Genomic DNA, 41,849 nt, shown 5'->3' with positions numbered 1-41,849 from the left:
CCAGCCCGAGCTCACCGGCATCGGAATCCCAACTCGGGGCATTCCCTTCAGCACCTTCTCAATACCCTGCAGACACGACACTGTCTCCTTCTCGAGACAAGCTTCCGTGACTCCAAAAGTCATGAGGCGACCGCCTCGAGTACGACCCTCAGTGGAGGATCAAGATCCCACCCAGGAGGCGCACCGCTCGTGGCGACTCGGAGAACACTACGCCGGCGGCCAGGCCATGCCAAATCGACGCCAGCCCCTCGACAACGAACGCGGTGCCCGTGCTCTCCAGGGGAGAACCGGACACCGCGTCGATGTCGTGCCGCGAGTGCGCAGCCAGGTACGGACCTGTCAGTACGCGCCGTGTGCCGGGGCCCAGAAGAGGGCCACTCCGACGTTGAGGATGGTCAGGGCCAGCAGCGCCGCCCAGAGCCCCTGCGGGATGGACTCACGCCGCAGGTTCATCATCACCAGCGCCAGGATGACCAGGCCGATGACCAGCTTGACCGCGATCTTCGCGTGATCGACCGGTCCGTCGCCCATCTCGAGGACGCCGACCAGGAGCACGCCGGCCACCACGGCGGTGCCAGCGCCGTCGCGCATCAGCGCGTTGACCTTCTTGACCGGTTCCCTGACCTGGACCAGCAGACCGCCGAGCAGTGCGGCGTACCCGAGAAGGTGCAACAGAAGCAGAATGAGCCGAACGATCTCCATGTCCGAACTCTAGCGGCGCCCGCGCCGACAGCCCCCGCGGGCAGGTCAGAGCAGCCGGCGGTCCGAAGCCCAGCGCGCCAGCTCGTGCCGGGAGGAGAGCTGGAGCTTCCGCAACACGCTGGACATGTGGGTCTCGACGGTCTTGATCGAGATGAACAGCTCGCCGGCGACCTCTTTGTACGAGTACCCGCGCGCGATCAGCCGCATCACTTCACGCTCACGCTCGGTGAGCCGGTCCAGATCCTCGTCGACCGCGGCGACGTCGATCGCGCCGGCGAAGGCGTCGAGGACGAAGCCGGCCAGACGTGGGGAGAAGACCGCATCGCCGTCGGCCACCCGCCTGATCGCGGCAACCAGTTCCGGGCCCGTGATGGTCTTCGTGACATAGCCGCGCGCACCGCCGCGGATGGTGCCGATGACGTCCTCGGCGGCGTCGCTCACCGAGAGGGCGAGGAAGCGAGGCCTGCCGTCGGCCTGCGTACGGCGCATCACCTCCACGCCGCCACCACCAGGAAGGTGGACATCGAGCAGGACGACGTCGACCGGTTCGGCGGCGAGACGAGCCACGGCCTCATCGACATCGGCCGCCTCAGCCACCACGTCGACGACGCCGGCGCCCTCCCGGGCCAACTCCGCGCGTACGCCGCTGCGGAACATCCCATGGTCGTCGACGACCAGGACACGGATCGGCAGGTCGCTCACGCGCGCACCTCGTTCGCCACTGACACGCCGGTGCAGCGGACGCGGTCATGCGGCGCCCCGCCGGAGCGGATCGAGCATTCGGAACGCAACGTCATGGGTGCCTCTCCTCGCGCGGACCACGGATCGGGATGTTCAGGGGCATCGTCTCATCGCCGGGCGGTACGTCGGGGCCGCTCACCGGGCCACTCCCCGGACCCCTCGCCACCGGGTCGCTCACCGGGCCACTCGCCGGACCACTCGCCACCGGGCCACTCGCCACCGGGCCGCCCGGTGGAGCGCCCGCTGGGGAGCCGGCTGAACCTCCGGCGACGTCGGTCGTGGCCTCGCTGGCGGGCTCATGGGCGGGCTCACTCCCAGGCTCACCGTCCAGCGGCATCGTGAGCCGCACCTCGGTGCCCTCCCCCGGTGCCGAGCGGACGCGGGCCTCACCGCCGTGGCGCTCCATCCGGGCGAGGATGCTGCCGCGTACGCCGTACCGATCGGTCGGCACCTCGTCGAGGTCGAAACCCCTGCCCCGATCTCGCACGAACGCCTCCACCCGGTCGCCCCCGACCTCGGCGTACACATCGACACGGTCGGTGCCGGCGTGCTTGGCGGCGTTGACCAGCGCCTCTCGGGTAGCGGCCACCAGGGGACGGGTGGCCAGCTCCGTGGCCGCGTCGGCGTAGGAGAGATCGCCGACCGTGACCACGTCCACCGTGATGCCGTACTGATCCTCAACCTCCGCCGCGGCGGCCTTGAGCGCACCGGCGAGAGATTCGGCCGCGGTCGGTTCGTCCGCGTAGAGCCAGCCACGCAGGTCACGCTCCTGGGCGCGGGCCAGCCGGGCCACGGTGGCGGGGTCACCGGCGTTCTTCTGGATCATGGCGAGCGTCTGGAGCACGGAATCGTGCAGATGCGCGGCCATGTCCGCCCGTTCCTGGGTGCGGATGCGCTCCTCCCGCTCCGCGGAGAGGTCGGTGGCGAGTCGGAACAGCCACGGACCACAGACCAGGGCGATGCCGAGGAAGACGAAGACCACGGCGATCACCACGCCCCAGCCGTCGCTGCGCAGCGAGCCGCCGTCGAGGAAGATCAGCAGCCCGGCCATCACCAGTAGCAGGACGCCACCGAGGATCCGGGCCCAGGCGGCCCACCCCTCGCCGACGATCATCCGCAGCGGGTCGAGGCTGCCGGTGCTGTGCCGCCAGCGTTCGCGCTGGGCCTCGTCGGCCTGCCGCCAGATCAGCGCCAGACCGGCCACACCGAGCACGACCGGCCAGAAGAGTACGCCGGCCCCGACCATCGCCTGGAGCGTCAGGAGCGCGCCAAGGCCGAGGACCGCAAGCGCCACCGCGGGCCCCGCATCCGTCCACCGGGTGCGCTGGCCCTGGGGGCGCCGGCCGCCGCGACTCGCGCTCTCCTCGCCAGGAGTGCCGGTCTCGAAGCCCGAGTCGGCGGGCAGCATGACCCACAGGGCGGCGTAGAGGAAGACGCCCATGCCGCCGCCGAGGACCGTGGCCACGATCAAGCCCACCCGCACCCACAGCACCGGCAGGCCCAGGTGGCGGGCCAGCCCGGCGGCCACGCCCCCGATGACGGGCGAGCGGGTGTCGCGGGTGGCCCGCCGCGGCGCCCACGCGGAGGGCGGCGGAGGCGGGGGTGGCGGCAGCGGGCGGCCGGGGCTCGTTGCGGTGCCCGGAGGGGTGGGGGTCGGTCGGTTCATGACTCCTCCATCGTCACACGCGATCATCACCACGACCATGAGGAAGCACCCCGAGACACCCCTGAGTACGCCGCCTGGCGGGTCGCCAAGGATCAGGGTCGTCCCCGATGGTGTGCGCCCACGCGAGGCAGCAGTCTTGGAGCATGACCAGCACACCGGACGGCGAGCCGCAGGGCGGCAGCCGGGAGAACACCGAGACCGGCCCCGGTGGGGCCGGCGTCCCACCGCCGTACGCCGGCGGGCGCCCGCAGCGCGAGCAGTTCACCGACCTGAGCCGCCTACGCCGAGTGCGCTACGACAAGTACATCGCCGGCGTCGGTGGCGGGCTCGCCCGCCACTTCGACATCGACCCGGTGATCGTCCGGGTCGCGCTCGTCGTGCTCGCGTTCTTCGGCGGCGCGGGCATCCTGATCTACGGGGCCTGCTGGCTGCTGGTGCCTCGCGACGGCGAGGACGACGCCCCGGTCAACCTCGAGCCGCGCACCCGTACCGCCGCGCTCTACGGCGCCGGCGCGCTCGGCGTGCTGCTGGTGCTCGGCGACACCGTCGGCGGGATCGGCTTCCCGTGGCCGCTGGCCGTCGTCGGCCTGATCGTGCTGCTGGTCGTCACCCGGCGCGAGCGCAAGGCGCACCAGGATCTCGGCCAGGGCTGGCACTCTCACGCCGGCTTCGGCCAGCCGGGCCAGCCGGTACCCCCGTGGCACCACCCGGAAGAGCCTTCGGCCTCGGCGCAGGCGGGCCAAGCACCCGCCGCACCGGGCCGAGCGGCCGAGGACCGACAGCCGCCGGCCGCGGCCGGCATGCCGGGCATGCCCGGCTCGGGCACGGTTCCCCCACCTCCCCCACCGTACGCCGGAGCCCCGGTGCATCCGGTGCATCCGGTGATGCCACCGCCGCCCCCGGCCCCGCGCAACCCGCGCAAGCGCGGTCCCCTCCTGTTCTGGTTCACGCTGGCGCTGATCGCGCTCGCCGAGGGCACCCTGGGCCTGTTCGACGTCGCCGTCGGCGGCGTCCCCGACCCGGCGTACGCGGCCCTGGCGGTCGGGATCACCGGCGCGATGCTGGTGCTCGGCGCCTTCTGGGGACGAGCCGGCGGACTGATCCTGGTCGGGCTGATCTCCGTGTTCGCGCTGGCCGCCAGCCTGGTCACCCAGGAGTTCGACGGCCGGGGAGAGCACCTCGAGATCGCCCCGGCGACGGCGGCCGCGGTCGCCCCCGAGTACGACTTCGGGGCGGGCGAGCTGGAGCTCGATCTGCGGCAGGTCAGCGATCCCGAGGCGCTCGACGGGCGGAGCATCGAGATCGACGGCGGCGTCGGCCGGGTCGAGGTGATCGTGCCGGACGGCGTCAGCGTGGACGCCACCGCCCAGGTGGACGGCCCCGGCGCGGCGTACGTCTTCGGCTCCGAGCGGGGCGGCATCGACACCACGTCGCAGCGCACCCACGATGCGGGTGCCTCCGCTCCCACACTCACCATCGACGCCGACCTCGGTGTCGGCGAGATCGCCATCCTCCACCCCGCCGACCTCGATGACTACGACTGGAGCAACCGATGAGCAGCCAGCAGTTCGGGCCCGAGCCCGATTCCTTCGAGAACGACCTCGCCGCGGCCGCCCGCCGGGTTGCGGAGGAGGAGAGCCGTGCGGCCGAGGAGAAGCAGCGCAGCAACGCCCGCACCTGGCGCGGTGGACGGCACCCGGTCAACGTCGGTCAGCTGGTGATGGGCCTGGTCTTCCTCACCTTCGTGGTGGTGTGGGCGCTGATCCAGGGCGACGTCGTGACCGGCGACAGCATCCGCTGGCTGCTCCCGCTCCCGTTCATCCTCGGCGGCGCCGTGGGGCTCGCTGTGAGCGGCGTCGTCGGCGCCCGGCGTCACGCCTCCGGCTGACGGCCCCACCGCCCAGCGGAACCGCTGGTCAGGGCGTGTCCTCGCCCCTCCAGGTGACCCCCTCGCGGATGACCCGCGCGGGGGTCCCTGCGACGACGACGTGGGAGGCGATCTTCTGCCCGCGCACCAGGCTCCGGGCACCGACCACCGATCCCTCCCCGATCTCGACGTGGCCGGTGACGATCGCGTCCCTCCCCAGCCAGACGTGCTCGCCGAGGCGGATCGTCGCGCCGTAGGGGTTGAGCCGGGCACCGGTGGCGAGGTCCTCGAGACGGTGCATGTCGTCGGTGGCCAGGTAGACGCCCGAGGCCCACAGCTGATCGGGCGCGGCGACCAGGCTGCCGCCGTTGCGGGCGTCGAGCTGGGCCCGCGAGGTCGCGACCACCCGACCGTTGAGCACCACGCTCGAGCCGGCGCCGCAATAGATCTCACCGTCGGAGAGGAAGGCACGCTCCCCCACGAAGACGGTCGCCCCGTCGCCCCCGACGAGCAGGCAGGTCAGGTGGGTCAGGTCGCTCGCCACCACCACGACGGTGTCGCGGAAGGGGTAGGTGGTGAGCAGTTCGACGAGGCGCTCAGGGAGCCGCACCCCGTCGAGCAGGTAGATCGCATTGCCGCTGCCGGGCCACCACGTGGGGAGCGGTCCCTCGACCCGTCGCAGGATCGATCGGCCCTCGGTCAGGGCGGCCAGGATGTCGGGCTCGACCCCGGCGCCCAACAGCCTGTCCCGGTGGGCGGGGGTGAGCGGCCCGCTCAATACAGGTCGGTACACCAGCGACCGTCCTCGTAGTAGGCGAGCAACTGGTACGGCGCCACGCTCTCGGGATAGGTGATCTCCACGCTGCCGGTGCCCCGCCCGGAGTCCACCTCCGGCTGCTGGGCCACGAACTCGTCGCTCTCGCCCACGACCAGGTCGAAGAGGAACCCCACCTCGTTCTGCGTGCAGGTCAGCGCCGTCGCGGCCGCCTCGTCCTTGCTGTTGAGCGCGTCGGCGTACGCCTCCCCCAGCGCGGCCAGGCCGGTCTCCCCCGCGTTCGTCGTGCCCGGCCCGGCCTCCGACCCGGTGGCCTCCGACTCTCCGTCCTGAGCGGGTTCGGAGGCGCCGGACGGCGAGGGCGGGTCCGCGGCGGCCGGGGAGGGGGCCGGGTCCTCGGGGCCGGTCACGAAGATGACACCGGCTGCGACGAAGCCCAGCAGCGCCACCACGCCCAGCCCCACGATCGCGACCACCTGGCCGGTACGACGCCTACGCGGCGGGGGCGAGGCGTAGCTCGGCCCGCCACCGTACGGCGCAGGTGTGCCCGGGTAGGTGGGATGGCTCATCGCTCAGGCCAGCGCGCGCAGGCGAGGCAGGATCTCGGCGCCGTAGAGGCGCAGGAACTTCTCCTGGTCGGGGCCGGGTGCGTGGAAGACCAGGTGGGTGAACCCCAGGTCGAGGTACCCCTTGATCCGCTCCACGTGCTCGTCGGGGTCGGTGGAGACGATGAAGCGGCGGGCGGTCTGCTCGGTGGACAGCTCGTCGGCGAGGCGCTGCATCTCGACGGGGTCCTCGACGCCGTGCTTCTGCTCCGGCGAGAGCCCGAGGGCGCCCCAGAAGCGGGTGGCCTCGCGGGCCGCCTCGTAGTCGTGGTCGAAGGAGACCTTGACCTCCATCATCAGGTCCAGGTCATCGAGCCTGCGCCCGGACGCCTCGGCCCCGGCGCTCACGGCGGGCAGGAGGGTGTCGGTGTAGAGCTCGGTGCCCTTGCCGGAGGTGGTGATGTAACCGTCGCCGGCTCGGCCGGCGTACTTGGTGACCTGCGGGCCCGAACCGGCGAGCCACAGCGGCACCGGGATCTCGGGCCGGTCGTAGACGGTGGCCCGGTCGAGCCGGTAGTAGTCGCCCTCGAAGTCGACCCGCTCCTCGGACCAGAGCTGCCGGATGATCTTGACCGCTTCCCGGAACCGGGCGAACCGCTCCTTGCCGGCGGGCCACTCCAGGCCGAGCGGCACCTCGTTCATCGACTCGCCGGTGCCCATCCCCAGCACCACCCGCCCGGGGAAGAGACAGCCCAGCGTGCCGAAGGCCTGGGCGACGATGGCCGGGTGATAGCGGAAGGTCGGCGTGAGCACCGAGGTGCCCATCGTGATCCGCTCGGTGGCCGCGCCCAGCGCGCCCAGCCAGGTCATCGCGAACGGCGCGTGTCCACCGTCGTGCCGCCACGGCTGAAGGTGGTCGGAGACGAAGACCGAGTCGAAGCCGCACTCCTCGGCGAGGATGCCGTAGCGCAGCAGTTCGGCCGGTGGGAACTGCTCGTTGGAGGCCTTGTAGCCGAACCTGATCCGTGGAACGTCCTCGGGAGTCACAGTCACGTTGCCGATCATGCCAGTTCCGCCGATCCTCCACCGTCCGCCCCGGCCCCTCCCCCGGTCGGGCCCGAGCGAGTAGCGTCACGGACATGGCCTCCGCGCCGCGACGTGAGGGCGGGAGGCACGAATCCCAGGCTCTCCGGGAAGGAGGAGACGAAGGATGAGTAACGAGAACGGCCAGGGCGAGTACGGCGACTACAGCGTCGACGAGGAGGACCAGCCCGGGGCCGAGGACATGCTCGACGAGGGTGGTCCGCGTGAAGGCATCGCCGACGAGCTGGACAAGGGGTATTCACCGCCCGAGCGGTACTCGGTTGCCCAGGGCTACGGCAACACCCACTGGGAGGCGTCCCACCGGCAGGGTCTCGACCAGCGGCTCGCCGAGGAGATCCCGGATGAGGATCCCTACGCCGAGGAGGCCGACGACGGCGTACCCCACGAGGACGGCGACTCCCGCGAGGTCGGGGACCGGCGGGCCGGCCGCCTCGTCGACGCGGGGGGTCCGTGGCGCGACGAACCCTCCCGCGACGACCAGGACAGCGACGTGATCGGCCAGGACGTCGGCATCGACGGAGAGGGCGCCTCCGCCGAGGAGGCCGCCGTCCACGTCATCTCCGAGGAGCCCGGCGAGTCCGGTCGTTGGTGAGGTGCCTCAGCGCGCGGCGACGGACTCCTCGTAGGCGGCCTTGAGCTTGCCCTTGACCATCTTGCCGGTGGGCGTGCGGGGCAGCTCGTCGCGGAAGTGGAACTCACGCGGCACCTTGTAGTGGGCGATGCGCTCACGGGCGTACGCCGTGAGTTCGGCCGCGAGCTCGGGCCCGGTCTCGACGCCCTGCGCGGGCTGGACGAACGCGACGACCCGCTCGCCCATCTCCTCGTCGGACACACCGAAGATCGCGACGTCGGTGACCTTGGGGTGCAGGCTGAAGAGGTCCTCGACCTCCTGGGGGTAGATGTTGACCCCGCCGCTGATGATCATGAACGCCTTGCGGTCGGTCAGGAAGAGGAAGCCGTCCTCGTCGACGTACCCGAGGTCGCCGACGGTCGTCCAGGAGGCGTGCTCGGGGTGGAAGGCCTCCTTCGTCTTCTCCGGCGCGTTGTGGTAGACGAACTCGCGGTCCTCGCGCTCGAAGTAGATGGCGCCGACCTCACCCGGGGCCGCCTCGCTGCCGTCCTCGCGGACGATGTGGATCGTGCCCATCATCGGCTGCCCGACCGACCCCGGGTGCTCGAGCCAGGTGGTGGAGTTGATCATGGTGCCGCCCATGCCCTCGGTGGAGGCGTAGTACTCCTCGATGATCGGCCCGAACCACTCGATCATCTGGTGCTTGACGTCGACGGGGCAGGGCGCCGCGGCGTGGACGACGCAGCGCAGCGAGGAGATGTCGTAGGAGGCGCGCACCTCCTCGGGGAGCTTGAGCATGCGCACGAACATGGTGGGCACGACCTGGGTGTGGGTCACCCGGTGCTGCTGGACGGCGCGGAGGAAGCCCTCGGCGTCGAACTTCTCCATCATCACCAGGGTGCCACCGAGGGCGTGGACCACACCGCCGAAGCGCAGCGGGGCCGCGTGGTAGACGGGGGCCGGCGAGAGATACACGGTGTCCTGGTCGAACCCGTAGAGCGGACCGAAGATCGCCGGGTAGACGTACCCCTCCTCCTCGACGCTGATCGCGGGGAGGGGCGACTTGATGCCCTTCGGCCGCCCGGTCGTGCCCGAGGAGTAGAGCAGGTCCTCACCGTGCGGCTGCTCGGGCAGGGGCGCGTCGCCGGCCTTGGCCAGCGCCGTCTCGTAGTCGGCGAAGCCGGCCACCTCGCCGCCGTAGGCCAGCCGGTCGGTCAACCCGCCGTCGAGGCGGGTCGCGGCCTCCACCCGGGCGGAGATGATCAGGGACTTCGCGCCGCAGTCCTCGACGATGTAGGCCATCTCGTCGGTGCTGAGATGGTTGTTCACCGCGGTGACGTAGAGCCCGGAACGCAGCGCGGCCCAGTAGACCTCGTAGGACTCGGGGGTGTTGTCGCTGACCAGGGCCACCGCGTCGCCCTTGGTCAGGCCCTGCTGGCGCAGGTGGTTGGCGAGGCGCAGACTGCGTTCGTCGAGCTCGGCGTAGGTGAGGGAACGACCGCTGCCGGCCATGACGAGGGCGATCTTCTCGGGCGTGCGCTGGGCCCAGGTTCCGGGGTACATGGCGGCATCCTGACGGTGAGGGCGGTCACATGCCAGAGGTGCGGGCAACATTCCCGTCAGGCGAGATGGAGAACCGGTTCTACCTGGGTTTCCGGGGTCTCCTCGGCCCCGCCCCCGGTCGGCTCGGCCGTCGATGAGCGCCGAAGCACGCCGTCCCGAACGGCCTCGACGGGCCCGGTAGACGACACACGTCCACCGAGCCCGTCGAGGTGTCGGGACACCCGGGCGTCCCTGAGGAACCACTGATCGATACCGGCCTGCTGCGCGCCGGTATCGACCAGTGCTCCGCTAACCGCGTCCGCTGGAACTACGGATCCGACCGCTGACCGAGTCGATCGCCACGGCGACGAGCAGGACCGCGCCGGTCACCATGAAGCGCACCTCGGAGGGCACGTTGATGATGTTGAGCCCGTTGGCGATCGCCTGGAGGACCAGGACGCCGAGCAGGGCGGCGTACGCCGAACCCCGGCCGCCGAACAGACTGCATCCGCCGATGACGGCGGCCGCGATGGCCATCAGGTTGGTCAGCAGGGTGCCGCTGGCCTGCGAGACCGAGGTCTGCAGACCCGCCTGGAGCAGTCCGCCCAGAGCGGCGAAGGTGGCGGTGAGCACGAACACCGACACGTAGACCGCAGCCACCTTGATGCCCGACCGCCGGGCGGCCTCGACGTTACCGCCGACCGCGAAGACGTGCCGGCCCCACCGGGTGCGGCGCAGGACGAGGTCCATCAGCACGACCAGCACCACGAAGAAGACCATCAGACCGGGGATGCCCCGGTCGATGCTCACCCAGTAGGCGATGAAGAACAGGACGACGGCGAGTGCCACCGTCTTGAGCACCACGATCGGGGGCCACTCACTGCTCAGCCCGGCCCGGCGGCGGGAGATGATGCGCCACCATTGCGCGCCGAGGTAGACGAGCACCGTGGCGCCCATCAGCAGGTAGGCCTCGGTCCCGCTGACGAACCACCGCCGGCAGAAGTCCAGCAGGGCCGAGTCGGTGGGCAGGTTGATCGTGCCCTGCTCGCCGAGGACGAACAGCAGGACGCCCTGGAAGCCCAGATAACCGGCCAAGGAGAAGACGAAGGACGGGATTCCGAGCCAGAGGAACAGTGCCGAGTAGAACAACCCGACCGCGACTCCGACCCCGAGCCCGCACAGGATCGCCACCGCCAGGGACAGCCCGTGGTTGACCAACAGCACGGCCATCACGCCCGCTGCGACACCGCTGACCGACCCCACCGAGATGTCGATCTCGCCGAGCAGCAGCACCAGCACGATGCCCAGCGCGATGACGCCGAGGGGGGCGGCGAACTGCATGATCGCCACGACGTTGCGTGAGGACAGGAACCGTGGGTCGGCGAGGTAGAAGCCGATGCACAGCAGGATCAGTCCGAGGATGACGGGCAGGTTGCCCAGGTCCCCGGAGCGGATCTTGTCCCACTGGTTGCGGGCGTAGCCGCCGAATCCTTCGCGGCGGATGAGCCGCTCGTCGGCGAGGTCGGCCGCCGCAGCGCCCTCCGCGCCTCCGGTGGAGGACGCGGACTGTGTGCGCGAATCAGACCGCGAATCAGACCGCGAATCAGACATGGTCGCCTCCGTCCTCGGGGTCCTCGGGGTTCTCGGCCTGGACAACGCTCTGTCCGCCCTGCTCGGTACGCCGGCGGCGGCTGGCCACGACGTTGTCGGAGGCGCCGGTGATCGCGGCGACCAGCTGTTCGGTGGTGGCCTCCTCGACCTTGAACTCCGCGGCGTTGCGCCCCAGCCGCAGCACGTAGATCCGGTCCGCCACCGCCTGGACGTCGGCCATGTTGTGGCTGACCAGGATCACGCCGAGGCCGCGCTCACGCAGCCGCTCGACCAGGTTGAGCACCTCGGCCGTCTGGGCGACACCGAGCGCGGCGGTGGGCTCGTCGAGCAGCACCACCTGCGGGTCGCCGACCAGGCTCCGCGCGATGGCGACGGTCTGCCGCTGCCCGCCGGAGAGGGAGGCGATCGGGATCCGGACCGAAGGGATCTTCGCCGAGAGGCTGCGCAGCAGACGCCATGCCTCGGTCTCCATGGCGACCTCGTTGAGCACGGTCGCGGTGTGCTTCTCCTGCCCGAGGAAGAGGTTGGCGACGACGTCCAGGTTGTCGCACAGGGCGAGATCCTGGAAGACCGTCGCGATCCCCAACTCCTGGGCCTGGGACGGGTCGTCGATGTGAGCCTGGGTACCGCCGACGGAGATGGTGCCCGCGTCGGCCTGATACACGCCGGCGATGATCTTGACCAGGGTCGACTTGCCGGCACCGTTGTCGCCGACCAGAGCCACCACCTCGCCCGCATGGACCTCGATGCCGACGTCGGTCAGCGCCTGGACGGCGCCGAAACGCTTGTCGATCCCCGTCAGGGACAGGACCGGCTCGCCGGTCCTGTCCCCACGGGTCTCAGAAGTGCTGAGGGTCATCAGGAGATCCCGGCCGCCCCACACGCGTCGGCGTACTCGTCGGTGCAGATCTCGTCGGCGGAGTAGAACCCGTCGGCGATCACGGTGTCCGCGATGTTGTCGGTGGTCACCACGATCGGGTCGAAGATGAACGACGCGACGCCCTCGTACTCGGTCTGGTCGACGCCGGTGTCACTGGTGTCACCGACCTCGTCACCCTGGGCGAGCTTGACCGCGACCTCGGCGGCCGTCTCGGCCTCGATCTTGATCGGCTTGTAGATGGTCATCGCCTGCTGACCGGCCACGATCCGCTGGATCGCGGCGAGCTCGGCGTCCTGTCCGGTGATCGGCGGCAGGGCGTCGGCCTGGAAACCGGCACCGGTGAGCGCCGCGACCGCGCCGCCCGCCTGACCGTCGTTGGCGGCGTACACGCCCTGGATGTCGGCGGGCTTGTACTTGCTCATCTGGTCGGTGACGAACTTCTGCGCGTTCTCGGGGCTCCAGTCGGGGTTGTCGTACTCCTCCAGGATCTTCACCCCCGAGCCGTCGAGCACACTGTGGGCACCGGCCTTGAACTGCGCGGCGTTGGGGTCGCTCGGGGCGCCGTTGAGCATCAGGATGCTCCCCTTGTCGCCCATCGCGTCGACCAGCGCCTGGCCCTGCAACTGCCCGACGGTCTCGTTGTCGAAGGACATGTAGTAGTCGACGCCCTCGATGAACCGGTCGTAGGCGATGACCGGGATGTCGGCGTCCTGGGCCGCGGTCACCATGCCGCCGGCGCCCGCGCCGTTCACCGGGTCGAGCACCACGACGTCGGCACCCTGGGTGATGGCGCTGTCGACCTGCTCGCTCTGCTTGGCCTCGTCCTGGTCGGCGTTGAAGTAGGTGACCTCGCACTCCGAGCAGAGCTCAGCGACCTTGTCCTCGAACAGCGGCCGGTCGAAGGTCTCGTACCGGGTCGTCTTGGACTCCGGCAGCAGCAGGGCGATGGTCGCGCTGTCGCCGCCGCCGCTGTCGCCGCCCTCACCTTCATTGGGGTCGGAGCACGCCGCCAGGCTGCCGAGGGCGACCAGGGCAGCGAAGCCGAGCGCCACCGACCGGCGTACGGCGCGCTTGCGGGGGTGGGATATGGACACGATCTTCTCCTCACGACAAAGGGCGGCCGACGCCGCCCCGGGTGGTGGTCAAAGTGTCAGACGGCACAATGTTGCGGTCAAGAGTCGAACACAATTCGTGACCTTCGCGTCACTGAATCCCCTATATGGTCACGTCTTGACCATCCCCCACCACCTTGGGACAGTGACCGCCATGCCGACCACGACGCCGCGTGCCCCCGGCTCCACGGCGTCGCTCGGCACCGCCAACCAGGAGCGGGTGCTCGCGGCCCTGCGCGGCGGCGGCGCTCACACCCAGGCGGCGCTCGCGCGACAGACCGGGCTCGCCCCCGCCACCGTCTCCAACATCGTGCGCGGGCTGGCCGAGCTGGGCCTGGTCGAGGTCCGCTCCGGCAGCGGACGCCGTGGCTCATCGGTCCGGCTGGCCCGCTCGGCCGGCCTCGTGGCCGGCGTGGACTTCGGGCACCGGCACGTCTCGGTGGCCATCGCCGATCTCACCGGCGACCTGCTCGCTCAGGTACGCCGGCCGCTGGCCGCCACCCATGCCCACGACAGTTCGCTCGCGCTCGCGACCGGCCTGCTGGACGACCTGCTCGCCGACCTCGGCCAGCCGATCGCCAGGGACCAGCTGCGCCGGATCGGGATGGCCGTGCCGGCCCCGGTCGCGGGCACCGTCGTACGCTCGGCGGGGATCCTGCCCGGCTGGCGCGAGGTGGATGCCCGCGCGGCCGCCGAGGAGGCGTTCGGCTGCACCGTCGACGTCGCCAACGACGCCAATCTGGGCGCGCTCGCCGAGCACCGGCGCGGACGGGCCCGCGGGACCCGTTCCTCGGTGTTCGTCAAGCTCTCCTCCGGCGTCGGGGCCGGGATCATGGTGCACGACGAGCTCTTCGATGGTGCGCACGGCACCGCGGGCGAGCTCGGTCACCTCACCCTGGACGAGAGCGGACCGCTGTGCCGGTGCGGCGGCCGGGGCTGTCTGGAGACCTACTGCTCCGCGGAGAACGTGCTGGACCTGCTCGCCGACCACCTGCCTGCCGAGGCGACGATCGATGACGCCGTCGCCGCCGGCCGGTCCGGTGACGTCGCTGCGCGACGCGCCTTCGAGGACGCCGGGCTCCACCTCGGCTGGGGGCTCGCCGGCCTGGTCAACCTGCTGGACCCCGAGGTGGTGGTGATGGGTGGTGACATGGCCCGTGCCGGCGACCTCCTGCTCGACGCCGTCCGCCAAGGACTCCGCCGGCACGCCCTCGACGCGGTCGCCCAGACCCCCGTGCTCGCCAGCGAGCTCGGCGAGCGTGCCAGCCTGGTCGGCGCCGTCCTCCTCGCCGCGGAGAACACCCAGCTCCTCGACGCCCCACGCCCTTCGTAAGGTCAGCCCCTGGGCCGGAGTTTCTGCCCCCTGGGATTGGCTGGGGCCGTGCCGGATCGTGCGACAACCCCTGCCGCAGGGGTGGCCTACTGTCCGGGATTCCCCGGCCGAGCACCGGCGGCCCGTTCGGCCCGGTCACGCAGGAGTGCACGTTCCTGGTCGTTGCCGGCCAGGTCCGCGGCGCGGCGGAACTCGGCGGCCGCCTCCTCACGACGGCCCAGTTGTTCCAGCAGGTCACCGCGGACCGCCGGGAGCAGGTGGTAGGAGGCCAGCCTGCCGCCGCTGACCAGTTCGTCGGTGAGTGCGAGGCCGGCCAGGGGGCCGTGGGCGCGACCGAGCGCGACCGCGCGGTTGAGCTCGACCACGACCGAGTCGGTGACCACCGCCAGCCTGGCGTAGAGGGCTGCGATCCGGGCCCAGTCGGTCGCCTCGATCGAGGCGGCGCGGGCGTGCTCGGCGGCGATGGCCGCCTGGATGAGGTAGGGGCCGGCCTCGGCCGTGCCGAGTTGGTCGCGCGCCGAGCCGAGTGCGCCGAGACCGCGCCCGATGGCGTCGGAGTCCCAGCGGGCGCGGACCTGGTCGGCCAGCAGGACGGGCGAGCCGGAGGCGTCGATCCTGGCGGGCAGGCGGGAGGACTGCAGTTCCAGCAGCGCGAGCAGTCCGGCGGCCTCCGGATCGCCCGGCGTCAACGCCGCCAGCAGGCGCGCCACCCGCACAGCTTCGGCACAGAGGTCGGGGCGGGTCCAGTCGGCGCCACCTGTGGCGGCGTACCCCTCGTTGAAGAGGAGGTAGATGGCCGCCCTGACCGAGGCCAGCCGGTCGGCTCGCCCGGGGGCATCGGGTTCCTGCAGCGGAGTGTCGGAATCCGCCAGGGTGCGCTTGGCGCGTGAGATCCGGGTGGCGACGGTGGCCTCGGTGGTCAGGTAGGCGCGGGCGATCTCGCGGGTACTGAGCCCGGCCACCATCCGCAGGGTGAGCACGGTCCGCGTGTCCGGGGTCAGCGCGGGGTGGCAGCAGGTGAACATCAGCCGCAGAACGTCGTCCTCGACCCGGTCCGCGGAGAGCGCCTCGTCGAACTCCGCCTCGTAGGCCTCGGACAGCCCGGCGGCCACCTCGGTATAGGCGCGCAGCCGGCGCTCCCCGGCGCGGAACTGGTCGATCGCCCGGCGCTTGGCCGTGGTCATCAGCCACGCGCCCGGCCGCTCGGGTACGCCGTCCCGGGGCCAGGCGACCAGGGCCTGGGCGAGTGCCTCCTGGGCGAGATCCTCGGCCCGGTCCATGCTCCGGGTGATCCGCAGCAGCGCGCCGAGGAGGCGTGGCGCCTCGGTGCGCCACGCCTCCTCGACCGCCGCGGCCGCAGCCCGGGGTGGGTCGGCCGCCTCCGGGACGCTCAGTCCGGAGCTCCGCCGAACATCGGCCGGATCTCGACCCAGCCCTCCCATCCCGGCCAGGTGTTCCGGTGCGCCGCGAGGAACTCCTCGGTCTTGGCCACCGCGGCACCCAGGTCCGGCAGGTCGTAGACGGCGTACCCACCGACCAGTTCCTTGGTCTCCACGAACGGCCCGTCGGTGGTGGTGACGGCGCCGCCGGCAAGCCGCACCACCGCCCCGGACTCGATCGGCATCAGTCCACCGGCCTCGACCAACGCTCCGCTCGCGGACTCCTCGGCCTGCAGGGCACCGATCGCGGCGAACAGTTCCGCCGGCGGCTGGTCACTGGGGCGGTTGGTCTCGTGGACCATGGTCATGAACTTCATCGCTGTCTCCTCGCGGTCTCGTCGATGGTCTCGGGGTCGGGTGCGGCTGGCAAGGGTTCACCCGCCGACCAGGGCCCGCAGCCTGGGCTCCCGGGGCCAGGCACCGGCCCACACCAGCACCGCGGTGGCGATCGCGAACCCGGTGTTGGCCAGCGGCGCCTGGGTGAGCAGGTTCGCCGCACAGGCGCCGCCGAGGTACGCCGTGAGCAGGACCGCGCCCATCGCCCTCGTGGCCGGCACGTGGTAGGCGATCAGGCACAGCGCCAGGACGACGCCGCAGACGGTGGGGAACCAGTCGGCACCCCCCATCGCCTCGTTGGCCTCGACGACCTGTGGCACCCGGAGGAGGTGCGTGATCGAGTCGAAGGCCAGGAAGAGGGTCACCAGGCCGGTGAGGACCCAGCCGGTGCTCCGCGCGGCCCGGCCGGGCGTGGTGCGGGTCACGGGTGCGGCGGATGTGGCGGATGTGGCGCTGAGGGTGGTCATGTCGGGCTCCTCGGATGGGGTCGGATCGTGCTCTCCCCCATGCGTCGCCGTTCCCCGGGCGATCTCGACATCGCCCCGGAGGAAACTTTCGCGATCCTTCAGGCCGCGATGACCGGGGCCCCGACGGTGAGGACCCGCGACCGCACCCGGGCGGGCGTGTCGGCCTAGGGTCCCGTCGTACCGGGGCGCTGACCCTCAGGGTGGCGGCCCTCGGCCGGCGCTTCGAACCCCGGATGCGGGTCGCTGTCACGCTCCCGCACGCCGAGCCAACCGGCCACGACCACGGCCAGCAGCATCACGACGTTGTGGGCGTACTTCGGCCCGGGCGTCACGTCGCCCAGGAGCGGGAAGTAGGTGAAGGCCAGCAGCCCCCGCACGAGCAGGAACGCCAGGGCCACGGCTGCGCAGTGGCGGGCGTTCCAGTCCCAGCGACGCGAGGCGTACAGCGCGCCGAGCCCGACCACCGAGGCGGCCAGTACGCCGACGGAGAAGCCGACCCAGGTCTGCGGGAACACGCTCCCCACGAGGACGAGGGGGAAGGCGGCTGCGCACACCTTCCAGGGCGCGAGCGGCGGGCGAGGATCTCCTCGCCGCACTCTCCTCGAGCCTCGCCCGAGGAGACCCGCGACGAGGAGGAGCGCCATCACCAGGCACGCCGAGGCGGCGAGCTGAGCCGGACTGCCCGACCTGGACTCCGGGTCGGAGAGGATGAGGAGGGCCGCTCCGAGGTAGGCAAGTGTGGCGAGGACGACGCCGATCGGACCCAGCCACGGGCGCCGGGCCTGGCCGGGCCGCCACGCCTCGGCCAGCGCGACCGGAGCCCCGAAGCTGTAGATGAGGTGGCCTCCGACGAACGACCACACGTTGAAGGCGCTCACGCCCAGGACCGGGATGCGGGTCTGCTCCTGGCTCTCCTCCCAGCCCTCGTAGCCCTGGTAGTGGGCGCTGAAGAGGGACTGGTCGATCAGGCAGGCCTGGGCCACTCCCAGCGCCGCGAAGACCAGCAGCAGACTCGGCCAGCCCCACCCGCGCCGCCGGACCACCTCGCGGGCCAGGAGGGCCGGGGCGCCGTACAACGCACTGAAGAACACCAGCGCGAACGCGACTCCACCGACGTCGCCGGTGGAGTCGCCGTAGGCCGCCAACAACTCCGCGCCCACCCCGGACAGGATCAACAGGCGGCGATCTGACCCCGCCGGCCCCAGTCCGCGCGACGCCCGTCCGCACGTCCGCGAGGCGAGTCGGCGCGGGGGCCGGCCGGGCTCGCCGCCGACGGCCACCGAGCCAGCCCGTAACCGGCCAGTGCGATCGTCGCACCGAGCGCGAGCACCTCCAGCAGCCGTGCGGCCAGCACGGCTCCGCCCTCCGCACCGCTCAGGTGCTCACCGAGCCTCGTGCCCGCGGAGGCGACGAGCACGAGAATTCCCGCGACCAGCCCGACCGCGGCCGCCGTACGTGGGCGCAGGAACAGGACGGCGCCGCAGGCCACCACGAGGATGAACGGGCCCGGCGACAGCCCCGGGCCCGCGGACAGGAGGAGCGCGGCCTGGAGACCGGCGGCAGCGAGGCCCAACAGGGCAGCGAGCAGCCGGGTGGCGGTCACGACCTCACCATAGAAGGCGGGGCCCACCCGGAGTGGGATCGTCCTCCGAGCAGGCTCGAAGGACGGGCCAGCCAGGTCAACTCGCCGGGATCACTCCCACTCGATGGTGCCCGGGGGCTTGGAGGTGATGTCCACGGTCACCCGGTTGACCTCGGCCACCTCGTTGGTGATCCGGGTGGAGATGCGCTCCAGGACGTCATAGGGCAGCCGGGCCCAGTCCGCGGTCATGGCGTCCTCGGAGGTCACCGGTCGGAGTACGACGGGGTGCCCGTAGGTGCGGCCGTCGCCCTGCACGCCGACCGAACGGACGTCGGCGAGCAGCACCACCGGGAACTGCCAGATGTCGCGGTCGAGACCGGCCCGGGTGAGCTCGGCGCGGGCGATCGCGTCGGCCTCCCGGAGCAGGTCGAGCCGCTCGCGGGTGACCTCGCCGATGATCCGGATGCCCAGGCCCGGCCCGGGGAAGGGGTGGCGCCAGACGATCTCCGGGGGCAGGCCGAGCTGCTCGCCGACCAGTCGGACCTCGTCCTTGAACAGGGTGCGCAGCGGCTCGACCAGCTCGAACTCGAGGTCCTCGGGGAGGCCGCCGACGTTGTGGTGGGACTTGATGTTGGAGGTGCCCGCGCCGCCGCCTGACTCCACCACGTCGGGGTAGAGGGTGCCCTGGACCAGGAAGCGCACCTTGGTGCCCTGCGGCGCGTCCTTGATGATGTCCAGCTCCGCCGCCTCGAAGGTGCGGATGAACTCGCGCCCGATGATCTTGCGCTTGGTCTCCGGATCGCTGACCCCGGCGAGCGCGTCCAGGAACTGCTTCTCCGCGTCGACGACCACCAGTTTCGCACCCGTGGAGGCGACGAAGTCCCGCTCGATCTGCTCGGTCTCGCCCTTCCGCATCAGGCCGTGGTCGACGTACACGCAGGTGAGGCGGTCGCCGATGGCCCGCTGGACGATCGCAGCGGCCACCGCGGAGTCGACACCGCCGGACAGCCCGCAGATGGCCCGGCCGTCCTCGCCGATCTGCTCGCGGATGCGCTCGATCTGCTCCTCGGCGATGTTGCCGATGGTCCAGGTCTGGCGGCACTTGGCGATGTCCCACAAGAAGTGCTCGAGCACCTGCTGACCGTGCTCGGTGTGCAGCACCTCGGGGTGCCACTGCACGCCGGCGATCTGGCGCTCGGCGTGCTCGAAGGCCGCCACCGGGGTGACCTCGGTGGCCGCGAGGACCTCGAAGCCCTCGGGTGCGGCGACGACGGAGTCGCCGTGCGACATCCACACCTGGTGCTCGGTCGGGATCCCGCCCAGCAGGGTGCCGGCGTGGCCGACCCGCACAGCGGTGCGGCCGTACTCGCGCGCACCGGTGTGGGCGACCTCGCCACCCAGGCCCTGGGCCAGCAGCTGGAAGCCGTAGCACATCCCGAAGATCGGGGTGCCTGCTTCGAAGAGCCGGGTGTCGATGCCGGGCGCGTCCTCGGCGTACACGCTCGAGGGGCCGCCGGAGAGCACGATCGCCTTCGGCCCCTTGGCCAGCATCTCCTCGATCGGCATCGTGTGCGGGACGATCTCGGAGTAGACCCGGGCCTCGCGCACCCGGCGCGCGATCAGCTGGGCGTACTGCGCGCCGAAGTCGACGACGAGGACGAGATCGTGGTCAGCGGATTCGGGGAGGGCCCCGGGTGCCTCGCTCATGAGCGGATCCTATCGACGCGGTACGCCGGGCGCCGAACCGTCGAGGCCCCTGGCCGAGCCCGGGGAGGAACGCGGCGACCCCCGCGCGCCCTCGCGGCGGGGGGCAGGCGACCCTCAGGCCCGGCCGAGCTTGCGGAACAGGCGCAGTCCGGCGCTCATCATCTTCGCGTAGGCCTCATCGGAGACCCCGAACGCCGGCGCCATCGGGACCAGCCGCTGAGTGGCGACCGTCTGCGACTCGGTGTAGCGCAACAACCCCTCCGCACCCTGCCGCCTGCCGAGCCCCGAGCGACGCATGCCGCCCATCGGGGCGCCCAGGCTGGCGAAGGAGGCGGCGAAGGCCTCGTTGACGTTGACCGTGCCGGCGACGATCCGGCGGGCCACCTGGCGGGCCCGGGCGCCGTCCCGGCTGAAGACCGCGGCGTTGAGGCCGTAGTCGCCGTCGTTGGCCCGCGCGATCGCCTCGTCCTCGCTGTGGAACCGGTAGAGCGACACCACCGGTCCGAAGGTCTCCTGGTCGAAACAGGTCATCTCGGGAGTCACCCCTTCCAGCACGGTCGGCTCGAAGAAGTACGGCGCCAGGTCGGGTCGCGCCCGGCCGCCGGTGAGCACCCGGGCGCCCTTGTCGACGGCGTCCTCGACGTGGGCGGTCACGACGTCGAGCTGGCGCCGGCTGATCAGCGGACCCATGTCGTTGCCCCAGTCGAGGGTGGCGCCCAGGGTCATCGCCTCGGTGCGGGCGACGAAGCGGTCGACGAACCGGTCGTACACCTCGTCGGCGACGAACATCCGCTCGATCGAGACGCAGAGCTGCCCGGCGTTGGAGTACACCGCCCGGACCGCTCCCTCCGCGGCCCGCTCGATGTCGGCGTCCCGCAGCACCAGCATGGGGTTCTTGCCGCCCAGCTCGAGCGAGCACCCGATCAGCCGCTCCGCACACCCGGCGGCGATCCGCTTCCCGGTCGCGGTGGAACCGGTGAAGCAGATGTAGTCGGCCTGGCCGACGATCCGGCCACCCACCTGCGGGCCGTCGCCGGCCACGACCTGCCACACGTCCGGTGGGAACCCGGCCTCATCGAGCAGTCGCGCGGCGAGCAGCGCACTGAGCATCGTCTGGGCATCCGGCTTGATCACCACGGCGTTACCGGCCGCGAGCGCGGCCAGCCCGTCGCACAGCGCCATCGTGAAGGGGTAGTTCCACGGCGAGATGACCCCGACGACCCCCTTCGGGACGTGAGCGACCTCGACCCGGGTCAGCCCGGGCAGGGCGCCCGGCACCCGCCGAGTGCCGAGGTGGCTGCCGAGAGTGCGGCCGTAGTAGCGGGCGGTGAGCGCGATGTGGAGCGGTTCGTCGAAGGCGTGCTTACGGGCCTTGCCGGACTCCAGCACGATCAGATCGACGATCTCGGCCTGCCGGTCGAGCACCAGGTCGTGCAGCCGCAGCAGCAGTTCCTGCCGCTCGGCGAACGATGTCCGTGCCCACGACCTCTGCGCGGACCGCGCCCGCCGGAAGGCCTCGTCGACGTCGGCGTCGCTCGACTGCGGGATGTGCGCCAACGGCGCACCGTCCAACGGGGAGACCGACACCGCCGTCTCCCCCGCCGTGGCGACCAGTCGACGCGTCAGCGAGGCGACCTCGTCGGGCTCCAGTGCGTAGGTCGCAGCGGGGTCGTGCTCGGGGTCGGCCGGCCCTCCGACCATCGACCCACCGGAGGAAGAGGAGGAGGAAGAGTTCATGCCACGACCCTAGTGAGCGACACCTCACCCCGCTACGTCTAGGCAGGGTGCCGGCCGAGGTGCAGGCTGAGCGCCTCAGCACCGCCCGTCCGGAGGACCTCATGCGCCCCGTCCCAGAACAGTCCGACATCGCCGCGAGCTACCGCGACCATGCGGCCATGATGGCCGACTCACCCTGCTTCGCCGAGTGGGCCGCGCGGACCGCCGAGGACCCCGAGGTCCTCGCCGTCCTCGCCACCCTCCCCACCGAGAAGCAGCAGGCCAACCTGGTCTTCGCCGCGGCACGGTGGCACGGGGTCCCCGCCCCCGGCCCGTACGCCGGCCTGCGGGCCGCCCTGCTGGGTCCCGACCAGCAGGCGATCCTCGACACGGTCCGGACCCGGCGGACCCAGACCAACGAGGTCGGTCGGCTCACCGCCCTGACCCCCGCGCTGGCCACGCTCGGCGAAGGTCCGTTCGCCCTGGTCGAACTCGGCACCAGCGCCGGGCTGTGCCTGCACCCGGACGGCTTCGACTACGACTGGGGCGTAGGCACGCTGACCGGCAGCGGCGGGCCCGTGCTGGACTGTTCCACCCGCGGGGCCCTGCCGGTGCCGGACGTCCATCCCCGGATCGCCGCCCGGATCGGGGTCGACCAGCACCCGCTCGACGTACGTTCGGAGGAGGACATGGACTGGCTGCTCACGCTGGTCTGGCCCGAACAGGAGGGCCGCCGCGCCCGCCTCCGCGCCGCGGTCGAGGTCGCCCGACGCTCCCCCGCCCAACTCCTCGGCGGTGACCTGTTCGACCGGCTCGAGGACGCCCTCGCCCTGGCCGAGTCCTCCGGCGCAGTGCCGGTGGTCCAGCACAGCGCCGTGATCGCCTACCTCGAGGAGCCCGATCGTGCCCGCTTCCACGAGCGGATGAGCTCCCTGGTCGCCGCCGGACGCTGCCACTGGATCAGTCTCGAGGGCCAGACCGTGCTCCCCCGGCTCACCGCGACCGGTCCCGCCCCCTCCTCCCCGCACCCCTTCTGTCTCGCCGTCGACGGGCAGGCCGTCGCCTGGGCCCATGGCCACGGCCGCACCCTCTCCTGGTTCGGCTGATCGACTCGGGCCTCCGGACCGTTGAGTGGGCACCCGGGTCGTCGAAATCGGGCTTCCCGGACCATCGGGTCGGGCCTCATGCCGATCAACTGCCACGCCCTGGGAGTCAGTTCCCCGCGACCGCCGACTCAACCGTCCACGAGGACCGACTCGACCGTCCACACGGCCCCAGTGAACGGTCGAGGGAGGGGGATGAGGATCAGTCGGGCATGAAGTCGCTGACCTGGACGCGGGCCTCGTCGGCCTCCTGGTCGGTGAGTTGGGCCTGGCTGCGGCGTTCGGCCTCGACCCGGCGGAGGTAGTGGTCGACCTCGGCGTCCCGGCGGGCGTCGTCCCAGCCCAGCTCGGTCGCCATCAGCGCCGCGACTCCGGGGGCCGCGGAGACGCCCCGGTCGAAGGTCTCGATGGAGATGCGGGTACGACGGGCGAGCAGGTCGTCGAGGTGCAGCGCGCCCTCGTGGGTGACGGCGTAGACCACCTCGGCCGCGAGGTAGTCCTCGGCGCCGGCGAGTGGCGCCCGAAGGTCGGACCGGTCGGCGACGAGGGCGAGCAGGTCGTCGATCAGCCCGCCGTATCGGTCCAGCAGATGGTCGATGCGGCTCACGTGCAGTCCGCTGCGCCGGGCCAGGCGGACCCGTTGGTTGCGTCTGGCCTCGAAGCCGTCGGCGCCGAGCAGACGCACCTGGTCGGTGACCGAGGCGCCGACCCGCAGGTCGGTCGTGGTGGCCAGCGAGTGCCCGGCGGCGTCCACGGCGTCCTCGGCCATCACCCGGTAGGTGGTCAGCTTGCCTCCGGCGATCATCACCAGCCCGGGCACCGGCGTGACCACGGTGTGCTCGCGACTGATCCTCGAGGTGGGTTCGGACTCGCCGGAGAGCAGCGGCCTCAGGCCGGCGTAGACGCCCTCGACGTCGGCCGGTCCGAGCGGCTCCCGCAGGACGGCGTTGACCTGGCCGAGCACGTAGTCGATGTCGGTCCGGCTCGCCGCCGGATGCGCCTTGTCGAGATCCCAGGCGGTGTCGGTGGTGCCGATGATCCAGTGCCGGCCCCACGGGATCACGAACAGGACCGACGTGGCCGTCCGAAGGATGAAACCGGCCGAGGAGCGGATCCGGTCGCGCGGCACCACCAGGTGGATGCCCTTGGACGCCTGGACCCGAAGCGCCCCGCGTCCCCCCACCAGGTCCTGGATGTCGTCGGTCCACACGCCGGCCGCGTTGATGACCACCCGGGCCCGGACCTCCAGGTCGCGGTGGTGCTCGAGGTCCCGGGCGCGTACGCCGACCACCCGCTCGCCCTCGCGCAGGAACCCCGTCACCCGCACCCGGGTCGCCACCTGCGCCCCGTGGTGGACGGCGGTGCGGGCCACGGCGAGCACCAGTCGGGCGTCGTCGACCTGGCAGTCGTAGTAGCGGATCGCGCCGGTGATCGCCTCGGTGCGCAGGTCGGGGGCGATCCTGGCCACCCCGCGCCGGCTCAGATGGCGATGCCGCGGCACACCTCTCGGCGCCCCTCCCAGCGAGGCGAACCCGTCGTAGAGGGCCAGCCCCGCGCCGACGTAGGGCCGCTCCCACCACGGATGGGTCAACGGATAGAGGAAGGGCACGGGGCGGACCAGGTGCGGGGCCAGTCGGGTGAGCAACAGGCTGCGTTCCCGCAGCGCCTCGCGCACCAGCGTGACATCGAGCATCTCCAGGTAGCGCAGTCCGCCGTGGATCAGCTTCGAACTGCGCGAGGAGGTGCCGGAGGCGAGGTCGCGCTGTTCGAGCAGGCCGGTGGAGAGCCCGCGCGTGACGGCGTCGAGGGCGACACCCGTGCCGGTGATGCCGCCACCGACCACGAGCACGTCGAGTTCCGCCTCCCCCGTCGCGCCGGTCATGACGTCCAGGGCGGCTGCGCGGCTCTCGGGACTCATGGGCCCAGGGTAGAGCGCCGACGGGTCCTCCCCGGGTCGGACGAACCACGCCGCACCTGGGCGCAGTGCATGATTCCATCGGCGTTCCGTCCCAGGAGCCGGGGCCGACCCTTGCTCGATTTGTGCACCACGTGCAAAGGTGCCGCCCATGACGGTGACGCCGGACGCGCATCCCCATGCCCATGGCCGGCAGCGCATGCGTCTGGAGGTCGAGCGGGCCTGGGCCGCGCTCCTCGAGGACGCCGACGCGATCGGTGACCGGGTCTCCCAGACGCTGATCACCACCGACCAGGAGCTGTACGACGGAGCCGGGCCGGCCGCCAAGGCGCAGTTCCAGGCCGACATTCGCGAGCACATGCAGCGGGGGCTCGCCGCGATGGCCGGCCTCGGCGAGCCCGGCCAGGAGCCCCAGCACCTGTGGCGTGAGCACGCCCGCCGCCAGGCCAGGATCGGCTGCCCACTGGAGACGATGCTGAACGGGTACGCCGTCGGCACCCGCATGCTGTGGGAGGCGTTGCTGGACAAGGTGGACGCCCGCGAGGTCGCGGTCGGGGACCGCGTGCTGGTGGTCGCCGGGCAGTGGCTGTGGGGTCACCTGGACCTGCAGAACTCCACGGTCATCGCCGCCTACCGACAGGAGTCGGCGCTGCTGGCCCGTCGCGACCTGGAGCGGCAGGGCAGGGTGCTCGTCGCCCTGGTCGACGGCCGGGGCAGCGACCCCGCCTTCGCCGCGGAGGCCCACGACATCCTCGGGGTCACCGTCGATGAACCGATCGCCTGCGTGGCCGCCCCCTTCGACGGGAGCGTCGACTATCCCCTGCGCAGCCCCGAGGACCGGCTCGACGCGGCCGGCCTGGCGTCGTTCTGGCACGTGCGCGGGGAGACCCTCTTCGGCCTGGTCCGGCTCGGTGAGCTCACCGGTTCCGACCTGGTGCCGCTGCTCCTGCCGTGCGCCCACGGCCGGGTCGGCGTGGCCGCCGCCGTCGAAGGACTGGCCGGTTTCTCCACTGCCCACCAGCTCGCCTGCCGCGCGGCGGAGACCGTCTCGCGCGACCACGTCGACGTGGTCAACGTCGAGGACAGGCTGCCGGAGGTCCTGCTCACCGCTGCCCCCGCCGCGTCCCAGCTCCTGGTGCGCGAGGTGCTCGGTCCGGTGCTGGCCCAGGCCCCCGGACACTCAGCCACCCTGCTCGACACCCTGCGCGCCCTCCTCGCCCACGATCTCTCACCGACGCACGCCGCCGAGGCGCTGGAGTGCCACCGCAACACCGTCATCTACCGCAGCCGGCAACTCCAGGAGCTCACCGGGCGCACCCTCAGCGACGCCCGCGACCGGATGCTGCTCGGCCTCGCCCTCATCGCCCTCGATCTCTGAGCCGTTTCCGCCCTGACCGTGGCCTGCCCGTGGCCTGGGCGTGGGCCGATCGTGACCTGACGGATCAGACAGCACGAAGGCCCCGACAGACCCGACCGAGGTGACCTCGGCCGGGCCCGTCGAGGCCCCGATCGTGCGCGGTCAGCTGGCGGGAAGCTCCACCAGATCGGCGAGGGCGGCACGGTGGGCGCCCGGGGTGCCGAGCGCGATGTGGGAGGACTTGGCGCGCTTGAGGTAGTGGTGCGCCGAGTGTTCCCAGGTCATGCCGATGCCGCCGTGCAACTGGATCGCGTCCTCCGCGGCATCCAGGGCGGTCTCGCTGCAGAAGGACGCCGCCACCCGGGTGGCGATCTCCTCGTCCTCACCGGCGGCGAGGGCCGCGGCGGCGTACCGGGCGCTGGCACCGGCCGACTCCACCGCGGCGAACATGTCCGCGAGCCGGTGCTTGAGCGCCTGGAACCCACCGAGGACGCGGCCGAACTGACGCCGTTCCTTGAGGTAGGCCAGGGTGGTGGTGAGGCACCACTGGGCCACCCCGAGCTGTTCGGAGGCGAGCAGCGCGGCGCCGGTGAGCAGGGCCCGCCGGACGGCCTGGTTCCCCGAGCCGGCCGGTACGACGACATCACCGGTCACCTCGGCGAGGGTCACGTCGGCGAGCGGTCGCGACATGTCCAGCGAGACCACCGGGTCGACCGTGGCGGAGGAGGCTGCCACGGCGCGGATCTCCAGGCCACCGTCCACGGCGACCGGGACCAACAGCACGTCGGCCTCCAGCGCACCGGCCACGCTGCGCACCTGGGTGCCGCCGGAGACCGCGGCCCGGGCCAGGTCGGTGTCCGGGCCGAAGCTGAACGGCACCAGCAGTGCGGCGGTCTTCTCGCCGGCGGCGAGCTCCCCCACCAGCGCACGGGCGGCCTCGGTGGCGTGCTCGTCGAGCAGCACGGTGGTCGCCACGACGGCACTGGTCAGGAAGGGCACCGGCGCGGTGTAGCGGCCGATCTCCTCCAGGACGACCGCGGCCTCGCGTGTCGTGGCACCGGCACCGCCGAGGTCCTCGGGCACCAGCAGGCCGGCCAGGCCGAGCTCGCCGGCCAGGGCGGGCCAGAGTTCCTCGCCGAGCGCGCCGTCGCCGTCGTAGAGCGCCTTGACCCGGTGCGGGTCGCACTTGTCGGCGAGCAGGGCGCTGACCGAGGAACGCAGGTCGTCCTCGAGCTCGGTGTAGAGCAGGTCGAGGTTCGCGGGCTGCTTCGGGCTCTGCGGCTGGTTCATCGGGGGATCTCCTTGAAGGGAACGTCCTTGTCGACGCGGTGCTCACCGGGCAGTCCGAGGATCCGCTCGGAGACCACGTTGCGGAGGATCTCGGAGGTGCCGCCCTCGATCGAGTTCCCCTTGGCACGGAAGTAGCGGAAGCCGGCGTCGCGCCCGAGCATGTCGGTCTTCTCCGGCCGGACCATGGTCCAGTCGCCGTAGCGCAGCCCGTCCTCGGCCTGGATCTCCAGGTCGAGACCGCTCAGCTGCTGGTTGACCCTGGCGTAGGTCAGCTTCATCGCCGAGCCCTCCGGGCCGGGCTCGCCGGCGGCGAGCTTCTGCCGCAGTCGCTGGCCGGTCACCCGCATGACTTCGCTGTCGACCCACAGCCGCATCAGCCGGTCGTGCAGGTCGGGGGTGCGGCGCTCCGGCTGCTCCCGCCAGGTCTGGGCGACCTTGCCGATCATGCCGCCCTCGCGCGGCGTGGCGCCGCCACCGATGGCGACGCGCTCGTTGTTGAGGGTGAAGGTGGCGACCTTCCAGCCCTCGCCCACCTCGCCGAGGCGGTGCGCGTCGGGGATGCGGACGTCGGTGAGGAAGACCTCGTTGAACTCCGCCTCACCGGTGATCTGCCGCAGCGGACGTACGTCGACGCCCGGGTCGCGCATGTTGCACAGGAAGTAGCTCAGACCGCGGTGCTTGGGGACGTCGGGATCGGTGCGCGCCACCAGGATCGCCCAGTCGGCGTTGTGCGCCCCGGAGGTCCACACCTTCTGGCCGTTGATGACCCACTCGTCGCCGTCCTTGACCGCGCGGGTCGCGGCCGCGGCCAGGTCGGACCCGGCGCCCGGCTCGCTGAACAGCTGGCACCAGATCTCCTCGCCCACCCACAGCGGCTTGAGGAAGCGGTCCAGTTGCTCGGGCGTACCGAATCCGAGGATCGTCGGCGCGGCCATGCCCAGGCCGATGCCGTTCTTGCGGGGGTTGTTGCTGGGTGCCCCCGCCGCGGCGAAGGCCTTCTCGACCTCGAGGTGCCACTCCCGCGGCAGCCCGAGACCTCCGCGGCCCTCGGGGAAGTTCACCCACGCCAGCCCGGCGTCGTACCGGGCCCGGAGCCACTCCAGGCGCTCCTCGTCGGTGCTGAGCGTGCTGGGGTCGTGCTCGGTCAGGAAGTCTGTGACCCTCTGCCTGAGCTGGTCCTGATCGATCGTCGTACTCATGCCCTCTCCTCCCTCTTCTGGGCCTGCCGCTTGAGTTCGGCACGGGCCAGGGCGTTCTTGTGCACCTCGTCCGGCCCGTCCGCGAACCGCAGGGTGCGGCTGTGGGCGTACATGTTGGCCAGCGGGAAGTCCTGCGAGAGGCCACCGGCGCCGTGCACCTGGATGGCCTTGTCGAGGATCCAGCCGACCGTGGACGGTGCCGCGATCTTGATCGCCTGGATCTCGGTGTGCGCGCCCTTGTTGCCGACGGTGTCCATCAGCCAGGCGGCCTTGAGGGTGAGCAGCCGCAACTGCTCGACCTTGACCCGCGACTCGGCGATCCAGTCGCGGACGACGCCCTGCTCGGAGAGCGCCTTCCCGAACGGACGCCGCTCCTCGGCCCGGGCACACATCAGCTCGATGGCACGCTCCGCGACGCCGATGGCCCGCATGCAGTGATGGATCCGGCCGGGGCCGAGGCGGGCCTGGGAGATCGCGAAACCGCTCCCCTCCTCGCCGATCAGGTTCTCCACCGGCACCCGGACGTCGTGGAAGACCAGCTCGGCGTGGCCGCCGTGGTCGGAGTCGTCGTACCCGAGGACCTCCATGCCGCGCTTGATCTCGAGGTCCGGGTGGTCGGTCGGCACCAGGATCTGGGACTGCTGCTTGTGCCGCTCCGCGTCGGGGTCGGTCTTGCCCATCGTGATGAGCACCCTGCAGTTCGGGTTCATCGCACCCGAGATCCACCACTTGCGCCCGGAGATGACGTACGAGTCGCCGTCGCGGACGATCCGGGTGGAGATGTTGGTCGCGTCCGAGGAGGCGACGTCCGGCTCGGTCATCGCGAACGCGCTGCGGATCTCGCCGGCCAGGAGCGGCTCGAGCCACTCCTTCTTCTGGGCCTCGGTGCCGAACATGGAGAGGACCTCCATGTTGCCGGTGTCCGGGGCCGAGCAGTTCATCGCCGGTGGGGCGAGCCGGCCCGCGCGGCCGCTGATCTCGGCGAGCGGGGCGTACTGCAGGTTGGTGAGGCCGGCGCCGTCCTCACCGGGCAGGAAGAGGTTCCACAGCCCGCGCCGCTTGGCCTCGGCGCGGAGCTCGGCGAGGACCGGGACCGAGTCCCAGGCCCACCGGTCCTCGAGGGCCGCGTGCTGTTCGGCGAAGACGGGCTCGGCGGGCTGGACGTGCTCGTCCATGAAGTCGAGCAGCTCGGACCGCAGTTCCTCGGTCCGGGCGTCGAAGGTGAATTCCATTGATGCTCCTGGTGGATTAGCGGGCGTCGAGCGCGTCGAGACCGGTCTGCAACAGTCCGTGGATCGAGTCGCCGACCTTGTCGAAGCCGGGGCCGACGGTCTGCCCGTTGATGTAGCGGTAGTGGATTCCCTCGAGGATCGCGCCGAGCTTGTACGCCGCCAGCCCGAGGTACCAGCCGAAGTCGCTCAGATCGCGGGTGCTGGTCCGGGCGTACAGGTCGACGATCTCCTGCTCGCTGAGGAAGCCTGGGGCCGAGGAGGCGTCCGCGACGGTGCTGCCGCCCTGATCGCCGAGCCGCTTGTAGAGGATCATCAGGGCGAGATCGGTGAGCGGGTCGCCCAGGGTGGCCATCTCCCAGTCGATCACGGCGGTGATCTCGTCGCTGTCGCCGGAGCTGTCGGTGAGCACGTTGTCGAGCCGGTAGTCACCGTGGATGATGCCGGGCGCCTGCTCGGCCGGGATCGACTCGGCCAGCCGCCGGTGCAGCTCGTCGGCCGCCGGGAGGTCGCGCGAGTACGACGCCTCCAGCTGCTTCTTCCAGCGCTTGACCTGCCGACCGAGGAAGCCCTCCGGACGGCCGAACTCCCCGAGCCCGACCGAGGCCGGGTCGACCTGGTGCAGAGCCGCGAGGATGTCGACCAGCCGGCTGGAGAGGTCCCGGGTGCGGTCCTTGCCGAGCCCTTCGAGCTCGGTCGCGAACCGGTAGGGCACCCCTGCGGCCTTCTCCATCACGTAGAAGTCGGCACCGGTGACGCTCTCGTCCTGGCAGCGCGCGTAGGTGGTGGGCACGGGCACCGGAGTGTCGCGCAGCGCGGTCATCACGGTGTACTCCCGGCCCATGTCGTGGGCGGTGGCGAGCACGTGTCCGAGCGGTGGCCGACGGATGATCCAACTGGTGGTGCCGTCGCTGACCTCGTAGGTGAGGTTGGACTTGCCCCCGGAGATGTGCCGGGCGCTCAGCGAGTCGCCCGCGCCGGGCACGTTCTCGGCGAACCACGGCCCGAGCCGACCGAGGTCGAGGCCGGGCGGGTCCTGGCGCTCGCTGCCGGCGTCCGGGCCGTTGGGCTGGCTGCTGTCCTGGGTCATGTCCGGGGTCGTCTCCTGGGTCGGTGAGATCACTGGTCGCTCCGGTGCGGGAGCGGTTCGGGGTCGAGGCCGGGCACCAGCGCGGCCAATGCCCGGCGGGTGGTGGCCGGGTCGGCGTGCAGGATCCCGCGCATCCCCACCGCCTCGGCACCGAGGATGTTGGGCTCCGCGTCGTCCACCAGGACGGCGGCGCCGGGGGCGGTGCCGAGCTTGTCCAGCAGCAACTCGAAGATGGCGGCATCGGGCTTGCGCTGACCGATCTCGCCGGAGATGACGACCGGGTCGAACAGCGCGTCGATCTCCTCGCGGGGGTAGCGGTTGCCCCAGCTGTTGGAGAGCAGCGCCACCCGGACGCCGGCCGTCTTCAGGTCTCGGACGAGCTGCCAGGAGGCCTGCTCCTGCTCGGTGCCGGCGAAGAGCCGCGAGAGCAGTCCTTCGGCCACCACCGGGCCGCCGTCCAGGGTGCGGAGTTCGGCGGCGAGGAGGACGTCGAACTCGTCGGTGTCGAGCTCGCCGGTCTCGAGCCGGTGCAGGGGTGTGCCACGTGGCGCGTTGCGCCCGAGCCAGGCACGCAGGGTGTTGGTGAAGGTCGACGGGTCGATCCCCTCAGCGCTCTGCCAGGCCCGGATGGAGCCGCGCATGGGGGTCGTGAGCACGCCGCCGTAGTCGAAGACGACCGCTTCCACCTGTGCTGTCATCGGCGGGCCTCCTCCAGTTTGCGCTGGAGCTTGTTCATGCCCCCCAGCCAGCGGTCGGTGTCCTGGGCCCGCCCGGCGTAGTAGCCGGCCACCTCCGGGTGCGGGAGGATCAGGAACCGGTCGTCCTGGAGCGCCTGCCACACCGCCTCCGCGACGTCCTCGGGTGCGAGTGCGACGTCGTGGCTGAGCAGATCCTCGAACTCGCCGGAGTTCTGCAGCATCCGGGTGCGCACGCCCTGGGGGCAGATGGCCTGCACGACCAGCCCGCGGTGGCGGTAGGTGGCCGAGAGCCACTCCGCGAAGGCCACCGCGCCGTGCTTGGAGACCGAGTACGTCGGCGAGCCCAGCATGGTGAGCAGGCCGGCCGCGGACGCCGTCACGACGAACCTGCCCTTGGGTTCACCGTCTCCGCGCTCGAGCCACTCCGGCACCAACGCCCGGGCGGCCCGGACGTGGGCCATCACGTTGACCTGGAGGATCGCCTCCCAGTCGGCCTCGCTGGACTCCAGTCCGTGGCCACGGTCGATGCCGGCGTTGGCGAACCAGACGTCGATGCCGACGCCGTCGGCGGCGAGCTCCTTGCGCGCGGACTCGACCAGCGCGGCCACGCCCTCCTCGCTCGCGGCGTCGCCGGGAGCGGCGTACCCGCCGATCTCGGCGGCCACGGCGACCGCGGCGTCGGCGTCCAGGTCGTTGACCACCACGTGCGCGCCCTCGGCGGCCAGGCGGGTCGCCAGCGCACGCCCGATCCCGTGTCCGGCACCGGTGACGACCACGCCCCGGCCACGCACGGGACCGGTGTCCTCAGCGGCCATCACACGCCACCGGTGAGGGTGACGCCACCGTCGATGGTGAGCACCCGGCCGGTCATCCAGGCCGCGTCCTCGGAGAGCAGGAAGGCCACCACGCTGCCGATGTCCTCGGGCTCACCGAGGCGCTTGAGGGGGTACGCCGCGGCGACCTTCTCCTCCTTGCCCTCGTAGAGCTCGGTGGCGAACTTGGTCTTGACCACGGCCGGCGCGACGGCGTTGACCCGGATGTCGGGGCCGAGCTCGACCGCGAGCTCCTGGGTGATGTGGATCAGCATCGCCTTGCTGCTGCCGTAGAAGCCGATGCCCGGGGCGGGCCGCAGGCCGGCCACGGAGGCGACGTTGACCACGCTGCCGCCGTGCTCCTTCATCCAGGCGCCGTGCACCTGCTGGGTCCAGGCCAGCGCGGAGAGGCAGTTGACCTCGACGATCTTGCGGGCCGCGGCGAGATCCAGGTCGATCATCGGGCCGTAGACCGGGTTGATCCCGGTGTTGTTGACCAGCAGGTCGGCACTGCCGAAGGTCTCGATGGTGGTGGCGACCACCTCGGCCTGGTGGTCGGCGTCGTCGCCCTTGCCGGCCACGCCCAGCGCGTGCTCGGGCCCACCCAGCGCCTGGACCGCCTCCGCGAGCGGCTCGGGCTTACGGGCGGTGATGACGACCTTGGCACCCTCGGCGACGAGACGTTCCGCGATCGCGAATCCGATCCCGCGGCTGGCACCGGTGACGATCGCGGTGCGACCCTCGAAGCGGCGGCCGATGTTCTGATCCATCGAGGTCCTTCCCAGTGACTAAGCGCTTGCTTATGATAGCCATCACAGTGCCCTAATCGAAGCGAGAGCGTCAACCGTCCGAAGGGACAAAATGACCGGCCGCCCGCGGCCGGCGCAGCGACCCACACCAGCCACGATCGGAGCCGCCGATGACCGACCAGGCCACCCGAGCCGACACCAGCAGAGCCCGACTCATCGATGCCGCGGTCTCGGCCTTCGCGGAGAAGGGCTTCCACGGGACGACGACGCGAGACATCGCCTCGGCCGCCGGGATGAGCCCGGCCGCGCTCTACGTGCACCACCGCTCCAAGGAGGAACTGCTCCACCAGATCTCCAAGGAGGCCCACCAGCGCACCCTGGACGCGATGGACGAGGCGGTCGCCTCCCAGGAGACCCCGACCCGACAACTGCACGAACTGGTCCGCGTCTTCGCCGTCCACCACGCGCACGCCCGCACCCGAGCGCGCATCGTCAACTACGAACTCTCCGCCCTGAGCCCCGAGCACCATCGCGAGATCGTCGAGCTCCGCCAGGCCATCGACCAGCGGATGCGAGACCTGGTCGAGAGCGGCGTCGCGGCCGGCGAGTTCGACGTACCCGACGCGGGGCTGGCCACCACCGCCCTGCTCTCCCTCGGTGTCGACATCGCCCGCTGGTATCGCACCGACGGCTCCTGGACCCCCGAGGACGTCGGCGACGCCTACGCCGCCCTGGCGCTGCGGATCGTGGGCGCCCGACCCCTCTGACGCATTTGCACTCGTCCTGCGGAGTTCGTCAAGCTGCTGGACGAAGTGACCCAGGTCACTCTAGCCTCGCACTCGTCCTCCCGGCGCCCTCGCCAGGACCGCCGGGCCGTCTCGAGCCGATGGGACGTCATGACCCTCACCACGAGAGCGAGCGCCGCAGCCCTGGGCGCGGCACTGCTACTGACCGGCACCACCGGCCCGACCGCGGCGACCCCGAGTCCACCGGAGGGCCGATCCGCCGCGAGCGTCCCCACGCCCGAGGTGGTCGGCCCACTCCCCGCAGGAGATCCGGACGACGGCGGTCGCAACCACCCGTTCCTCGCCACGGACTACGACCTGGCCGGCCACGGCTACGTCGAGGAGGAGTTCCTGATCAGCGGCGAGGCCACCAGTTACGCCGCCGACGGAGTCGGGGACGCGAGCGTCCGCAGCGAGGGGCACGACTACACCACCCGCATCGTGGTGCGGCGTCCCAGCCGGCCCTCGGCGTTCAACGGCACCGTGATCGCGGAGTGGTACAACGTCAGCAATCAGTGGGACCAGGAGGTGGACTGGTTCCAGACCCATGAGCACCTGGTCCGCCAGGGCTACGCCTGGGTCGGGGTCTCCGCACAGCGGGCGGGTGTGCACTCCGCGACCGGCCTCCGCGCCTGGAACCCCGACCGCTACGGTTCCCTCGACCTCACCGACGGCGGGACGATCACCGACGACAGCCTCTCCTGGGACGTCTTCTCCCAGGCGGTGCAGGCGGTGCGCGACACCTCACGACACGCTCCCCTCGGCCGACTGCGGGCGGACGAGGTGATCGCGACCGGGCACTCCCAGTCGGCCGGCCGGCTGTGGCAGTACGTCAACTCGGTCGACCCGATCGCCGGGGTCGTGGACGCCGTGGTGCTGCACGGCGGCGGTGGCGCGATCCGCCCCGACCTCGCCACCCCGGTGTTCAAGCTGAACAGCGAGACCGATCTCGCCATCAACCTCCTCGGTGCCGCCCAGCGGCAGCCGGACACCGACCTGCTCCGCATCTGGGAGGTCGCCGGGGCCTCACACGGCGACTGGAAGCTGATCACCGACTACGGCCGGCTGCGGATCCGCGACGTCGGCAGCGCCCCCGGCGGTTACCCGGGTACGCCGCAGACCTGTGATCTCCCATCCGGATCCCGCCTGCCCCAGCACCTGGTCCAGGGCGCGGTCTACGACCACGTCACCGACTGGGTCAGCGACGGCACCGCGCCGCCTTCCGCGCCGCCGATCGACCTCACCGGGGACGGCGTCGCCCGGGACGATCTCGGTCTGGCCACCGGAGGCATCCGGTTGGCCCAGCAGGAGGTGCCCACCCGGATCAACTCCGGCCTGAACACCGGGCCCGGCTTCTGCTTCCTGGACGGCAGCTCCGTACCGATCCCCGACGGCGACCTCGCCCAGCGTTACCCGGACGAGAAGGCCTACGTCGCGGCCGTGGTCTCCGCCGCCCGTGCCGCCGTGGAGGCGGGGCACCTGCCCGCCGACTTCGCCCAGGATCCGTCCTGGTTCACCGACGCCGTCGACGTGGTCCGCGACCGGAGCACGGACAACGCGAGGCCGGGCGCGGCCATCGTGACCCGCCTCCTGGTGAACCGTCTCGAACGAGCTCAGGCCGCCGCGGACGTCGGCGCGCTCGCGACCGCGGACCGGCGCGTGCGCCAGGCGGAGCAGCTCGCCGATCACCTGCTCCCCGACACCGACGCCACCGCGTCGATCTCCCGCTCGCTGGCCGGCGTCCGCGGGATCATCGGTCTGGGTCGCCGGCTCCGCTGACCGCCCGCCCGAGACCGGCCCGGCTCCGCGTGCCCCACCGGGGGTTCGCGGAGCCGGGGCGGTCACGCGGGGGCGCCGTGCACCGTGACGCCCCGCTTGAACGTGCGTAGCACCTCGATCTCACGGATCTCGGCCACCGGTACGGAGAGCGGGTCGGCACTCAGCACCACGAGATCGCCCAGCTTGCCCACCTCGATCGAGCCGCGGTCCTGCTCGGTGCGGTGCTCGTAGGCCGCATTGATCGTCAGCGCCCGGAGGCCCTCCATCGGGGTGACCCGCTCCTCCTCCCCCAGCACGACCCCGCCGGTCGAGGTGCGCGCCACCGAGCTCCACAACAGCAGCAGCGGGTTGATCGGGGTGATGGGGTAGTCGGAGTGGTTGGTGGGCCGCAGCCCCCGGTCGATCGCCGAGCGCATCGGGGAGATGCCGAAGGCGCGCTTCTCGCCGAGGTTGCGGAGATGGGTGTCGCCGAAGAGCAGGGTGTGCACCGTGAACATGGACGGTTCGAAGCCCTCCGCGACGTAGTCGTCGAGCTGGTCCGGGCGCATCACCTGGGAGTGGATCGGGACGGTGCGGCCGGGCGGGGTCGCACCCGCGGCCACGGCCGCCCGGTGCGCGGCGACGAGCTGGTCGATCGCCGCGTCCCCGTTGCAGTGCGCGAACACCTGGACGCCGTGGCGATAGGCCACCTCGACCAGGCGGTCAGTCGTGGCCTGGTCGAGCACCTCGATGCCGTGCCAGTGCACCTCCCCGCCCGGCCCGCCGGCGAGGTACTCCTCGGTGACGTGGGCGGTCCGCCCCTGGGGCGACCCGTCCAGCATCAGCTTCACGCCCTGCACGGTGTGACCGCCCGTCGTGGTGCCGATCAGGCCGGAGTCGATGCCCGCCTCGAGCTCGGTGAAGATCACCAAGGAACGTACGTCCACGAGCAGGTGTCCCGACTCCGCGCGCTCCCTTAGCCTGCGCACCTGCGCGAGGCTCGCGGCGCCGTCCTGCACGGTCGTCATCCCCCACCGGGCGTACTCGGCGAGCATCGCGTCCAGCGCCGCGTCGTCGAAGTCGAGCAGCGAGGTCACCAGGGGCATCCAGGCCCGTTCCCACAGCACCCCGTTCGGGATGTCGGTGCCGGGTTTGCGCACGATCGTGCCACCGCGCGGGTCCGGCAACCCGGGGCCGTAGCCCCGGTCGGCGAGGACCCGGGAGTTGACCACGCCACCGTGCGAGGACACGTGCGCGACGGCCACCCGGTGGTCGGGGAACTCCCGGTCGAGCAACTCGGCGGTCAGCTCGCCACCGTCCTCCATCTCGTCGGGGTAATAGCCCCAGCCGACGATGAACTCACCGGCCGCCGGCCGATTGCGCTCCGCCGCCTCGTGCAGCCTGGCGAGGAGGTCGGCCACGGTGCGGACCCCGCCGACCGGCGGCGGCTGGAGGGCCGCATGCCTGATGTACGGCGCACCCATCGACACGTGGCTGTGTGCGTCGACGAAGCCGGGCACGACCGTCCTCCCGCCGAGATCCAACACCTCGGTGCCGGGTCCGGCGAGCGGCCCGATCTCGGCCGAGGTACCGACCGCGGTGATCGTGCCACCGGTGACGGCCACGGCCTCGGCGACCGTGTCGGCCTCGTCCACGGTGATGACGTGGGCGTTGAGGAGGATCAGCTCCGGGGTGCTCATCGGTGCTCCGTTCGGGGATGCAGGGGGGACGGCGACGTCCGTATTCAGGCTCGGGCTCGATCAGCGGGCGTCGAGGACCTGCTGGGCGCGCTCGGCCAGCTCGACCTTGCGGATCTTGCCCGTGGTCGTCATCGGGAACTCCTCCACCACGGCGACCACCGGCACCTTGTAGGGCGCCATCTGCTCGCGCGCCCAGGTCTCCAGACCGGCGGGGTCCACCGCGCCGGGAGCACTGGGGCTGACGAAGGCGACCGGCACCTGCCCCTTCTCCGGGTGTGCGGCGGCCACGACCGCGACGGTGCGCACCCCCGGGTGGCCGCAGAGCAGGAGTTCGACCTCGGCCGGGAAGACGCTCATCCCCTTGACCTTGATCATGTCCTTGTCGCGACCCAGGTAGTGCAGGCAGCCCGCCTCGTCGATCCGGCCGTTGTCGCCGGTGTGCAGCCAGCCGTCCCGCAACTGGGCGGCGGTGGCCTCGGGCTTGTTCCAGTAGCCGGTCATCACCGAGGGGCTGCGCACGATGATCTCGCCCGCCTCCCCCAGCGGCAGCGGCCGGCCGGTCTCGAAGGAGACGACCGCGATGTCGGTGCCCGGCACGGGTACGCCGCAGAAGACCGGCTCCTCCCGGAGGTCGCGGTCCCCCAGGTGCATCCCGTACGGCGTGGCGTCCATGGTGTGGGTCTCGGTCATCCCGTACGCGCCCTCCCGGAGCACCGAGTGGGCCCCGACCGCGTCGTGCCACCGGGCGCGGACGTCGGGGGTCAGCTTGCGCACGAAGGAGACCGCCATCGGGTCCTCGAAGCTGCTCAGGTCCCGCTCGCCGAGGTCGGAGCGATCCATCAGCTCGAGATAGTTCTCCACGGTGCCCACCATGGTGGTGGCGCCGTAGGTCTCGATCGCGTCCAGCGCCGCCCCGGCCTCCCAGCGCGGCAGCAGGACGACGGTGCCCCCGAGCAGGATGGGGTTGAGGACGGCGAGGTTCTCCCCGGCGATCCAGAAGATCGGGATGAAGCAGACCGCGACGAACCGGGTCTCACCATCCTTGCCGGTGCCGGCCGCCGTGGACGCCGCCGTGTAGACCATGTGCCGCTGGGTGTGCTCGCAGCCCTTCGGCAGACCGGTGGTGCCGCCGGTGTAGTTGAGCGCGGCCAGCGCGTCCAGGTCACGACCGCGGACCGGCACCGGCGCGGCGTCCTGGGCCTCGGCCCAGGTGGTCACCGGGATCGCCAGGTCGACCGGCCCGGGCGGCGTACCGTCGGCGGCGAGCTCCCTGGGACCGGTGGCCACGACCCGCTCGACGACAACCCCGTCGGCACCCAGCGCGCTCGCCAGCATCGGCGCGAGCATGTCGAAGGTGACGACAACACGGGCGCCGGAATCGGCCAGCTCGTGGACGAGTTCGGCGGTCTGGAACATCGGGTTGACCGGCACATGCACGGCGCCGAGGCGGAGCGAGGCGAGCATCGTGATCACGAACTGCGGCGCGTTCGGCATGAAGACCGCGACCCGGTCGCCGGCCCGGACGCCGACCGACTCCAACCAACCGGCCAGACGGGCGACCCGGTCGGCCAGCTCGGCCCAGGACAGGTCACGGCCCTCGAAGGCGATCGCGGTCCGGTCCGGGCGATGCTGAGCCCAGTGGTCGACGTACTCGGGCAGGGTGAGCTCGCCGAGCGGGTGGACCGGCTCGGACGAGGTGCCCGCCGGTCGCGCCCGCGCCTGTCGCGGGCGCAGGTCGGCGAGGTAGGTCTCCAACTCGGTCAGCCGGTCGGTGTCGATCTCGATGCTCATGCGGGGTCCTCTCGGGAGAAGTGCGGGCGGGTCACCAGGTGTCGATGAAGCGGCGGCGCTGCTCCGGCACGGTCTCCGGCATCGCGGCGAGCACGCGCCGGCGGGTCTCGGCGGGGTCGATCACGTCGTCGAGTTCGAAGACCTGGGCGGCGTTGACCGCCTTGCCGCGCAGGTAGGCGTCGGCGACCAGGTCGTCGAAGGCCCGCTTCTGTTCCTCGGGGTCCTCGATCGCCTCCAGTTCGCGGCGGAAGCCGAGCTTGACCGAGCCCTCCAGGCCCATCCCGCCGAGTTCGCCGGTGGGCCAGGCGAGGGTGGCCGCCGGCACCTTGAAGCTGCCCCCGGCCATCGCCTGGGCACCGAGGCCGTAGCCCTTGCGGAGCACCACCGTGGTGAGGGGGACACTCAGCTTCGAACCGGTCACGAACAACCGGCTGAAGTGCCGCACCGTGGCGGTCTCCTCCGCCTCGGGCCCGACCATGAAGCCCGGGGTGTCGCACAGCGAGAGCACCGGGAGACCGTGGGCCTCGCACAACTGCAGGAATCGGGCTGCCTTGTCGGCCGCCGGGGTGTCGATCGCGCCGCCCAGGTGGGCCGGGTTGTTGGCGATCAGGCCCATCGGCCGACCCTCGAGGCGGATCAGGGCGGTGATGATGCCGACGCCGAACTCCGGGCGCAGCTCGAGCACCGAGTCGGTGTCGGCGACCAGGTCGATCACCGTGCGTACGTCGTAGACGCGGACCCGGTTCTCGGGGATGGCGTGCCGCAGCAGCCGCTGGTCGGCGGCCTCCCACTCCGCGCGCGGTCCCTGGAAGTAGGACAGGTAGCGCTGGGCGACCTCGACCGCCTCGGCCTCGTCCTCGACCAGGATGTCGATCACGCCGTTCGGCACCTGGACCGAGGTCGGTCCGACCTCCTCGGGACGGTAGACGCCCAGCCCGCCGCCCTCGATCATGGCCGGGCCGCCCATCCCGATGTTGGCGTCACGGGTCGCGATGACGACGTCGCAGCAGCCGAGCAGCGCGGCGTTGCCGGCGAAGCAGCGCCCGGTCGTGATCCCCACCGAGGGCACCTGACCGTTGAGCCGGCCCATCGTCGCGAAGGTGGGGACGTCGAGCCCGGAGGCCTTGGCGATGTCGGTGTCGCCGGGGCGGCCGCCGCCGCCCTCGGCGAAGAGGACGACGGGAAGGCCCTGCTGCTCGGCCAACTCCAGGAGTCGGTCGGTCTTGCGGTGGTTGAAGTACCCCTGGGTGCCAGCCAGCACCATGTAGTCGTAGGAGAGCACGGCGCAGCGCTCGCCGTTGACCCGCCCGACACCGGTGATCATGCCGTCGGCCGGGGTGTTGACCATCAGGTCCTCCAGCGAACGGCGCTGCCGCTGGGCGGCGACGGTGAGGGCGCCGTACTCGGCGAAGCTGTCCCCGTCGCACAGGTGCGCGATGTTCTCCCGGGCGGTGCGGTGGCCGGTACGACGACGCTTGGCGACCGCCTCGGGCCGGGCCTCGTCCAGGCCGTGCCCGTGGCGCTCGAGGACGTCCGCGAGGTCGGGTCGGATGTGGTCGAGGTCGATCTCGCGGCGCTCGTCGCGCCGGTCGACCTGCACCTCGTCGGGGACCAGCCGGAGCAACAGCCGCCCCGCGTTGGCCACGTCTCCGGCCGCGACGCCGAGCTCCTCGATCCGACCCGAGACCGGCGCCGCGACGACGTGCTCCATCTTCATCGCCTCGAGCACGATCACCGGGTCGCCCGCGGCCACCTCGTCGCCGGGCTCGACCAGCACGTCGACGACGGTGCCCAGGAAGGTCGCGAGCACCTCCCCCTCCGCCGCGTCGACGTCCGGCCGAACCCTCGGCTCCGGGACCAGCTCGGCGACGTGGTCGTCGAAGAAGGAGGTCGTGATCGACCCGGCCGCGAAGTCGGGGTGGGCGAGGATCCGACGCAGCACCTCGGCGTTGCTCGGCACACCGCCCACGCTCAGCATCTGCAGGCTGTCCAGGGATGCGCTCGCGGCCCGGGCCAGATCGGCGTCGGGCACGTGCGTGATCACCTTGGCCAGCAGCGAGTCATAGCTGCCGGTGATCTCCATGCCCGCTCGGGCGTGCGTGTCGACCCGGACCCCCGGGCCGTGCGGCAACTCCAGATCGGTGAGCACCCCGGCGACGGCGTGGGCGGTGCCGTCGGGGTGCAGCTCCTCCAGGTTGACCCGCAGCTGGACCGCGACGCCACGCGGCGCGGGCAGCTCGTCTTGGCGCAGCCCGAGCTCGGCCAGGGTGCGCCCGGTCGCGATGCTCAACTGCGCGGCCACCAGGTCCACTCCGGTGACCGCCTCGGTCACGGTGTGCTCGACCTGCACGCGCGGGTTGACCTCGAGGAAGTAGAACCTCTCCGGATCCTCGGCGTCGACCAGGAACTCGACCGTGCCCAAGCCGGCGTACCTCACCTCCCGGGCGATCCGCAGCCCCGCGTCGAGCAGCGGCGCCCGGTGCGTCTCGGAGAGCGTCACGCACGGAGCCACCTCGACCACCTTCTGGTGGCGGCGCTGCACCGAGCAGTCACGGTCGTGCAGGTGCGCGACCTCGCCGGTGCCGTCGCCGATCACCTGCACCTCGATGTGCCGCGCCCGGCGGAGGTACTGCTCGGCGTACAGCTCCGAGCGGCCGAAGCTGCGCTCGGCCTCCGA

At 71.7% G+C, this 41,849-nt stretch carries 36 protein-coding genes (1 of these 36 only partly in view); 8 read left to right on the top strand and 28 right to left on the bottom strand.

Going from position 1 to position 41,849, the window contains the following annotated elements; genetic code table 11:
- Positions 1–339: 339 nt before the first annotated feature.
- The 3 genes from G515_RS0114580 to G515_RS21655 form a co-directional block, all read right to left on the bottom strand.
- Complete coding sequence (locus G515_RS0114580; protein ID WP_028660724.1) at positions 340–702, bottom strand: hypothetical protein; 363 nt, start codon at positions 700–702, stop codon at positions 340–342.
- 45 nt (positions 703–747) lie between these two features.
- Positions 748–1,395, bottom strand: coding sequence for a LuxR C-terminal-related transcriptional regulator (locus G515_RS0114575; protein WP_028660723.1), 648 nt, complete (start codon positions 1,393–1,395; stop codon positions 748–750).
- 100 nt (positions 1,396–1,495) lie between these two features.
- Positions 1,496–3,109 (bottom strand): ATP-binding protein, encoded by a 1,614-nt coding sequence (locus G515_RS21655; RefSeq protein WP_245565414.1) that lies wholly within the window; start codon positions 3,107–3,109, stop codon positions 1,496–1,498.
- A 143-nt stretch (positions 3,110–3,252) separates the two neighbouring features.
- On the opposite strand from G515_RS21655, the gene G515_RS0114565 reads away from it, so the two are divergent.
- Positions 3,253–4,665, top strand: coding sequence for a PspC domain-containing protein (locus tag G515_RS0114565; protein ID WP_028660722.1), 1,413 nt, complete (start codon positions 3,253–3,255; stop codon positions 4,663–4,665).
- Entirely contained in the window at positions 4,662–4,997 is a 336-nt protein-coding gene (locus G515_RS0114560; RefSeq protein ID WP_028660721.1) for a hypothetical protein, read from the top strand. The genes G515_RS0114565 and G515_RS0114560 overlap by 4 nt, the downstream gene beginning before the upstream one ends.
- A gap of 28 nt (positions 4,998–5,025) precedes the next feature.
- On the opposite strand, the gene G515_RS0114555 is transcribed toward G515_RS0114560, so the two are convergent.
- The 3 genes from G515_RS0114555 to fgd are packed head-to-tail and all read right to left on the bottom strand — an operon-like array spanning position 5,026 to position 7,319.
- Entirely contained in the window at positions 5,026–5,754 is a 729-nt protein-coding gene (locus G515_RS0114555; protein WP_245565413.1) for an acyltransferase, read from the bottom strand.
- Complete coding sequence (locus tag G515_RS0114550) at positions 5,751–6,320, bottom strand: hypothetical protein (RefSeq protein ID WP_157571114.1); 570 nt, start codon at positions 6,318–6,320, stop codon at positions 5,751–5,753. Before G515_RS0114550 ends, G515_RS0114555 begins: the two co-directional genes overlap by 4 nt.
- A 3-nt stretch (positions 6,321–6,323) precedes the next feature.
- On the bottom strand, positions 6,324–7,319 hold the full coding sequence (gene fgd, locus G515_RS0114545; protein ID WP_036555862.1) for a glucose-6-phosphate dehydrogenase (coenzyme-F420): 996 nt from the start codon (positions 7,317–7,319) through the stop codon (positions 6,324–6,326).
- Between the two features lie 187 nt (positions 7,320–7,506).
- Between fgd and G515_RS0114540 the strand changes: the two genes are divergently transcribed.
- Positions 7,507–7,992, top strand: coding sequence for a DUF5709 domain-containing protein (locus G515_RS0114540; RefSeq protein WP_028660717.1), 486 nt, complete (start codon positions 7,507–7,509; stop codon positions 7,990–7,992).
- Positions 7,993–7,998: 6 nt separating this feature from the next.
- On the opposite strand, the gene G515_RS0114535 is transcribed toward G515_RS0114540, so the two are convergent.
- From G515_RS0114535 to G515_RS0114520, 4 genes are all read right to left on the bottom strand, one after another.
- Positions 7,999–9,534, bottom strand: coding sequence for an acyl-CoA synthetase (locus tag G515_RS0114535; protein ID WP_028660716.1), 1,536 nt, complete (start codon positions 9,532–9,534; stop codon positions 7,999–8,001).
- Between the two features lie 288 nt (positions 9,535–9,822).
- Positions 9,823–11,124, bottom strand: a complete 1,302-nt coding sequence (locus G515_RS21650) for a sugar ABC transporter permease (protein ID WP_084653594.1) — start codon at positions 11,122–11,124, stop codon at positions 9,823–9,825.
- Entirely contained in the window at positions 11,117–11,983 is an 867-nt protein-coding gene (locus G515_RS21645) for an ATP-binding cassette domain-containing protein (protein ID WP_051218447.1), read from the bottom strand. The genes G515_RS21650 and G515_RS21645 overlap by 8 nt, the downstream gene beginning before the upstream one ends.
- Positions 11,983–13,098 (bottom strand): ABC transporter substrate-binding protein, encoded by a 1,116-nt coding sequence (locus G515_RS0114520; RefSeq protein WP_245565412.1) that lies wholly within the window; start codon positions 13,096–13,098, stop codon positions 11,983–11,985. The genes G515_RS21645 and G515_RS0114520 overlap by 1 nt, the downstream gene beginning before the upstream one ends.
- 172 nt (positions 13,099–13,270) lie before the next feature.
- Here G515_RS0114520 and G515_RS21640 point away from each other — a divergent pair, with 172 nt between their 5' ends.
- Complete coding sequence (locus G515_RS21640) at positions 13,271–14,449, top strand: ROK family transcriptional regulator (protein WP_036555575.1); 1,179 nt, start codon at positions 13,271–13,273, stop codon at positions 14,447–14,449.
- 86 nt (positions 14,450–14,535) lie between these two features.
- Here the strand turns inward: G515_RS21640 and G515_RS21635 are convergent, their stop codons facing one another.
- The 7 genes from G515_RS21635 to G515_RS0114480 all read right to left on the bottom strand — a co-directional run bounded on the left by G515_RS21635 (position 14,536) and on the right by G515_RS0114480 (position 21,717).
- A complete protein-coding gene (locus G515_RS21635; protein ID WP_036555574.1) occupies positions 14,536–15,891 on the bottom strand; it encodes an RNA polymerase sigma factor in 1,356 nt (451 codons plus the stop codon).
- Positions 15,840–16,205 (bottom strand): YciI family protein, encoded by a 366-nt coding sequence (locus G515_RS0114505; protein ID WP_028660714.1) that lies wholly within the window; start codon positions 16,203–16,205, stop codon positions 15,840–15,842. Before G515_RS0114505 ends, G515_RS21635 begins: the two co-directional genes overlap by 52 nt.
- 57 nt (positions 16,206–16,262) lie before the next feature.
- Positions 16,263–16,691, bottom strand: coding sequence for a DoxX family protein (locus G515_RS0114500; RefSeq protein ID WP_028660713.1), 429 nt, complete (start codon positions 16,689–16,691; stop codon positions 16,263–16,265).
- 164 nt (positions 16,692–16,855) lie between these two features.
- A complete protein-coding gene (locus G515_RS21630; protein WP_211221040.1) occupies positions 16,856–17,851 on the bottom strand; it encodes a hypothetical protein in 996 nt (331 codons plus the stop codon).
- A gap of 11 nt (positions 17,852–17,862) precedes the next feature.
- Entirely contained in the window at positions 17,863–18,294 is a 432-nt protein-coding gene (locus G515_RS21625; protein WP_157571113.1) for a hypothetical protein, read from the bottom strand.
- Positions 18,295–18,384: 90 nt separating this feature from the next.
- Positions 18,385–19,980: a glutamine-hydrolyzing GMP synthase gene (gene guaA, locus G515_RS0114485; protein WP_028660712.1), complete on the bottom strand. Its 1,596-nt coding sequence runs from the start codon at positions 19,978–19,980 to the stop codon at positions 18,385–18,387.
- Positions 19,981–20,094: 114 nt separating this feature from the next.
- Complete coding sequence (locus tag G515_RS0114480; protein ID WP_028660711.1) at positions 20,095–21,717, bottom strand: succinic semialdehyde dehydrogenase; 1,623 nt, start codon at positions 21,715–21,717, stop codon at positions 20,095–20,097.
- Positions 21,718–21,776: 59 nt separating this feature from the next.
- Between G515_RS0114480 and G515_RS0114475 the strand changes: the two genes are divergently transcribed.
- Positions 21,777–22,802, top strand: a complete 1,026-nt coding sequence (locus G515_RS0114475; RefSeq protein ID WP_245565411.1) for a DUF2332 domain-containing protein — start codon at positions 21,777–21,779, stop codon at positions 22,800–22,802.
- A gap of 199 nt (positions 22,803–23,001) precedes the next feature.
- Here G515_RS0114475 and G515_RS0114470 read toward each other — a convergent pair whose 3' ends face one another.
- Positions 23,002–24,717, bottom strand: a complete 1,716-nt coding sequence (locus tag G515_RS0114470; protein ID WP_028660709.1) for a glycerol-3-phosphate dehydrogenase/oxidase — start codon at positions 24,715–24,717, stop codon at positions 23,002–23,004.
- Positions 24,718–24,865: 148 nt separating this feature from the next.
- Here G515_RS0114470 and G515_RS21620 point away from each other — a divergent pair, with 148 nt between their 5' ends.
- Positions 24,866–26,092, top strand: coding sequence for a PucR family transcriptional regulator (locus G515_RS21620; RefSeq protein WP_051218400.1), 1,227 nt, complete (start codon positions 24,866–24,868; stop codon positions 26,090–26,092).
- A 141-nt stretch (positions 26,093–26,233) separates the two neighbouring features.
- On the opposite strand, the gene G515_RS0114460 is transcribed toward G515_RS21620, so the two are convergent.
- The 7 genes from G515_RS0114460 to G515_RS0114430 are packed head-to-tail and all read right to left on the bottom strand — an operon-like array spanning position 26,234 to position 33,159.
- Complete coding sequence (locus G515_RS0114460) at positions 26,234–27,361, bottom strand: acyl-CoA dehydrogenase family protein (RefSeq protein WP_028660708.1); 1,128 nt, start codon at positions 27,359–27,361, stop codon at positions 26,234–26,236.
- The gene (locus tag G515_RS0114455) at positions 27,358–28,560 is read right to left on the bottom strand and encodes an acyl-CoA dehydrogenase family protein (RefSeq protein WP_028660707.1); all 1,203 of its coding nucleotides are present in this window, start codon (positions 28,558–28,560) and stop codon (positions 27,358–27,360) included. The genes G515_RS0114460 and G515_RS0114455 overlap by 4 nt, the downstream gene beginning before the upstream one ends.
- The gene (locus G515_RS0114450; RefSeq protein ID WP_028660706.1) at positions 28,557–29,792 is read right to left on the bottom strand and encodes an acyl-CoA dehydrogenase family protein; all 1,236 of its coding nucleotides are present in this window, start codon (positions 29,790–29,792) and stop codon (positions 28,557–28,559) included. The genes G515_RS0114455 and G515_RS0114450 overlap by 4 nt, the downstream gene beginning before the upstream one ends.
- 16 nt (positions 29,793–29,808) lie before the next feature.
- Positions 29,809–30,879, bottom strand: coding sequence for a phosphotransferase family protein (locus tag G515_RS21615; protein ID WP_051218445.1), 1,071 nt, complete (start codon positions 30,877–30,879; stop codon positions 29,809–29,811).
- 29 nt (positions 30,880–30,908) lie between these two features.
- Complete coding sequence (locus G515_RS0114440; protein WP_028660705.1) at positions 30,909–31,577, bottom strand: HAD family hydrolase; 669 nt, start codon at positions 31,575–31,577, stop codon at positions 30,909–30,911.
- Positions 31,574–32,392: an SDR family oxidoreductase gene (locus G515_RS0114435; RefSeq protein WP_036555565.1), complete on the bottom strand. Its 819-nt coding sequence runs from the start codon at positions 32,390–32,392 to the stop codon at positions 31,574–31,576. Before G515_RS0114435 ends, G515_RS0114440 begins: the two co-directional genes overlap by 4 nt.
- A complete protein-coding gene (locus G515_RS0114430) occupies positions 32,392–33,159 on the bottom strand; it encodes an SDR family oxidoreductase (RefSeq protein WP_036555563.1) in 768 nt (255 codons plus the stop codon). The genes G515_RS0114435 and G515_RS0114430 overlap by 1 nt, the downstream gene beginning before the upstream one ends.
- 149 nt (positions 33,160–33,308) lie before the next feature.
- On the opposite strand from G515_RS0114430, the gene G515_RS0114425 reads away from it, so the two are divergent.
- Both G515_RS0114425 and G515_RS21610 read left to right on the top strand, forming a co-directional pair.
- Positions 33,309–33,905 (top strand): TetR/AcrR family transcriptional regulator, encoded by a 597-nt coding sequence (locus G515_RS0114425; protein WP_028660702.1) that lies wholly within the window; start codon positions 33,309–33,311, stop codon positions 33,903–33,905.
- Between the two features lie 129 nt (positions 33,906–34,034).
- Positions 34,035–35,702 carry an alpha/beta hydrolase domain-containing protein gene (locus G515_RS21610; protein WP_051218399.1) on the top strand — a complete coding sequence of 556 codons (1,668 nt, stop codon included), beginning with the start codon at positions 34,035–34,037 and terminating at the stop codon, positions 35,700–35,702.
- Between the two features lie 62 nt (positions 35,703–35,764).
- Here G515_RS21610 and G515_RS0114415 read toward each other — a convergent pair whose 3' ends face one another.
- The 3 genes in view from G515_RS0114415 to G515_RS0114405 are tightly spaced (at most 60 nt apart) and all read right to left on the bottom strand, a layout consistent with a single transcriptional unit that may run on beyond the window.
- Positions 35,765–37,381, bottom strand: a complete 1,617-nt coding sequence (locus tag G515_RS0114415) for an amidohydrolase (RefSeq protein ID WP_051218398.1) — start codon at positions 37,379–37,381, stop codon at positions 35,765–35,767.
- Positions 37,382–37,441: 60 nt separating this feature from the next.
- Positions 37,442–39,172 carry an AMP-binding protein gene (locus G515_RS0114410; protein ID WP_051218397.1) on the bottom strand — a complete coding sequence of 577 codons (1,731 nt, stop codon included), beginning with the start codon at positions 39,170–39,172 and terminating at the stop codon, positions 37,442–37,444.
- A gap of 31 nt (positions 39,173–39,203) precedes the next feature.
- A protein-coding gene (locus G515_RS0114405; RefSeq protein WP_028660699.1) for an acetyl-CoA carboxylase family protein crosses the window boundary here: on the bottom strand, positions 39,204–41,849 show its 3' portion. Its footprint extends 546 nt past the window's final position; the window shows 2,646 of its 3,192 coding nt (coding positions 547–3,192); its start codon lies beyond the right edge, outside the window; its stop codon occupies positions 39,204–39,206.

The organism is Nocardioides insulae DSM 17944 (assembly GCF_000422825.1).
GTDB classification, from domain to species: domain Bacteria; phylum Actinomycetota; class Actinomycetes; order Propionibacteriales; family Nocardioidaceae; genus Nocardioides; species Nocardioides insulae.
This window is presented reverse-complemented; position numbering and strand designations above follow the sequence as displayed.

Excerpts from the sequence above, each read along its gene's own strand:
- G515_RS0114580 (WP_028660724.1), bottom strand. The coding sequence starts at position 702 with ATGGAGATCGTTCGGCTCATTCTGCTTCTGTTGCACCTTCTCGGGTAC.
- G515_RS21655 (WP_245565414.1), bottom strand. The coding sequence starts at position 3,109 with ATGAACCGACCGACCCCCACCCCTCCGGGCACCGCAACGAGCCCCGGC.
- G515_RS0114565 (WP_028660722.1), top strand. The coding sequence starts at position 3,253 with ATGACCAGCACACCGGACGGCGAGCCGCAGGGCGGCAGCCGGGAGAAC.
- G515_RS0114560 (WP_028660721.1), top strand. The coding sequence starts at position 4,662 with ATGAGCAGCCAGCAGTTCGGGCCCGAGCCCGATTCCTTCGAGAACGAC.
- G515_RS0114550 (WP_157571114.1), bottom strand. The coding sequence starts at position 6,320 with ATGAGCCATCCCACCTACCCGGGCACACCTGCGCCGTACGGTGGCGGG.
- G515_RS0114540 (WP_028660717.1), top strand. The coding sequence starts at position 7,507 with ATGAGTAACGAGAACGGCCAGGGCGAGTACGGCGACTACAGCGTCGAC.
- G515_RS0114535 (WP_028660716.1), bottom strand. The coding sequence starts at position 9,534 with ATGTACCCCGGAACCTGGGCCCAGCGCACGCCCGAGAAGATCGCCCTC.
- G515_RS21650 (WP_084653594.1), bottom strand. The coding sequence starts at position 11,124 with ATGTCTGATTCGCGGTCTGATTCGCGGTCTGATTCGCGCACACAGTCC.
- G515_RS21645 (WP_051218447.1), bottom strand. The coding sequence starts at position 11,983 with ATGACCCTCAGCACTTCTGAGACCCGTGGGGACAGGACCGGCGAGCCG.
- G515_RS21640 (WP_036555575.1), top strand. The coding sequence starts at position 13,271 with ATGCCGACCACGACGCCGCGTGCCCCCGGCTCCACGGCGTCGCTCGGC.
- G515_RS21635 (WP_036555574.1), bottom strand. The coding sequence starts at position 15,891 with ATGGGAGGGCTGGGTCGAGATCCGGCCGATGTTCGGCGGAGCTCCGGA.
- G515_RS0114505 (WP_028660714.1), bottom strand. The coding sequence starts at position 16,205 with ATGAAGTTCATGACCATGGTCCACGAGACCAACCGCCCCAGTGACCAG.
- G515_RS0114500 (WP_028660713.1), bottom strand. The coding sequence starts at position 16,691 with ATGACCACCCTCAGCGCCACATCCGCCACATCCGCCGCACCCGTGACC.
- guaA (WP_028660712.1), bottom strand. The coding sequence starts at position 19,980 with ATGAGCGAGGCACCCGGGGCCCTCCCCGAATCCGCTGACCACGATCTC.
- G515_RS0114480 (WP_028660711.1), bottom strand. The coding sequence starts at position 21,717 with ATGAACTCTTCCTCCTCCTCTTCCTCCGGTGGGTCGATGGTCGGAGGG.
- G515_RS0114470 (WP_028660709.1), bottom strand. The coding sequence starts at position 24,717 with ATGAGTCCCGAGAGCCGCGCAGCCGCCCTGGACGTCATGACCGGCGCG.
- G515_RS21620 (WP_051218400.1), top strand. The coding sequence starts at position 24,866 with ATGACGGTGACGCCGGACGCGCATCCCCATGCCCATGGCCGGCAGCGC.
- G515_RS0114460 (WP_028660708.1), bottom strand. The coding sequence starts at position 27,361 with ATGAACCAGCCGCAGAGCCCGAAGCAGCCCGCGAACCTCGACCTGCTC.
- G515_RS0114455 (WP_028660707.1), bottom strand. The coding sequence starts at position 28,560 with ATGAGTACGACGATCGATCAGGACCAGCTCAGGCAGAGGGTCACAGAC.
- G515_RS0114450 (WP_028660706.1), bottom strand. The coding sequence starts at position 29,792 with ATGGAATTCACCTTCGACGCCCGGACCGAGGAACTGCGGTCCGAGCTG.
- G515_RS21615 (WP_051218445.1), bottom strand. The coding sequence starts at position 30,879 with ATGACCCAGGACAGCAGCCAGCCCAACGGCCCGGACGCCGGCAGCGAG.
- G515_RS0114440 (WP_028660705.1), bottom strand. The coding sequence starts at position 31,577 with ATGACAGCACAGGTGGAAGCGGTCGTCTTCGACTACGGCGGCGTGCTC.
- G515_RS0114435 (WP_036555565.1), bottom strand. The coding sequence starts at position 32,392 with ATGGCCGCTGAGGACACCGGTCCCGTGCGTGGCCGGGGCGTGGTCGTC.
- G515_RS0114430 (WP_036555563.1), bottom strand. The coding sequence starts at position 33,159 with ATGGATCAGAACATCGGCCGCCGCTTCGAGGGTCGCACCGCGATCGTC.
- G515_RS0114425 (WP_028660702.1), top strand. The coding sequence starts at position 33,309 with ATGACCGACCAGGCCACCCGAGCCGACACCAGCAGAGCCCGACTCATC.
- G515_RS21610 (WP_051218399.1), top strand. The coding sequence starts at position 34,035 with ATGACCCTCACCACGAGAGCGAGCGCCGCAGCCCTGGGCGCGGCACTG.
- G515_RS0114415 (WP_051218398.1), bottom strand. The coding sequence starts at position 37,381 with ATGAGCACCCCGGAGCTGATCCTCCTCAACGCCCACGTCATCACCGTG.
- G515_RS0114410 (WP_051218397.1), bottom strand. The coding sequence starts at position 39,172 with ATGAGCATCGAGATCGACACCGACCGGCTGACCGAGTTGGAGACCTAC.